Below are 56233 nucleotides of genomic sequence, written 5' to 3'. Positions count from 1 at the left end.
GCGCCGAGCGACACGCGCTGCATGTCGATGTGCGCGATGTCCATCAGGGCGAAGACGATGGCCAGCGTCAGCGGGATGGCGAGCGCGACCACGAGACCCGCGCGCACGCCGAGCGCGATGAAGCTGACCACGAGAATGATGGCGACCGACTGCCACAGCGAGGTCATGAAGTCGGCGATGGCGTAGCGCACCGTCACGGCCTGGTCCGCGACGAGCACCGGCTCGATGCCGTGCGGCAGGTTGGCGGTGATCTTCGCCATGGCCTTCTTGACGTTCTCGCCGAGGGCGAGGATGTCGCCGCCGTCGCGCATGGCGATGCCGAGGCCGATGGCCTCGCGGCCGTTGACCCGGAACATCGGCTGCGGCGGGTCGGAATAGCCGCGCTTCACGGTGGCGATGTCGGCGAGCCGCACCATCCGGTCGCCGACCGCGATGTTGATGTTGCGGACGTCGTCCTCGGTGGAGAACGCACCGGAGACGCGCACCGTCAGCCGCTCGTCCCCGGTGAGGATCGATCCGGACGGCATCACGGCGTTCTGGCTCTGCAGGGCGGCGATGACGGCCTGCCGGTCGAGCCCGAGCCGCGCCAGTTCGCGCACCGAGAACTCGATGAAGATCCGCTCGTCCTGCGGGCCGATGATCTCGACCTTCGAGACGTCCGGCACCTGCAGCAGCCGCGAGCGGATGGACTCCACGGTGTCGCGCAGCTCGCGGCGACTGAAGCCGTCGGCGGTGAACCCGTAGATGATGCCGAAGGTGTCCCCGAACCGGTCGTTGTAGAACGGCCCGACGACCCCTTGCGGCAGCGTGTGGCGGATGTCGCCGACGAGGTTGCGCGCCTGCTGCCAGATGCCCTGCACGTCGCGGCCGGGCACGGACTGCTTGAGATTGACGAAGATCGTCGTCACGCCGCGGGTCGTGTAACTGCGGATGAAGTCGACCTCGGGCGTCTCCTCCAGCGTCCGCTCGAGCCGCTCCGTCACCTGCTTGAGCATCTCCTCCATGGTCGCGCCGGGCCACGCGGCCGAGACGACCATCGTCTTGATCACGAAGGAGGGATCCTCGCTGCGCCCCAGGCGCCAGTAGGCGAGCAGGCCGGCGGCGACGCTGACCAGCATCAGGTAGACGACGAAGGACCGCTGCCGCAGCGCCCACTCGGACAGATTGAACCGCGTCACGGCTCCACTCCCGCCAACCGGACCTTCTGCCCGGCCTTCAGGCCGGACGCCCCGGCCGTGACGACGACGTCACCTGCCGCGAGCCCCTTCGTGATCACCACGGTCCCCGGATCCTCCGTCGCGACCTCGACCAAGCGGCGCGCAAGGGCGCCGGAGACCGGATCCACCACCCACACGGCCGCTTCCGGGCCCTGCCGCACGACGGCGCTTGCCGGAAGCGCAAGCCCGCCGGTCTCGGCAGGCAGCAGGGACACCTGGACCGACTGCCCGAGCCGCATGCCGGGGGCCGCGCCAAGGCCGATGCGCACGCGGAAGAGCCGCGTGGTCGGGTCGGCTTCGGGTGAGACCTCGCGCACGCGGCCCGTCGCCGACACGCCGACGTCGCCCGGAATCGTCACGGAGACGCGGCTGTCGGCTGCGAGCAGGTCGAGCGCCCCGGCCGGCACGTCGAGCACGGCGTCCCGGCCGTCCTTGCGGGCGACGCTGACGACAGGCCGCCCGGGCGCCACGACCTCGCCGGGCTCGGCGCCGACGGTTGTCACGACGCCGGCCGCATCGGCCCGCAGCACGGTGAACCCCACCACCTCCTCGGCGATGCGCACCTGCGCCGCAGCGGCCTCCATCTGGGAGCGCGCCGACTTGGCGGCCTGCTCGGCGGCCTCGAATTCTGCCCGCGACGTCACGCCCCGCGCATACAACTGGGCCTGCCTGTCGAGGCGCCCCTGCGCCTGCCGGTTGGCGCTCTCCGCCGCGATGAAGGTGGCGCGCGCCGAGCGCAGGTCGTTGAGCTCCACCTCGGGGTCGAGCCGCGCCAGCACCTGGCCGTCCTTCACCTGCGCCCCGACGCCGACGAGGCGCTCGGTCACGCGTCCGCCGACCCGGAAGCCGAGGTGCGCGGTCTCCATCGCCTCGATGCGGCCTGGGAACACCACGGGCGCCTGCTGCACGGGCGCCCCGATCGTCATCGTGCGGACGGGCCGCGGCGGTGTCGGCGCGGCGGCCTCCTCCGCAGGCCGGCAGGCCGCGGTGGCAAGGAGCGCCGCGGCTCCGGCAAGGACGATGGCGACCCTCACGACGCAGCCTCCGCGTGCAACCGCAGCCAACCGGCACCGATGAGAAGGAAGGCCGTTCCGGCGAAGACCATGGCGATCCCCGCCATCTCCCCGGGCGAGTCGACGAGGTCGTAGGGAAACCGAAGGAGCAGGCCGAGCGCGATGAGGACCGTCACGGCACTCGCCACCAGCAGCCACCACCAGCCGCGCGCCGGCCGGATCTTCAGGGCCAGCCCGACCTGCGTCACGGCCTGCGCGACCATCACGATCACGACCAGCAGCGCGATGGCTGCAGCGCCCTTCAACGGGTTCAGCACGATGAGGATTCCCCCGACGACTTCGGCCGAGCCGAACAGCAATTGCCACGTGAAGCCACGCCAATGGGTGTCGCGCAGCGCCTGCACGACCACCACGACCCCGCCGATGGTGACCACAGTCCCCAGGATGGTGCCCGTCGCCGTCGTCGACGCGTCGGGCAGCGCAATGGCGATGCCGCCCAGCAGCAGCAGGGCGAGGCCTATCACGAGGAAGCGCAGGCCACGGCTCCGACTCGCCGTCGGCGGGTCGGTCTCGATCAGGGCGCCGGTCTTGGCCGCTTCTGCCAACGTGTACTCCGTCAACGGGACAGGGCGTCGAGGATGCGCACCCAGGAGCGGATACCCTTGTGGAAGCACTTCAGGTCGTACTTCTCGTTCGGGCTGTGAATGCGGTCGTCCTCCAGCGCGAAGCCGGCAAGGATCACGTCCATCCCGAGCGCCGACTTCAGCTGGTGGTTGACGGGGATCGAGCCGCCGCCGCCGACATAGGCGGCCGGCACGCCCCACTCCTGCGTCAGCGCCTCGCGCGTCTTTTCGAACGCCGGTGCGCTGATGTCGAAGCGGATGGCCTTGCCCGATCCGTGATCCTTGAACTCGACCTTGCAGTCGGCGGGGACGCGGGCCTTGACGAACTCGCGGAAGGCCTTGCGCACGGCGTGCGGGTCCTGGTCGAAGACGAGGCGGAAGGACACCTTCGCCGACGCCTTGGACGGGATCACCGTCTTGAAGCCCTCGCCCTGGTAGCCGCCGCCCATGCCGTTGATCTCGCAGGTCGGCCGCGACCAGATCATCTCCAGCGCGCTGCGCCCCTTCTCGCCGGCCGGGATCGACAGGCCGACGGCCCCGAGGAACTTGGACGGGTCGAAGTTCAGTGCATCCCACTGCTTGCGCAACACCTCGGGCAGCTCGGGCACCCCGTCGTAGAAGCCGGGGATCGCGATGCGGCCGTCGGCGTCGCGAAGGTCCGCCAGGATGCGCGCGAGGACGTGGTTCGGGTTGGCCGCCGCCGACCCGTAGAAGCCCGAGTGCAGGTCCCGGTCCGCGGCGGTGATAAACACCTCCTCGCCGCACAGGCCGCGCAGCATGGTGGTGATCGCGGGGGTGCGCGGATCCCACATGCTGGTGTCGCAGATCAGGCCGACGTCGGCCTTCAGTTCCTGCGCGTTCGTCTCGAGGAAGCCGGGCAGGCTCGCGCCACCGGACTCCTCCTCGCCCTCGAGCAGGACCGAGACGGGGATGGGCAGGTGGCCGCGCACCGCCTTGAACGCCCGGCACGCCTCGATGAAGGTCATCACCTGCCCCTTGTCGTCGGACGAGCCGCGGCCGCGGATGGCTTTGGTCCCGTCCGGGCGGGTCTCGATGAAGGGCTCGAAGGGGTCGTGCGACCACAACTCTAGCGGGTCTACCGGCTGCACGTCGTAGTGGCCGTAGAACAGGACCGAGAAGCCCTTCGACGCGCGGTCGTGCCCGACCACGATCGGGTGACCCGGGGTCTTCCGGGCGGAGGCGTCGAAGCCGATGCTGCGGAGATCCTCGGCGTGCCACTCGGCGCATGCCGCGCAGTCCTTGGCGTAGGCCGGATCCGTCGAGATCGACTTGATCCGGAGAACCTCGAGGAGCCGCTTCAGGGCGTCGTCGATGTGATCGTCGACATAGGCGAGGACCGCGTTGAGGTCGGACATCGTTTCCTCCGGACGTTGGGGCGAAGCGCTCTTCGCCCGTGGACGCAGGTGCCGGTGTCGAAGCCCGTTCTGGCTTCTCAGACGCCAGCGGGGCCGGGCAGCGGGGCCACCCGGCAACTGGTTTCGGCACCAGAACAGCTAGCAGCGCCCGAAATCCGCGTGATTAGCTCAGAGTCCCACCGCTGGGCGCCGAATCCCAAACTTCGATACTGGCAGGCGGGGCCGGGAAACGAGAACGGCCCACCAGCGCGTCGGACCGCTCGCCGCGCGTCACCTCCCCCCATGAGGGTGCACGCTCCGGGCCGGCGCGACGACGCCACGGATGTCCCGGGGACTGACGCCGAACGCGCGGCGGAAGGCACGGCTGAACGTGGAGTGGTCGGCAAACCCGACATCGGCGGCCACCGTGCCGATCGAGCCGCCGGAAGAGCTGGTGAGCCGCTCGAAGGCGACCTGCAGGCGCTCGCGCTGGATGAAGGCCGCGACCCCGCCCGTCCGCTCGAAGACCCGGTAGAGCTTAGACCGCGACATCGCGAGTTCGCGGCACAACTGCACGGGACCGAAGTCCGGCGCCGCGATGTGGTCACGGACGATGCGGCGCGCCCGCTCTATCGTGCTCCCGGCTCCCGAGGCATCGGCGGACCCGGGCACGTCCTGCGTGGCCGCGCAGGCGACCAGAAGCAGCCGCGTGGGTTCGGCGAGGGCCTGCATGTGGGCGGGGCTGAGCGTCGGAAGGTGGCGGGCGAGCGTACTGAGGTAGGCGTCGAGGATCGCGGCCAGCGGCGCCGGGCTGGGCACCTCGCCTGCCGGAAGGAGTCCGGACGGCCTCTCCCGGTCGCGCGCGGCCTCGTCAGGAAGCGACGCCGGGCGATGCGGCGCGATGCTTCGCGCGTCGTGGACGGGCATCCTGCCATGAAGCATCGGCCGCGGGCGCGCGCGCAGGATAACGTTGCCAGCCGTGCCGTCCGGAAACCGCGAAGCCACCCGCACCCCACACAAAAAGCTTCAGCATGAGGAATGTCCCACCAGGGCGAAACAAAATCAATGAATGGGTTACTTTTCTCCGCCTGGACCTGTCGCAGGAGCCGTGGCTCAGTCCTGTGCCGCAGCCCGGACGACGAGGAGAGGCGCGGCAACCACCATGCCGGTGGCCGATCCCAGAGCTTCGACCGCCCAGGATGCATCGAGATCCTCGTCGGTGACGACCTGCCCGCGGATGAGGCGGTCGCCCACGAGGCGGACGACCGCCGGGCTCTGCGCGAAGAGGTCGTGGTTGAGGCGGTCGTTGGAGCGCAGCGCCGTCAGGTCGAGGACGGTGACCCCGCCAAGGCCCGCAAGCTGCTGCCGGTACTCCTCCTGCGTGGGATCGATCGCCCCGAGGCGTGTCAGCCCTCCGGAGAGAAGGCCCGAGAAGCGCAGGGCCCTGTCGTTCTGGGCCACGAAGAGCGTGATGTGCGGGCGCCGCGGTCCCATGTCCTCGACCTGTCGGCGGAAGACGCCGACGTCGAGGTCGGGCGACGCGAGGATGAGGTTGTTGATCTTGCCGAGCCCCTTGCCGCGGCTGAGGGCCACCTGGCGGACGGCCTCCACCGCGACCCACGTGCCAAGCGAATGGGCGAGGATGGTGATCTCGCCCACGTGCGGCGATGCGGCGGCCGTCTCCAGCAGCTTCGCGAGGTCCGAGCGCGAATAGGACGCATTGTCCGTGTCCCGCCGGTAGTCCAGCAGCCGCCCTCGCGACGGCCATGAGAACAGCACCGGCGCCGCGGCTGCGTCGGCATCGTGCACGAGCTGCGCGAACCGGAAGACGGCCCGGTCGAACCTCGTATTGTAACCGTGGACGAAGACGAACACTCGCCGCGGGCGCCCCTGCCGGTTGTCGAACCAAGCCCTCACGCCCTTGGCGTCGAGCCGCTCGACCTCCGTCACCGCGAAGGATCGGGTCGGGTCGGCCGCCCCCGCGCGGGGCAGGGTGAGGGTCCCAGGCGCATGGTTGGGAGGCACGCTGACCACGATGTTGGCGTAGGAGACGCCATCGCCGCGGTCGCCCGAGAAGAGGACGGCCGGATCCGCCACGGGCGCCCGCGTCGTCGCCGCCAGCATGTCGACGCGGGGCGCATCGGGCGGCGGAGCCACCGGGACGAGCAGGCCTTCGGGCGCGCCGGCACAGCCCGCGAGCGCCACCAGCGCCGCGGCCGCGAGCGCCGCGCGCAGGCAGGCCGAAGCTGTGCGACAGGGTGCGGCCGGCACCGCGCGTGTCACGTGACCTCCGTCGGTCGGGTCTGCCGTGCCGACGGCCCGGCGTCAGAAACGCCAGATCAGAGGGACGAGGAACACGGACACCACGAAGAACCAGATGAGAAGCGGCAGGCCGAGCTTCCAGTAGTCGCTGAAGACGTACCCGCCGGGTCCCATCACCATCAGGTTGGTCGGCGTCGCGATGGGCGTCAAGAAGGCACCGGCTGCCGCCACGGCGATGCTCATCAGAACGGGGCGCGGCGAAATGCCCAGGCTCTCCGCGGCGGCGACGCCGATGGGGATGACGATGAGCGCCGTGGCGGTGTTGCTGATCAGCTGCCCCATGATCGCGGTGAGCAGGAACAGCCCGGCCAGCAGCGCCAGCGGCCCGGCGTCGCCGACGAGCGCGACGAGGGCTTCCGCCATCATCTTGGCGGCGCCGGTCTGCTCCATGGCGGTCGACAGCGGCATCATCGCGCCGACGAGGATCACGGTCGTCCAGTCGATGGCCCGGTAGGACTGCTCGACGTTCATCACGCCCGTCAGGATCAGCGCGGCGCCGGCCAGGAGACCGGCGATCGCCGGCGGCACGAGCCCCGTCGCGAGCAGGAACACCATGCCGAGCAGGATGGCGATGGTCTGCTTGGCGCCGGCCCCGAGCGGCACCGCCTGGCGGCGGACCACGTCCGGCGAGTTCACGACGAGCACGTCGGGATCGCTGAGGTGGACGTCGAGGGCCTTCCAGGTGCCCTGCAGGAGCAGCGTGTCGCCGGCCTCGAGAACGGTGGATTCCCGCTGGACCTGGCCCTGCCGCTGGACGGCGACGATCATCAGGTCGCCGCTCTCCGTGACCATGCCCTCGAACACCGACTGCCCGATTAGCGCCGAGCGTGGCGGTATCATCACCTCGGCGAGGCCCGAACTCCGGTTGAAGAGGATGTCGGCGGGGTCGCCCTTGTCCTCCTCGCGGAAGGCGAGGTGCATGGCCGCGGCGAAGGCCGCCGCGCTCTCCGCATCGCCGCGCAGCAGCAGCACGTCGCCGTCCTGCAAGCGGTCGCGCTGCAGGGGCGAGGACCGGACGTCCTGGGCGCCGATGAGCTGCAGCCCGGCGTGACCCGAGAGGTCGACGGAGGCCGGATTGGTGCCGACGAGCGGGGAGGAGGCCCTCACCCGCAGCTGGAACAGGCCTGAGGTGAGCCCGTACTGCTCCACCAGCGTGCGCGCGTGGCGGCTGAAGTCGGCCGGCATGGAAGGACCGCTGCGCTTGGGCAGCAGCCGCTCTCCGAAGAGCACGATGATCGCCAGCGTCCCCGCGAGGAGGGGGATGCCGACGATGGTGAACTCGAAGAACCCGAAGCGCGCGAGGCCGGCATCGACGGAGGCGTTGCTGACGAGCACGTTCACCGGCGTTCCCGTCAGCGCCAGCAGGGATCCTGCGTGGGCGGAGAAGACGAGCGGCATCAGCAGCTGGGATGTCGGCCGCTTCAGCCGCACGGCCATGACGACGACGACGGGCAGGAGCGCCGCGACCGCCCCGTTCACGCTGATGAGCGCGGTGAGGAGCGCCACCAGCATCCCTGTGAGCACGAGGAGGCGGGTGCGGCTGTCCTCACCGGCGCGCGCGATCAGCTGCTGGCCGGCCCACGTCGTCACGCCCGTCCGCTCGAGGCCTGCGCTGACGATGAAGAGCGACGCGATGAAGACCACGGCGGGGTCGCCGAGGCCCGCCATCGCGTCGGAGAGGGAGAGCACGCCGGTCGCCCACAGGGCCACGGCGACGCCCATGGCGACGATGACGACCGGGATCCTGTTCCACACGAACAGGACCACGGCGGCGGCGACGATCAGTCCGGTCAGGGCAACAGGGCTCACGCAGCAGCATCCATCGCGTCGGCGAACGAGCCACGGTGACCGCAAGTCCGGGGGCTATCCGGGCAGGGGTCCGCGCGCTCGGACAGTTTCTCAGGCTCAGGGATAGTTCGACCCGTGCCGAGCCGAAAGTGCGCTGCGTCTCGGGTCTGTGCACATCGTCCCAAACTCGCGTGCCCGCGAAAGCCCTGCGCGCCCGGAGCGCTGGAGGGCGCCAGGGGCCCGCGAGGACCACGGACTTTGCCGGAAAGCGGAACTCTGTCACCATGGAAGTCAGGAAAATCAGGGAAGAGCCCTTCACATGCGTGCCCCTCCGGCGTCCTCGGGACTGAAGACAGGATCCTCGGTCCTGTTCACGACCGATGACATTCGTCCGCATGAGCGGCTCGACGCATGGAACGCGGCTTTCGGGTCGCTCAACGCCATCGCTCTCCCGGATCGGGACAAGGCCGACGCGCGTGTGCGGACCGAGAACTGGATTTTCGACGGCGGCCTGGTGCTCAGCCAGACGAGCGTGGCGGGAGCGCATTTCGTCCGCGATGCGACCCGGGTCCGCCGCGATCAGTTCGATCACTGGGTGATCCGCGTCCAGACGAAGGGCCGCGGCGAGCTGCGCCACGCGGGCTTCGACGCCGTGACCGGACCCGGGGACGTCGTCCTGTTTTCGGTGAACGACACGTGGAGCATCAACTGGGACGACGTCGAGTGGGTGTCGCTCTGCTTCCCCCGGGACTTCGACCTGCGCCTGTCCCAGGCCCTCGCGACCATGCCGAGCGGTCCCTTGCGCGGGGCCGCGGCGGGCCTTTTTGCCGATGTGCTGCGGGCCCTGCCGGCTCGCGTCTCGGCGGCACGCGAAGATGAAATCGCGGGTCTCCTCGGTGTCGTGCATGCCGCGTTGGTGGGTTGTCTCTCCTCCGCGGCCGCGTCGGCGGGTTCATCGCCCGACGCCGTGGCGTCTCTCGGCAAGGAACGCGTGCGCCGCGCCGTCCTGCGCAACCTTGGGTCGGCGCGCCTGACCCCCGCCCACCTCGCCGCCGCGGCGGGGATGTCCCGGTCGGCGCTCTACAGGCTCTTCGAAGCCGAGGGTGGGGTCGCGCGATACATCCGCACGATGCGCCTGACGCTCGCACACGCGGCGCTGCGCGATCCGACCCTCGCCCACAAATCGATCGCGGCCATCGCCGAGGAGCATGGCTTCCCGGATCCGCCCGAGTTCTCCCGCGCTTTCCGGAGCGCATTTGGTGTGACGCCCCGCGACGTCAGGGCGACTGCAGGTGGCACGGGCCTCATCCTGCCTCCGCCGCGCAGGACGATCCGTCCGTCGGCGGCTCCCGACGTCGCGACTCGCATCTACGCTGGTCTCCGCTAGCCGCAGGGACTCGGTCGCCTCCCGCATGATCGCCATTTCTCGCCGGGCCGGCTGCGAGCCTGACGTCGTCGCGGCGTAGGCACTGCCACGCCCTTGATCTGGGTGACCATTGATGTTAGTGAACGTTCACTCACATGATGGTCCTCCCTCGACGGAGCGACGGAGGGAGAGACGACGATGTCGGACGGCCTGATGCGTTCGCGGCGGTTTGCGCCGCTGTTCTGGTGCCAGTTCTTCTCCGCCTTCAACGACAACCTGCTCAAGAACGCCCTCGTCACGCTCATCGTGTACGTGCTGGCGCTGCAGGGCGGCGGGACACTGGTGCAACTGGCCGGCGCGATCTTCATCGCCCCCTACTTCTTTCTCTCCGGCATCGGCGGCGAGATGGCCGATCGATACGACAAGGCCCTCATCGTGCGCCGGCTGAAATTCGCGGAGATCTTCGCCTCGGGCGTCGGAGCCGTCGGCTTCGTGCTGCACTCCGTGCCGATCCTGATGGTCGCGCTCGGCCTGTTCGGCGTCATCGCCGCCCTCTTCGGCCCCATCAAGTACGGCATCCTGCCGGATCACCTGAAGACCGAGGAATTGCCCGCGGGCAACGCGCTCATCGAAGGCGCCACCTTCATCGCGATCCTGCTCGGCACCGTGGCGGGCACCAAGGCCGCGGCCGGCACCGAGAATCCACTGTGGGTCGCCGGGTCTCTCATGGTCTTCGCCGTCCTGTGCTGGCTCTCCGCGCGGATGATCCCCTCCACGGGGGAGAAGGCGCCGGACCTCAAGGTCAACCCGAACATCCTCGCCTCGACCGTCGGGCTCATCCGCGACCTGTGGCAGGTTCCGCGCCTGTGGCGGGGCACGCTGGTCGTCAGCTGGTTCTGGCTGGTCGGCGCGGTCATGCTGGCCCTCCTCGCCACGCTGGTCCGCGACCGGCTGGGCGGCAACGAGAACCTCTACATCGCCTGCATGACCCTGTTCTCCGTGTCGATCGGCGCGGGCTCCGCGTTGGCGGCCTGGATGTCGCACGGCCGAATCATCCTGCTCCCGACGGTCATCGGCGCCGTGCTGATGGGCATCTTCGCCATCGACCTCGGCCTCGCCACGTGGTCCGCCGTGCCCGGGCCCGAGCCAATCGGCCCGCTGGCCTTCTTCACGACCGGACAGGGGGTACGGGTCGCGATCGACCTCATGGGACTCGCCATGGCCGGCGGCCTCTTCATCGTGCCCGTGTTCGCGGCCGTGCAGTCGTGGGCCGGCGAGGACCGGCGCGCCCGCGTCATCGCCGCCGGCAACGTGCTGCAGGCGCTCTTCATCGTCGGCGGTGCTCTGGGGGCGGGGGTCCTGCAGGGCATGGGGCTCGGCGAGGCGCAGATCATCGCCGGCCTGGGTGTTCTGAACCTCGCCGCGGCGGTCGCCGCCCTGAAGCTCCTGCCGGTACGCCCGTTCCGCGACCTCCTGTCGATCGTCTTCCGCGCGGTCTACCGGATGGAGGTCACCGGCCTCGACAATCTGGCCAGGGCCGGCGCCAATCCCATCATCGCGCTGAACCACGTCAGCTTCCTCGACGGCGCGCTGGCGCTCTCGCTGATGGATCGGGACCCGGTCTTCGCCATCGACCACGGCATCGCGCAGCGCTGGTGGGTGAAGCCCTTCGTCCGCATCACCCGCGCCATGCCGCTGGACCCGACGAAGCCGATGGCGACGCGCACGCTGATCCACGCCGTCCAGCAGGGCGACCCGCTGGTGATCTTCCCCGAGGGCCGCATCACGGTCACGGGCAGCCTGATGAAGGTCTATGACGGTGCCGGCCTCATCGCCGACAAGTCGGGCGCGATGGTCGTGCCCGTGCGCATCGACGGGCTGGAGGCGACGCCCTTCTCGCGGCTGTCTGCGCAGCAGGTCCGGCGCCGGTGGTTCCCGAAGGTGAAGGTCACCATCCTGGAGCCGGTGCGCCTCGAGGTCGACCCCGAGTTGAAGGGGCGCGCCCGGCGCCAGGCGGCGGGTGCCGGCCTCTACGGGATCATGTCCGACCTCGTCTTCCGCACCACCTCGACCGACCGCACCATCATCGACGCGGTGATCGAGGCGGCGACGGTCCACGGTGCGGGCCGGGTCGCAGTGGACGATCCCGTCGCGGGGCCGCTCACCTATCGCCGGATGCTGGCGGGCGCGCGCGTGCTGGGCCGGCGCCTTGCCGACCTCGCCCCCGAGGGCGCCGCCGTGGGCGTGCTGCTGCCGACCTCCGGCGGCGCCGCCGTCACGATCCTCGGCCTGCTGAGCGCGGGCCGGGTGCCGGCGATGCTCAACTTCACCGCCGGCGCCACGAACGTGCTCGCCGCCTGCCGCGCGGCCGAGGTGAAGACCATCGTCACCTCCCGTGCCTTCGTCGAGAAGGGGCACCTCGAGCCGCTGATCGGGGCGCTCTCCGAGCACGTTTCGGTGGTCTGGCTGGACGACCTGCGCCTCAAGATCGGCTTTGCCGAGCGGATGGCCGGGCTCCTGAACTGGAAGCGGCCGCTGTCCCGCCGCAAGGCGGACGATCGCGCCGTCATCCTCTTCACCTCCGGCTCCGAGGGGGCACCGAAGGGTGTGGTGCTGTCTAACCGCAACCTTCTGGCGAATGCGGCGCAGGCCGCAGCGCGCATCGATTTCGGCCGCACCGACACGGTCTTCAACGTCCTGCCTGTGTTCCACTCCTTCGGCCTGACGATCGGCCTCGTGCTGCCGCTCGTCTCCGGCGTGCGCGTCTACCTCTACCCCTCGCCGTTGCACTACCGGATCGTGCCCGAACTCGTGTACGGCACGAACGCCACCATCCTGTTCGGCACGGACACCTTCCTCACTGGTTACGCGCGGTCAGCGCATCCCTACGACTTCCGGTCGCTGCGCTACGTGCTCGCCGGCGCCGAGCCCGTGAAGGAGGCGACCCGCCGGACGTGGATGGAGAAGTTCGGCCTGCGCATCCTGGAGGGCTACGGCATCACCGAGACGGCGCCGGCCCTGGCGCTCAACACGCCGATGTTCAACCGCTTCGGCACGGTCGGCCGCATCCTGCCGGGCATGGAGGTGAAGCTCGAGGCGGTGCCCGGGGTCGAGGGCGCCGGCCGGCTGTACGTGAAGGGGCCGAACGTCATGCTCGGCTATCTGAGAGCCGAGAATCCCGGCGTCCTGGAGCCGCCGGAGGAGGGCTGGCACGACACCGGCGACATCGTCTCCATCGACGCCGAGGGCTTCGTCGCCATCAAGGGCCGCGCCAAGCGCTTCGCCAAGATCGGCGGCGAGATGGTGTCGCTCGCTGCGGTGGAAAGCCTCGCGGCCGAGCTGTGGCCCGGCGTCCTTTCGGCCGTTGCGAGCGTCCCGGATCCGCGCAAGGGCGAGCGCCTCATCCTGATCACGGAGAAGGTCGCGGCGACCCGCGCGGACTTCATGCAGTTCGCCAAGTCGCGCGGCGCTGCGGACCTGATGGTCCCGGCCGAGGTGGTCGTGGTCGACCGCGTCCCGCTGCTGGGCTCCGGCAAGGTCGACTACGGCGGCGTCGGCCGCCTGGTGCGCGAACGCGTGGCGGCGGGGTGAGGCCATGCGCGACGGCAGCCGCACCCGCGCCCGAATCCTCGACGAGGCGCTGCTCCTCTTCGCCGACAAGGGCGTGGAGGCGACCTCGGTCCGCGACATCGCCCGCGCGGTGGGCGTGGCGGAGAGTGCGCTCTACCGGCACTTCGCCGCCAAGGAGGACATCGCCCGCGAAGCCTTCCTCGTCCATTTCGCGGCGCTCGCGCGCGATGTCGTCGCGATCGGCGCCGAACCGGCGCCGCTGGCGGCCAGGGTGCGCAGGCTGGTCGACCACTTCACCACGCTCTTCGACGAGCGCGTCGCGCTGTTCACCTTCGTGCTGATCAACCAGCATCGGCACCTCGGCGCCCTTCCGGTCGATGCGGACAGCAACCCCGTCTCGGCGCTCTCGGCCCTGCTCGGCGTGGCCATGGAGAAGGGCGAGCTCCCTCGCGGAAACCCCGACCTCGCAGCGGCCGTGGCGCTCGGGATCGTCATCCAGCCGGCGGTGTTTCGGCTCTACGGACGTCTCGAACCGCCCTTGTCCCGCCATGCTCCCGCCCTTGCCGCCGCGGTGCTCTCGGCTCTGGGGGTACACGACGAGGGCGTCGCGACGGCACCCGGTTCCCTATAACCGAAAAGAATATGTAGAATATAAAGAATAACGAGCCGCAGCGTGAAATGATTTGCCTCGCGTCCCGGTTTCCCGCAAAGCTCGTGGCAGGAGCCAGGAAACACGATGGACGCCATAGACCGGAAGATCCTGTCCGCGCTGCAGGAGAGCGCCGACATCTCCATCGCGGAGCTCGCGAACCGTGTCGGACTTTCGCAGACGCCGTGCTGGAAGCGAATCCAGAAGCTCGAGGCCGCCGGCGTGATCCTGCGAAAGGTCGCGCTCGTCTCGCCGGAGAAGGTGGGCCTGGGCCTCACGGTCTTCGTGCAGATCGAGACCGCGGAGCACTCGGCGTCCTGGTTGCAGGACTTCAGCGCCCATGTGTCCGGCCTGCCGGAGGTGATGGAGTTCTACCGGATGGCCGGCGACGTCGACTACATGCTGCGTGTCGCCGTGGCCGACATGGCGGCCTACGACGCTTTCTACAAGCGTCTCGTCGCCGCATTTCCGCTGAAGAACGTGACGTCCCGCTTCGCCATGGAGCGGATCAAGTCGACCACCGCCTACGCCCTGCCGGCCGTCCTCCCTGCGACGGCTTGAACGGCCGGCGCGACTGAATTCGAAACGCGGACGCCACGGAGCGTCCGGTTCACGTTCCCGCCGCAACAAGAACCCCGGCGCGCCTCGCGGCGGCCGGGGGTGTCTTGCGTCAGACTGTCGGGCGGGCGGCCGTCACGGGTTCTTGGCGGCCTTCACCGGGTCCTTCATGTTCGGCGCGGTCGCGAACTCGACGTTGTAGAGCTCGCCGTTCACCTTCTCGACCTTGCGGATGTAGATGTTCTGGATGATGTCGCGGGTCTGCGGGTCGATGGTGACCGGGCCGCGCGGGCTCGTCCAGCTCATGCCCTTCATGGCGTTGACCAGCGCCTCGCCGCCCTGGCCGTTGGTCTTCTTCAGGCCCTCGTAGATGAGGTGCATGCCGTCATAGCCGCCCATGGCCATGAAGTTCGGGCGCATGCCGTTGTTCGCCTTGCGGAAGGCCTCGACGAAGGCCTTGTTCTCCGGCGACGGATGCGCCGCCGAGTAGTGGTGCGAGGTGATGGCGCCCAGCGCCACGTCGCCGATCGTGTTGAGGATGTCGTCGTCCGTGACGCTGCCCTCGCCGAGGAACTTGATGCCGCTCTTGTCGAGACCGCGCTCCACGTACTGCTTCATGAACTGCGCACCGACGCCCGACGGCACGAAGACCAGCAGGGCGTCCGGCTTGGCGTCCGCCACCTTCTGGAGGAACGGCGCGAAGTCCGGGTTGGCGAGCGGCACGCGCAGGTTCTCCACCGTGCCGCCGGCCTTGGTGAAGGTCTCCGTGAAGGCCTTCTCCACGTCGATGCCGGGGCCGTAGTCGGAGACGACCGTCGTCACCTTCTTGATGCCGTTCTTGGCGGCCCACTCGGCGAGCGGCTGCGTCGTCTGCGCCGACGTCATGCTGGTGCGCACGATGAAGGGCGACTGCTCGGTGATGATCGACGTCGCCGCCGCCATGACCACCTGCGGGGTCTTGGACTGCGTGGCGAGCGGCGCGGTGGCGAGCGCGAGCGGCGTCAGGCCGAAGCCGGCGAGCACGGTCACCTTGTCGTTGACGATCAGCTCCTGCGCGATGCGCTTGGTCGTGTCGGCGGTGCCGGAGTCGTCCTTGACGATGAGCTGAACCTTGCGGCCGGCCACCGTGTCTCCGTTCTGCTGCATGTAGAGCCGCGCCGCGGCCTCGATCTGCTTGCCGGTCGAGGCGAAGGGGCCCGTCAGCGGCAGCACGAGGCCGATCTTGATGGCGTCCTGCGCCAGCGCCGGGCCGCCGAGGCCGAGCGCCACGGCGGTCGCCGCGGCGGCGCCGATGAATGTCCTGCGAAGCATGGTCTTCCTCCCTCCGGGTTTGGACGTTCAGGTCCTGAAGCGTCTCGTGATCAGGGCCGAGCCCGGGACGAGGTCCAGCATGCGCTGGTTCGTCAGGGCCCGCTCCAGGTTGCGGTGCGCGATGCGGGCGTGCTCGCGCATGATGGCCTCGGCCCGCGCGCCCTCCCGCCGCTCGATGGCGGAGAGCACGCAGCGGTGCTGGTCCTGCGCCACCAGCAGCGTCGCCACGCCGGTCGGCGAGCCGGACTGCACCGGCACGAGCGCGCTCGGCGAGGCGAAGGGCAGGGCGCTCGCGCGCTGGATCTGCCGTGCCAGCGCATCGCTGCCCGCGAGAGCCACCAGCATGTCGTGGAAGGCCGCGTTGAGCTCGACGTAGCGGGCAAGGTCGACGGCGGGGTCCGCCAGCACGGCGTCGATCAGGTCGAGGAGGCGGGCCGCCGCCTCTGCGTCGGCCCGGCCCACGCCGCGCTCTGCGGCGAGGCGCGCCGCGAGCCCTTCCAGCGTACCCCTGATCTCGATGGCCTCGAACGCCTCGCGCTCGCTGAACGCCTTCACCGCGAAGCCGCCGGACGGGATGGCTTCCAGCAGGCCCTCCTCCTCCAGCCGCACCAGCGCCATCCGCACCGGCGTGCGCGACACGCCGAGCCGCTCCACCATCTGCAGTTCCGAAACGCGCTCGCCGGGGGCGAGCTGGCCGTCGAGGACGAGCTTGCGCAGCTCCAGCTGTGCCTTCACCGTCTGCGACAGCGCCCGGTCGTCCTGCTGCGGGAGGAGCGCGCGCTCGTTCATGCCGGCCGGTCCGCGGTGTCCACGGTGATCACGCCGCCCGCCGCCATCCGCGACACGCAGGTGCACAGCTTCTCGTTGGCGGCCTTCTCCTCGTCGCTGAAGAAGACGTCGCGGTGGTCGATCAGGCCGTCGGTGCCCAGGATGCGCAGGGCGCACAGCCCGCATTCGCCGCGCCGGCAGTCGTGGATCATCGCGACGCCCGCCTCCTCCAGCGCGTCCAGCATGGTCCGGTTCTCGGGGACGGGAATCTCGAGCCCGAGCCGCGGGATGCGCACGGTGAACGGCGCGGTGGCGTGGCGGCCGCTGTTGCCGAAGGTCTCGAAGCGCAGGTGGTCGAGGGGCCGCCTGCTGTCCTGCCAGGCCCGCTTCACCGCCTCCATCAGGCCGATGGGCCCGCACATGTACATCTCGCCCTCCGGATGGAGGGACGCGATCGCGGCGGCGACGTCGAGCCGGTCGCCCTCCGCGTCGATCACGGTCGCGAGCCGGTCCCCGAGCAGGTCCGTGAGGTCGTCGCCGAAGGCGAGGTCCTGCCGCGTCCGGGCGGCGTAGATCATCCGCACGTTCTCGCCGCGGCGCACGAGGGCGTGGGCCATCGAAACGATGGGCGTGACGCCGATTCCGCCGGCGAGCAGCAGGTACTCAGGCCGCCCGAGACGCAAGGCGAAATGGTTGCCCGGCCCCGCCACGCGCAGTCGCGCGCCGGGGGCGAGGTTCCACATGGAGCGCGAGCCCCCGCGCGAGGTGGGGAGCAGCTTGACGGCGATGCGCCAGGCACCATCGCCGGCGCCGACGACGGAATAGGATCGCGTGTCGGGCCGGCCGTCGATCTGCACGGCCACCGTGACGTGGCTTCCCGGGGCGGCATCGCCGAGCCCGCCCTCCGGCTCGATCTCGAAGAGCCGGATGTCGGGGGTCAGGTCCGTGATCGAGCGCAGCGTGGCGCCGCGCCACTGGGGCAGGGTGGCCATGGTCACTCCGCCGCCTCGGACTGCACCCACGAGCGGATCGGCCCGTACTCCTTCTCCAGCATCGTGTCGATCAGCCGCCGCGCCCACAGCGCGCCGGCGTCGATGTTGAGGTTGTAGAAGGGCATGCGCGGATTGCGGTCGATCGCCTTCTGCTGCGCCTCCAGCACCGCGTGGTCCTGGTCGTAGACGCCCTTGCCGTCGTTGACGTGCGCGCGCTGGATGTCGCGGGTCAGCTGCTCGTCGTCCTTGCCGAACGTCCGCACGAAGTTCCAGAAGTAGTGGCAGCTCGTCCCGGTCTCCGGCGTGATGGCCGCGAGGAACGCGCCGTTGACGCCCTGCGAGCGGTCGCCCTGCGGTGCGCCGGTGCCCGTCACGGCAACGCCGACGTCGCCGACGATCGTCGAGGGCGCCTGGAAGTAGATGATCTGCCAGCGGTCGGCGTGCGCGCCCGGCCGGTTCAGGTGCTTCTTCCAGAACGGCGGCGGGTCGATGTCGATCATCCAGCGGGTGACCGTGGCGGTGCGGTCCGTGTGCGTCACCTCGAAGGGCGCGCTGGTGATCGCCTCGTCGCCGATGCTGCCCGCATGCACGTAGGTCTCGTGCGTCAGGTCCATCAGGTTGTCGATGACGAGGCGGTAGTCGCACTTCAGCCCGTAGAACGTGCCGCCCTCGCCCACCCAGTCCGTACCGTCGTTCCAGTGGAAGTCGGGAATGAGCGCCGGGTCGGCGAGCGCCGGGTCGCCCGGCCACACCCACACCAGCCGGTGCTTCTCCGCGACCGGAAAGGCGCGAACGCAGGCGGAGGGATTGATAGTCTTCTGCGCCGGCATGTAGGTGCAGCGGCCCTCGGCGTTGAAGACGAGCCCGTGATAGCCGCAGACGACCTCGTCGCCCTGCAGCCGGCCGAGCGACAGCGGCAGCAGCCGGTGCCAGCAGGCATCCTCCAGCACGGCGACCTGCCCGTCCGATCGGCGGTAGAGCACCATGTCCTTGCCGCACACCGTGCGCGCGGCGAGCTCGCGCTTCACCTCGTGGCCCCACGCGGCGGCGTACCAGCTGTTCAGCGGAAACGGCGTCTTGTCGGTCATGGTCGTCCTCCTTGGCCGCAGCATGTATACAGACCAAGGATCATGGCAAGGTTGAACTCGCAGAAAAAGCTCAGAAACTGCGCTCCAGATGCCTCTCGTGTCTCGGATGGCGGGTTAGCTGTATCCAACATGGACTCAGGCCCGGGTCAGCGGGTCGATCCGCTGCGCCTGGAAGCGGGAGGCCAGCGCGATGATCTCGATGCTCTCGACGAGCCCGGCCCGGGCATAGGGGTCGCCCTCCGCGAAGGCGAGGGCGCTGGCCCGGTCGGGTGCCTCCAGCACGCCGAAATTGCCCAGCGCCGTCTCCGCGTCGTCCTGCGTCAGGGCGCTACCGGTGAGCACCTTCGCAATCCCGCCGCCGCCCGACGCCACATGAGCCCGGTGTGCCTCGCGGTGGGCGTCGCGCACCGCGTCCATGCCCGGCCGGTGCCGGCAGATCATCAGCCAGTAGGCCATCAGGCAGCCTTCGACACGGGGGTGGCGGTGTTCTCAAGCACGATCATGCCGGCGCCGGTCATGGAGGCGGGAACGAAGTAGTGGCTGTGCTTGACCGTCACGTCGCGGTCCATGGCGCCGCGCATCACGAGCCACATCATCAGCTCGGCACCCTCGCTGCCGAACATCTCGACGTACTGTTCGCGAGACATCGCGGCGAGACGGTCGGGATCCGTGGCGATGTCGCGCAGGAAGGCCTTGTCGGCGGCCGGGTTCACGAAGCCCGCCCGCGACCCCTGCAGCTGGTGCGACAGGCCGCCGGTGCCGACGACGACGAACCGCTCGTCGCTATCGTAGCTCTCGATGGCGCGGCGCAGGATCCGGCCGAGCTCGTAGCAGCGGCTCGGCAGCGGGATCGGGTACTGGATGACGTTGACGAAGATCGGCACGACCTTCACCGGCCACTCCGCCGGCCGGCCCCAGAACAGCTCCATCGGCACCTGGATGCCGTGGTCGACGTCGATCTCCTGGCAGATCATCGGGTCGAAGCGGTTCTCGACGAGGGTGTCGACGAGGTGCCACGAGAAGTCGACCTCGCCGCGGAACGGCGGGATCGGGCGCGGGCCCCAGCCCTCGTCGACCGGCCGGTATTCCTCGGCGCAGCCGACCGCGAAGGTCGGCACCTTGTCGAGGAAGAACGAGTTGCCGTGGTCGTTGAAGATCACCACCGCCACGTCGGGCCGGTGCTCCTTCACCCAGTCCTGTCCGGGGATGTAGCCGTCGAAGAAGGGCTTCCAGTCTGGCGTGTCGCGCAGACCCTTGTCGATCGCGGCCGCGATCGAGGGGACGTGCGAGGTGCCGAGGCCTCCGATGAGCTTCGCCATGATTACTTCTTCCCCAGTCGCTCGCGCAGGAACGCGTCGTGGTCCATGCCCGCCTGGTGCGCGCCGATCTCGGTGATCCGGACCGGGTCGACGGCGGAAATCTTGAGAATGAAGAAGAGGTTGCCGCCGAGCCGAACCATCTCGCGCCAGTTGCGCGTCCTGACGGCCTCCTTCTCCTCGGGCGTCAGCCCGAAACGGTCCAGATAGGCGCCCTCGTCCTGCCGAAAAGCCTCCCGGTTCTCAGGCTTCGCGAGGCCCATGGCCATCTTGTTGATGCGGTAGCCGCGCAGCGACCGCTTGCGGTCGAAGAGCGGGATGTCCGGGATGACGTCCTGTTCCTTCTCGCCCATGCCTGCCCCTCCGGAGGTGGTGGCGTCCTGGCCCGGGAAGCCGAGCCAGCGCAGCAGCGCCGCCGTTGTGGCCTCGGGCTGCTCCACGGTGACCATATGGCCGCTGTCCTCGATGACGACCAGTTCGGCGCCTGGGATCGCCGCGGCGATCTCCTCGTGCTGCGCAAGCGGGCTCCAGCGGTCCTGGCGGCCCACCAGAACAAGTGTCGGGCAGGTGATCGTCGGCAGAAGCGGCCCGGCATCGGGCCGGTCGAGCAGTGCCCGGATCTGGCGGTGGTGCTGCTCGGGCGTGGCGCGAAGGACCATTGCTTCAAGCGGCTGCATCAGCGCGCGGTCCGTCGTCCGCGCCTCGTGCACCATGGGCGGCAGCCAGCGCGCGGCCAGCGCCGCCATGCCCTCCCGGTCGGCGAGGTCGAGGAGCTCCCGCCGCTTCTCCGGCTCGTCCGGCCGGCAGGGGTGCGCGCCGGTGTCCATCAGGACGAGCTTCGTGATCCTCCCCGGAGCCTGCCGCCACATCTCGAAGGCGACGCGCGCGCCCATGGAGTGGCCGATGACGGTCAGGGGCCCCTCCCGCAGCGCCAGCGCGTCGCGCGCCATGGCGGACAAGGAGTCCTGGGTCGAGAAGTCGGCGATGGCGACGTCGTCGTGCCGCGACAGGGCGGCGGCCTGCGCCGTCCAGACGCTCGCGTCGCAGAGGAGGCCGGGCAGCAGGATGATCGGCACGTGTGCTCCTTGGTTTCCCCGGCGCGCTAGATGGGGCCACTTGGAATCGTGAAGCAAATGGTTTCTTTCATGGGTTCCATGAACCTCTTTCATCGGAAGGCCGTCAGGAGGCCGCCATGCGCATCGACTTTCTCGGCCTCCACGCCTTCGTCGCCATCGCCGAGCGCGGCAGCTTCCAGCAGGCGGCTGCCCACCTGAACCTCTCCCAGACGGCGCTGAGCCACCGCATGCGCAAGCTCGAGGAGGACCTCGGCGTCCGCCTCCTGTCGCGGACGACGCGCGAGGTGTCGCTGACACCGGCGGGGCTCGACCTCCTGCCGAAGGTGAAGGCGATGATCGAGGATCTCACCGTTTCGCTGCAGGAGCTGCGCCAGCAGGGACGCGTCCGGCAGGAACGCCTCGCCATCGGCTGCCTGCCCACGATTGCCGCCGGCCGGCTGCCGGCGGCGCTGGTGCGCCTCCGCGCCGCGCACCCCACGGTGGAGATCAGGGTCTTCGACAACTCGGCCACCGAGATCGCCGAGGCGGTTGCCAGCGGCACGGCGGAGTTCGGCATCACGCTGGTCGCCTCGCTGCGCTGGGACTTCGAGACGGAGCTGCTCGCCCGCGAGCCCTTCGTCCTCGTCTGCCAGTCGAGCCACCCTCTCGCCGGGGCCTCCGGCGCGAGCTGGTCGGACCTCGAGGACATCCCGCTCATCCGCATCAGCCCCCACACCGGGAACCGCATGTTGATCGACGACGCGCTCGGCCGGCGGCGGGAGTCCGTCAGCTGGCGCTACGAGGTCCAGCACGTCGCCACCGCCGTGGCGATGGTGCGGGCCGGGCTCGGCATGACCGTCGTGCCCCGGCTCGCGCTGGAGACGAACACCATGGAGGGGCTCGCCGTGCTGCCCCTGCGCAATCCGTCGATCACGCGGCAGATCGGCATCGTCTCGCGCCGCAGCGCGCCGCTCTCGCCGCTTGGCGAAGAACTGCGCCGCTACGTGATCGAGGAGTTCTCGCGCCAGGAGGCCCGCGGCTGAGCCTCAGGGCGCCGTGGGCGCGGGGCGGCGCAGGACGAACCGGATCGCGAGCGCGCCGAGCCCGAGGCCGATGAGCGTCGGCGCCCATGCGGCGATGATCGCGGCGCCGAGATTGTCGTAGGCATAGGGGCCGGCCATCCAGCCGACGAAGCTGCCGAGCCAGTAGCCGAACAGGAATGCACCGACGCCGGCCGCCGCCGCTCCCAGCCCGCGGCTCGTCCGGGCGCGCCCCTCGGCGGGCGCGCCCCGCGACAGGCGGACGAACGCGAAGACGGCCGCTGCCACACCCCCGATGAGGCCGAAGAAAGGACCGATGATGAAGGCGAGGCCCATGGAGCCACCGCCGTCCCGGTCGTGGATGCCGAGGAACTCCCACGCCACGAGCGTTCCCGCCACCACAGCGACGTAGGTGACGATGGTTCCCAGGATGAAGGCGAGCACGACGAGCAGGGCGGTGCGCATGGCGTGTCTCTTCCGGACAGGATCGACTGGCGTCACCATGGCCCCGCCGGACGGCGCGCCGTGTGCGCTGGCGCACACGGGATTAACCATGAACGTCGCATGGTCCGGCGTCGTCGCAGTCCTCCTTCCGGAGCCCGGTCATGTCGCTGGCCGAAACCCTCGCCTCCACTGCCGTCACGACCTTCGCCCGGCTCGTCACGGGCGTGCGGCCCGACTGGCGCGGCGCGCCGCCCTCCGCCGCGCAGCGCATCTACTTCGCCAACCATGCGAGCCACGGCGACTTCGTGCTGATCTGGTCGGTCCTGCCGCCGGAGGCGCGCCGCCGCACCCGGCCTGTCGCGGGAGCGGACTACTGGAACGCCGGCGCGCTGCGCCGCTTCATCGGCCACGACGTCTTCCGCGCCGTGCTGATCGACCGTGACGCCTCCGCCCGCACCCGCGACCCCATCGAGGTCATGGCCGAGGCGCTCGACGCCGGCGACTCGCTGATCGTCTTCCCCGAAGGCACGCGCAACATGACGGACGCGCCCCTGCTGCCGTTCCGCTCCGGCCTCTACAACCTCGCCAGCCGCCGGCCGGACGTCGAGCTCGTCCCCGCCTGGATCGACAACCTATCCCGCGTGCTGCCCAAGGGCGAGGTTCTGCCCCTGCCGATCCTGTGCAGCGTCACCTTCGGCGAGGCGATCCAGCTTCAGGAGGGCGAGGAGCGCCGCGCCTTCCTCGACCGGGCGCGGAACGCCCTGCTGGCGCTCTCGGCGCCCGCCGTCGCGATGGCACCGGCCGTCGCGCCCGCGGAGGCCGGCCATGCCGCGTGAGACCGTCATCCTCTTCGGCGGCGTCCTCGCGGTCCTCGTCGTCGCCAGCGTGATCGGTGCCATCCTGAAGACCCGCGCCGGGGAGGCGGGATCGGCGACGGTCGACAACCTCAACCAGCGCGTGAAGGCCTGGTGGGTCATGGTCGCGCTGCTCGGCGTCGCCATGGCCTTCGGCAAGGCTGCCGTCATCGTGCTCTACGCCGTGACGTCGTTCTTCGCTCTGCGCGAGTTCGTCACCCTCACCGAGACGCGCCGCGGCGACCACTGGGCCCTCCTCGCGGCCTTCTTCGTCGCGCTGCCGATCCAGTACTACCTCGTCTGGATCGACTGGTACGGCCTCTTCTCCATCTTCATCCCGGTCTACGGGTTCCTGCTGCTGCCGGCCGTCGCCGCCCTGCGGCAGGACACCGAGCACTTCCTCACCCGCGTCGCCGCCCAGCAGTGGGCGCTGATGATCTGCGTCTACTGCGCCAGCCACGTGCCGGCGCTGCTGACGCTCCAGATCCCCGGCTTCGAGGGCAAGCAGATCCTGCTCGTCGCCTTCCTCATCATCGTCGTGCAGGGCTCGGACGTGCTGCAGTACGTCTTCGGCAAGCTGTTCGGCCGCCACAAGGTGGCGCCGCTGCTGTCGCCGTCGAAGACGTGGGAGGGCCTCGTCGGCGGCGTCGCCTCCGCGACGCTGCTCGGCACGGCGCTCTGGTGGATCACGCCCTTCGCGCCGTGGCAGGCGGGCCTCATGGCCTTCGCCATCTGCGTCATGGGTTTCCTCGGCGGGCTCGTCATGTCCGGCATCAAGCGCGACCGCGGCGTGAAGGACTGGGGCCGGATGATCGCCGGCCATGGTGGCGTGCTGGATCGCATCGACAGCATCGTCTTCTCCGCGCCGATCTTCTTCCACCTGACCCGCTACTGGTGGGCGCTGTGAGGACCGGGCCATGACCGCCGACGACACCGACAAGGCCGCCTCCCGCCGCCCCCTCGCGAGCCGCGGCAGCCCGCTCGCCCGCCGCGCGGTCGACGCGCTGCTGCGAACCAGCGTCACGCCCAACCAGATCTCGGTCATCAGCGTGCTCGTCGCCGCGGTCGGCGCGGCGGCGCTCGCGGCGGCGCCCCGGCACCCCTGGCTCTTCCTCGTGACGGCCGCCTGCGTCCAGCTGCGGCTCGTCTGCAACCTGCTCGACGGCATGGTGGCCGTGGAGGGGGGGCGCGGCACGCCCGTGGGCGCGCTCTACAACGAGATTCCCGACCGGGTCGCCGACACGCTCTTCCTCGTCGCCTGGGGGGTTGCCTGCGGCAGCCCGTCGCTCGGGTGGGCGGCGGCGCTGGCAGCGGCGGTCACCGCCTACATCCGCGTCCTCGGCGGGGCGCTCGGCCAGCCGCAGGACTTCCGCGGCCCGATGGCCAAGCAGCATCGCATGGCGCTGCTGACGGCCGCCTGCGTCGTTGTGTTCGTGGAGATGGTGGTCATGAAGGACACGCAACTGCTGGGTCCAGCCTTGTGGCTCGTCCTCGCCGGCAGCCTGTGGACGTGCGTGACCCGCACGCGCGCCATCGCGGCGCGCCTGCGCTGAGGCGTCACCCGGCGAGCAGGCGCTCGACGTCCCCGCGGCTCGCCAGCTGCGTCCCCTCTCGCAGACAGGCGGCCGACCCCGCCGCCACGGCGAGGCGCAGCGCCTCCTCGTCGGTAAAGCCGCAAGCGAAGCCGTGCAGCAGTCCGCCGAGGAAGCTGTCGCCCGCTCCCACGGTGCTCATCACGGCGATGCGCGGGGCTGTGGCCGTCACGATCTTCCGTGCGTCCGCCAGCACGGCGCCGTCCGGCCCGAGGCTCACCACGACCTGCCGGACGCGGCCCGTCCCGCAGAGCTCGCGCGCCGCAGCTGCCACCGTGTCCGGCGAGCCGAGAGGATGCCCCACGAGGTCCTCCAGCTCCGTCTGGCTGACCTTCAGCAGGGCGATGCCGCCCGCCGCCACCGTCGCCTCCAGCGTCCGGCCCGACACGTCGAGGGCGAAGGCCATGCCGCGTTGCGTCGCGAGGCGGGCGACGTCGACATAGTGCGTCACGGGCATGCCGCGGGGCAGGCTGCCGCTCGCCACCAGCCAGTCGCCGCGCGCCGCCTCGAGCGCCGCCAGAGCTGCGGCGCACTCGTCCGGCGTAACCTCCGGGCCCTCGGGGACGAACCGGTACTCGCGGCCCGTGCTGCGCTCGCGCACCACGCTCGATACGCGCGTGTCGCCGGCGATCGGCACGTCGTGGCCCGGCACGCCGGTGCGCTGCAGCAGCGTGTCGAACAGCGACCGCGTGGCGCCGCCGGCGCAGTAGACGGCGAAGACCTCGGTGCCGAGCGTGTGCAGAACGCGCGCGACGTTGATGCCGCCGCCGCCAGGGTCGTAGCGCGTCTCGCCGACGCGGATCTTCTCGGTCGGGCGGATCTCCTCGCACGCCGACCACAGGTCGACGGCCGGGTTCGGCGTGTAGGTGACGATCCGCATCGGTCCTCCGGCTCAGGCGAGGTGGGCCTCGATGTAGTCGAAGTCGATGTCCTGCCCGAGGCCCGGCGTGTCGCGCAGGTGCACGTAGCCGTCCCGGTCCATCTCGTCGTCGATGCGCTTCAGGTAGGCCGGCGGCCTGTCGTAGTCGATGAACGGGTGCAGCAGGCCGCGCTCGTAGTAGGTGGTGTTCTGGATCGCGGCGCACACGGCGAGGTTGCCGGCCCCCGTTCCGTGCACCTCGCAGCTCATGCCGAAGCTCTCGGCGAGCCGCGCCACCTTCATCGATGGGCCGATGCCGCCGACGTCCCACACGCCCGTCCGCACCATGTCGCAGGCGCCGCCGGCGATCCATTCGGCGCGGATCCAGTGCTTCCCGAGCAGGGTTTCGGGGCCGAGGATGTTGAGCTTCGTCAGGTTCTGGGCGAGCCACCGGTAGGACGAGATGGAGGCCTCCTCCATCGGCTCCTCCATCCACAGGAAGCCCAGTTCCTCCAGCTTCTGGCCGAGCCAGAGCGTGTCCGCACGGCTGTACCAGTGGTTCGGGTCGAGCATCAGCGGCACGTCGGGGCCCACCGCCTCGCGCACGGCGGCGCAGGCGAGGTAGTCGGAGCGCACGTTCGGCGCGCCGGGGATGGGCGGCATCCAGGTGTGCAGCTTCACCGCCTTGTAGCCGCGCTCCTTCACCAGCCACTCGGCGAACCGTCCGTAGTCCTCCGGCGTCGCCAGCCCGTTGGGCAGGTCGTCCCCGCACATGGTCGAGCCGTAGGCGAGGATCCTGTCGCGGTAGCCGCCGAGCAGCTTCCACACGGGTTGGCCCGTGATCCTTCCGACGAGGTCCCACAGCGCGAGGTCCACGGTGGTCAGCGTGCGGTCGTCGAGGCGGAAGCCGCTGCCGCGCTGCCACTTGTAGAGCGCGTACCAGATCTTCTCCGTCCGCATCGGGTCGGCGCCGATCAGCACGGGGCGCACATAGGCCTGCAGCAGCTCCTCGCGCGCATCCGCCGGCTGCACGATGGCGTGGCCCTGCTGCCCCTCGTCCGTCGTGATGGTGACGAGCGCCATCTTCGCCTGCCGCGGCGGGCCGGGGTGGGAATGTCCGTCCGAGTCCTTCACTTGGTTGGTCTCGTAGACGAACGTCTTCGCGCTGACGTCGATGATCTTCACGGGGGCGCTTCCTCTGCGGCCGGCGCCTTCGGGGCGCCTCGGGTCGGGTCGACGCGGCGGCCCTTGGTCCCCTTTCTAGCGGCAGCGGCGCCCCGGTGTCATCGGACCTGCGTGCGGAGCAGCCGCGCGGCACCAGCCATGCGGGAAACTTTCTCAACGCCGGCCGATTGTCTCCCGTCGAACCTGCCGGACGAGAAGACGGTGAAGACCATCGATCCCTACGCGTCGTCGCGTTCGCTCGCGGCCCGCGCCGCCCGCCTGATCCCCGGCGGGCACCATCTCTCGGGCCGCCCGCTGCTGCCCTCGACGCCGCCGCTGTACATCCGGGAAGCGTCCGGCGCACGGGTGACGGACGCCGACGGACGCCGCTACATCGACTTCCTCATGGCCTACGGGCCGTTCGTCCTCGGCTACGCGCATCCGGAGGTCGATGCTGCGGCGAGGGCGAGGCTGGCGACCGGCCATCTCGTCTCCCTCAACCACCCGCTGCACCTCGACTTCGTCGAACGGGTCGTCGGACTGGTGCCCGACGCGAAGATGGGGATGTTCTTCCGGACGGGGTCTGAGGCGACGACGGCGGCGCTGCGCATTGCACGCCGTGCCACGGGGCGCACGCTCGTCGCCCGCTGCGGCTACCATGGCTGGCATGACTGGTGCGTTCCCGACCTCGACGGCGTGCCGGAGGGTCTCGACCGGCAGGTCCTGCCCTACGACGCGCGGGACCCTTCGTCGCTGGCCGCCCTGCTCGACCATCACCCGGCCCGCTTTGCCGCCGTCATCCTCGCGCCTGAGATGATCCATCCGCCGGACGCGCGGGCCGTCGCGGTAATCCGCGACCTCTGCACCCGCCACGGCGCGCTCCTCGTCATGGACGAGGTCAAGACCGGTATCCGGGCGCCCGGCTGGACGATGCAGGCCGGCCTCGGCATTGCCGGTGACATGACGACCCTGAGCAAGGCGCTCGGCAACGGCTGGGCCATCGCCGCGGTGGTCGGCCGCGAGGAGGTGCTGCGTCATGCCGCCGGGCTGCACGTCTCCGCCACCTATCACGGCGACGTCGCTGCCATGGCGGCGGCGATGGCCACGCTCGACATCGTCGCGCGCGACGGGGTGCAGGATGACATTGCGCGTCTCGGACAACGCCTCATCGACGGGCTGAACGCCGCCGCCGCACGGCACGGCATCCCCGCCGCGGCCTACGGCGAACCGATCCCGGCGATGCCCTTCATGGCCTTCCGGCATCCCGATCCGGCCGTGAACGCGGCGCTCGCCGAGATCGTCTACGGCGAGGCGCTGGCGGAAGGTGTCCTCCTCCACCCGCGGCATCTCTGGTTCGTCAGCGCGGCCCACTCGGCCGCCGACATCGACCACGCCGTCGCGGTCGTCGACCATGCGATGGCGCAGGCCGGACGCCGCCTCGGGATGATGGGTCTCGCGCTGGCCTGACGCTCACTGCGTGAGGAACAGGGTCGCGGCGATCGCGACGGACGCCGCCACGGCGACGACGGCGCCGCTGGCCGGCAGCACGCCCATGCGCCGGAGCGCAATGGCGAAGCCGATGATGATCGGGGCGGTGACGACGAGCCCCCACTGGGCATCCGACATGGGCATCCTCCGGTCGCGGATCCGTTTGTCCGCCCGGAGGCGGCATGGCCAATCCCTAGCCCGGTCTGCCGACGGGGCGTTTGCCCCGGAACAAACTCGTGGCGGATGCCCGTCGACGGCGGGATCTCTCCGCTCCTTGCTCCGGCACAAAGACCGTCCGGCCGCGCCGGGTAGCGTCACCCGCGAGCCGGATCAGCGCCGATCCGCGCCTTCTCCCTCCCTGCCCACCATCGTCCGGCATTGCCTGGAAAGGATTCGTGATGGCCGAACGCCTCACCGTCTCGGCGGCCCGCAACGTGTTCTACGGCGGCTCCGCCTTCTTCTTCGCCATCTTCGTCGCCCTCACGGCGCACAGCCACTGGTACATGGCCAACACCTCGACCGACCGCGCGTCGCTCACCGACGGCGTCGCGCGCGGCAAGCACGTGTGGGAGAAGAACTCCTGCATCAACTGCCACACGCTGCTGGGCGAGGGCGCCTACTTCGCCCCCGAGGTCGGCAACGTGTGGGTCCGCTGGGGCGGCAAGGAGGATCCCGCGGCCGCCCGCGAGATGCTGAAGGCCTGGATGCAGTCCCAGCCCTCCGGCGCGCCAGGCCGCCGTCAGATGCCGCAGTTCAACCTGACGGACCAGGAACTCAACGACCTCGCGGACTTCCTCGAGTGGACGAGCCGCATCAACACCCAGAGCTGGCCGCCGAAGACGTCGGGCTGACCGCCAGCGCCGTCCCATTCCGATTCATCCGAAAGATCGACCCATGCGCTACGAGACCCAGAAGGTCGCGCTGCTCTACTTCTACGGAGCGCTCGCCCTGTTCCTCGCCCAGGTGACGTTCGGCCTGCTCGCCGGCCTCATCTACGTCCTTCCCAACACGCTCTCCGTCATCCTCCCGTTCAACATCGTGCGGATGATCCACACCAACGCGCTCATCGTCTGGCTGCTGATGGGCTTCATGGGCTGCACCTACTTCCTGGTGCCGGAAGAGGCCGAGACGGAGCTGTGGAGCCCGGGGCTGGCCAAGGTCCAGTTCTGGCTGTTCTTCGCCGCCGCCGGCATCGCCGTCGTCGGCTACCTCTTCCACATCCACGAGGGCCGCGAGTTCCTCGAGCAGCCCTTCGCCATCAAGGTCGGCATCGTCGTCGTGGCGCTGATGTTCCTGCTGAACATCACCATGACGGTGCTGAAGGGGCGCAAGACCGCCGTCACCAACATCCTCCTCTTCGGGCTGTGGGGCGTCGCGATCTTCTTCCTCTTCTCCTTCTACAACCCGGCCAACCTGGCGCTCGACAAGATGTACTGGTGGTACGTCGTCCACCTCTGGGTCGAGGGCGTCTGGGAGCTGATCATGGCCTCGGTCCTGGCCTTCCTGATGATCAAGCTCAATGGCGTCGACCGCGAGGTCGTCGAGAAGTGGCTCTACGTCATCATCGGGCTGGCGCTGTTCAGCGGCATCCTGGGCACCGGCCACCACTACTACTGGATCGGCGCGCCCGGCTACTGGCAGTGGATCGGCTCGCTGTTCTCCACGCTGGAGGTGGCGCCCTTCTTCACGATGATCCTGTTCACCGTCCAGATGACCTGGAAGGCTGGCCGCAATCATCCGAACCGCGCCGCGCTCCTGTGGTCCGTCGGCTGCTCGGTGATGGCGTTCCTCGGCGCCGGCGTGTGGGGCTTCCTGCACACGCTGTCCTCGGTGAACTACTACACCCACGGCACGCAGGTGACCGCGGCGCATGGGCATCTCGCCTTCTTCGGCGCCTACGTGATGCTGAACCTGGCGATGATGGCCTACGCCTTCCCGCTGCTGCTCGGCCGCCAGCCCTACAACCAGTGGCTCAGCATCGCGAGCTTCTGGATCATGTGCACTGCCATGCTGGTGATGACCTTCTCGCTCACCTTCGCCGGCATCGTGCAGGTGCACCTGCAGCGGGTGCTCGGGCAAGGCTACATGGACGTGCAGGACGGCCTGGCCCTGTTCTACTGGATCCGCCTCGCCTCCGGCGTCTTCGTCGTCGCCTCCGCGCTGATGTTCGCCTGGTCCGTGCTGGTGCCCGGCCGCGAGCGGCAGTCCGCCGCCGCCCTCCCGGCCCTGCAGCCGGCCGAGTGAGACCTTCCGCCCGGCCCCTCGCGGGCCGGGCGCCTTCCCACCCCCGGAGTGACCCCGATGACCATCGCCCTGCGCAGCGCGCCGCGTGCCATGCCCGCCGCTCCCTTCTACGCCCCCGCCGGCAACGAGGTGGCGCTCTTCGAACTCGCCTGGAGCCGGCGGCTGCCGCTGCTCCTCAAGGGCCCGACCGGCTGCGGCAAGACGCGCTTCGTCGCCCACATGGCGGCGCGCCTCGGCCTGCCGCTGCACACCGTGTCGTGCCATGACGACCTCACCGCCGCCGATCTGACCGGCCGCTACCTGCTGAAGGGCGGCGACACGGTGTGGACGGACGGGCCGCTGACCCGCGCCGTTCGCGAGGGCGGCGTCTGCTACCTCGACGAGGTGGTGGAGGCCCGCAAGGACGTCGCGGTGGTGCTCCATCCCCTCACCGACGACCGCCGCATCCTGCCGCTCGAGCGGACCGGCGAGGAGATCGCCGCGCCCGACGGCTTCATGCTCGTCGTCTCCTACAACCCGGGCTACCAGAGCCTGCTCAAGGCCCTGAAGCCCTCGACCCGCCAGCGCTTCGTGGCCATCGAGTTCGGCTTCCTGCCGCCCGCGCAGGAGACCGCCGTCGTGAGCGCCGAGAGCGGTCTCGCGGAGGGACGCGTCAGGCCCCTCGTCGACCTCGCCAACCGCCTGCGCGCGCTGAAGGGACAGGACCTCGAGGAGGGCGTTTCCACCCGGCTCCTCGTCTACTGCGCCAGCCTGATCGTGGCGGGACTGCCTCCGGCGGAGGCGATCCGGAGCGCCATGATCGAGCCGCTCACGGACGAGCCCGACGTGCGCGACGCGCTCGTCGAGGTCGCCCGCGCCGTCGTGCCCTGACGGAGGCGAACCCGTGCTGGATTTCCTCGAGCTCGAAGAGACGGTGGGCAAGGCGTGGCACCGCCTCGTCGGCGGCGCTGCGACCTACCCCCGCCACCCGGACCACGCGGTGACGCTGGAGAGCGTTCGCGGCTCCCTCGCCGTCATGTTCCGCGGGCTCGGAGGAGAGCCGGTCGTCCAGCTGGCGGCCGCCGGTGCGCGCACCTCCCGGCATCGGCTCGGCTGGCTGCAGCGCGTGGGGGTCGGCGCCGAGCGGCTGGAACATCCCGGCCGCGATGGCGGCACGCTCTACCTGCCGCCGTCCGTCGCCTTCTTCCCCGACGCCGCCCTGAACCGGATGCTCTACCGGTGGCTGGCGGCGTGGTTTGCCTGCGTCCCGCTCGACCCGGTCGTCGAGGTCGACGCCTACCGGCGCGATCTCCTCGTCTTGCGCCGGGCCCGCTCCACGACGGCGACGGTCCTCGCGCGCTTCCCCGGGCTGGCCGCTGACCACGCGGTCCTGGCCGCCGCCATGGCGGCGATCCGGCCCGCCCGGTCGATGTCGCGGACCGAGCGAGAGGTGGAGCAGATCGTGCTCGCCCTGCTCGGCGCCGTCGCGCCGCCGCAGGGCAAGGCGTGGGACGCCGTCTTGGGCGAGGGGCCGCTTCCCGCCGCCGTTCGCGGCTACCAGCCCGTGCTGCCGTGCCCCCTGTGGGGCGATGCGTGGCAGCGGGCCGAGGGTCCCGGCCACGGCGCAGAGGACGAGACGGCTCCGCAGGGCGCCATGGCGCCCCCGCAGACGCGCCGCCATGTCGCGGTACGCCAGGAGCAGGACCGGCGCGACCGCCGCGACCCGCTGATGCTGAACCGCTTCGAGAAGATCCTCGCCATGGCCGAGATGGTGAAGGTCGACCGCCCCGATGACGACGACGAGGACGAGGATGCCGAGAAGGCCGCCGAAGACATGGAGGAACTCACCGTCGGGCAGCGCAGCGGCAAGCCTGCGACGACCCTGAAGTTCGATCTCGACCTGCCGCCCGAGGCCGTCGACCGGAAGAGCCTCGAGGCGGAATGCTCGACGCCGGAGTGGGACTACACCCGCGGCGTGCTGATGCCGGACCACTGCCGCATCCTCGTCGGCACCGCCCCGGAGGAGGGCGAGACGTGGTCCCCGGACGACGAGGCGCGGCGGCGCATCCGCAAGGTGCGTCGCCAGTTCGAGGCGCTGCGCCCGCGCCACGAGGTGCTGAGGGCGCAGGCGGACGGTCCTGAGCTCGACCTCGACGCGCTCGTGCGGGCGCGCAGCGATCTCGCCGCCGGCGGCGCCGGGAGCGACCGCGTGCACCTCGCCACGCGGCCGCAGGGCCACGACCTCGCAGTGACGCTGCTCGTCGACGTGTCGCTGTCGACCGACGCGTGGATCGACGGCCGCCGCGTGCTCGACGTGGAGAAGGAGGCGCTTCTCGTCCTCGCGCACGGGCTTGCCGCCTGCGGCGATCACCACAGCATCCTCACTTTCACCTCGCGCCGCCGCTCGTGGGTCCGGGTCGAGACGGTGAAGGGGTTCGGCGAGACAATGGGCGCCGCCGTGGAGCGCCGAATCGCGGCGCTCAAGCCGGGCTTCTACACCCGCATGGGCGCGGGTCTGCGCCATGCCGCGCGCGAGCTCGCGGCGCAGCCGCAGCGCCGGCGCCTGCTGCTCGTGCTCACCGACGGGAAGCCGAACGACGTGGACCACTACGAGGGCCGCTTCGGCATCGAGGACACGCGCAAGGCGGTGCAGGAGGCCCGCCGCCTCGGCCTCGCCGTCTTCGCGGTGACCGTCGACGCGCAGGCGCGCGGCTACCTGCCGACGCTCTTCGGCCGCAACGGCTTTGCCATGGTCGACAAGGTCGCCCGGCTGCCGGTCGCCCTGCCGGCGATCTACCGCCACCTCGTGCGCTGACGCCCGTCAGCCCGCGAGCAGCGGGAAGGTCACCCCGAGCGCCCAGGCGAAGGCGACGGCATCCACCACTGCGGCCGCCGCGGGGTGGCCCGTGCGCCGGTACACCCACCCGCTCATCAGGCCGAAGACCAGCATGAACAGCAGGATCACCGGCACGATGATGATCAGGAAGAACAGCCGCTCGAAGTCGAGCGCCACGGCGATGCCGAGCGACACGAGGAAGGCGGCCTGAGACGCGGCATGCATGCCCCGGCCGGCGCCGGGCCCGCGCGTCAGCCACTCGTTGGCGAGGAAATAGGCGAGCGTTCCTGCCAGCATGGCCAGCATCAGCACGAGGCGTCCCGGCGTCGGCATGAAGGCCGTCACGTGGAGGTCGATCGGGATGAAGAGCGCGACCACGACGAAGGCCACGCCCGCGCCTGCCGCCAGCGCAAGAGCAACCGGCCTCAGCCTCCCACGGGGCGCCGCGGGCCGCCGCACGAGGACGAGACAGGCCGCCGTGAGCGCGCCGTAGGCCGCGAAGTGGAAGGCGAGGTAGTCGGCCACCAGCACCGGCAGGACGTGCGTCGGCACCACCCGCAGCACCAGCGGCGCCGCTACCGTGGGCACCAGCAGCAGCCAACCCTGCCGCCACGCGAGCCCAGCCCCCGTGGGCGGCGCGGCCACCACCGGCAGCAGCCGCGACGCCGGCCATGCCAGCAGCACGGCCGCCGCCATGAGCGCGAGGATCCATGGCCCTCGCGTGCGGGGCTGGCCCGGCGGCCGGTCGATCCCGAACGCCGTGTCGAACCATGCGCCTGCCTCGCGGACCGAGTGGGCGCTGAACAGCACGCCGACGTGCTCGACATGCGGGCTGAAGGTGACGCGGCGCGCGGTGCCGGCGGCGGCATCGCCGGTGGTCACGTCGGGGCGCGGCGGCTCAGGCGCGGAGGCGAGGCCCGCGACCCGCAGCGCCTCCGTCTTCAGCATGCCCTCCCAGTCGCCGACGATGACCAGGAGGTTGCGCGGGCTCGTCGTCGTGACGACGGGCGAGAACATCGAGACCGCCACCGTCGCAGCCACCTCCGGCCGGGCCTGCGCGGTGCGGATCACGATGTCGGATGCCATCGAGTGTCCGAGCAGTCCCACCCGCCCGTCGCCCAGCCGCTTCGCCGCCTCGACGATGCGCCCCGTTTCCGCGACGAGGACGGCCGTCGCTCCCGTCTCCTGCGTGATGCTGCCGCCGAGCGGCCGCGGGTTGCGGCCGTGGCCGGCGAAGTCGAACGTCACCGCGACGTAGCCCCGGCGCGCCAGGAACAGCGCGAAGGACTGCATCAGCTGCTGCGAGCCGGCGAAGCCATGTGCGATGACCACGGCCGGTCCGTCCGATCCCGACGCGGAGCGAAACACCGTGGCCGGTGTTCCCTCGACGACCAGGGTTTCGCGAGTGACGCCCTCCTCCGCGATGTCGAGGCGCCACAGCGCCACGGCCCCCAGCACGAGGGCGACGACCGCCGCCAGCCGGCTCAGGCGCGACACGCCCGCCGGCGTCATGGGTCAGCCTTGTCGGGACGGGCCAGCGTCACCCGAGCGACCGAAGCCTGGCCTCCTGCCGGGAGAGCAGGCGCTCCACGTCCGCGATGTCCGCGGCCGACAGGCTACCCGCCGGCTTGCGCAGCGTGGGGCTGGCGATGGCGCCGCGCTTGGCCAGGATGTACTTGCGCACCAGCAGGCCGAGGTTGGGCTGCTGCTCGTAGCGGGCGAGCGGCAGGTAGGCGTCGAAGATGTCGTGGGCCCGCTGCAGGTCGCCGGCATCGGAGGCCGCGCAGACATCGCGCATCATCTCGGGGAAGGCGAAGCCGGTCATCGCGCCGTCCGCGCCGCGGCCCATCTCCTCGGGCAGGAACAGCCCGCCATTGCCGCACAGGATCGAGATGCGCCGGATGTCCCCCGCCGCCTCGGCGGCGCGGATCGCCGTGATCTTGGCGAGGCCCGGCCAGTCCTCGTGCTTCAGCATCACGCAGGTGGGCAGCGACCGCACGATGCGCTGGATCACCGGTGTCGCGATCTGCACGCCGCTCGCCAGCGGGTAGTCCTGCAGCACGAACGGGATCGGCCCCAGCATCGCGGCGGCCGTCTCGAAGTAGGTGAAGATCTGGTCGTCCGTCCGCAGCGTGCCCGGCGGCGCGATCATCACGCCCGCCGCGCCGAGGTCCATCACCGCGCTGGCGAGTTCCTTCATCGGCGCGAAGCCCGGGGCCGAGACGCCGACGACGACCGGCACCCGTCCGCCCGTGCGCGCGATCACCCGGCGCACAAGGGTCGCGGACTCCGCGGCCGTCAGCTTGGGCGCCTCGCCCATCATGCCGAGCAGGGTCAGCCCGGTCGCCCCGCGCTCCATGTAGAAGTCGACCATGCTGTCGACGCTGCCGAGGTCGAGGCCGCCATCGGCGGTGAAGGGCGTGACGGCGATGACGTAGACGCCGCGGGCGGTTTCGTCGAGCAGGGGCATGCGGTCCTCCGTTGTCGGTCAGCTGGCGGCGGCGAGGCGGACGCGGCCCAGTGCCATCGCCGCCGCCGCCTGGGTCGGTTCCACGACGGGTATGCCGACGGCGTCCTCGAGCGGCCTGCGGTAGCGGGCCATGCCGGCACAGCCCATGACGAGCACGTCCGCCCCGTGCGCGTCGCGCAGGCGATGGCCGACGTCGATCATGCGCGACAGCGTGCGCTCCCCGTCGGCCAGTTCCGCCACCCCGAGCCCGATGGCGAGGTCGCCGGCGAAGCGCTGCATGACGCCCATGGCGCCGAAGTAGCGCAGGTGCCGCGGGATGGACGTCGGCAGGATGGCGATGACGCCGAAGCGCTGGCCCAAGGTCAGCGCCTGCAGCACGCCGCATTCGGCGATGCCGAGCACCGGCCTGCGGCTCTGCTCGCGCAGCGCGTGCAGGCCCGGGTCGCTGAAGCAGGCGACCACGAAGGCCGCCGCCTCGTTCTCCAGCGCCGCCGCGCGGCGCAGCAGCGGCCCGATGACCCCGTCCACGTCGCGCTGCGACTGGATTCCGGGCGGTCCTTCTTCCAGCGTGACGCAGCGAATGGCGGGCCCTCCCGCCATCCGCAGCGGCTCCATCGCCGCATCGATCCCGGCCGTCACCGTCGTCGATGAGTTGGGGTTGATGACGACGATCGCCCCGTGATCCGCCATGGCGTCCTCCTGCCCTCCGGCCTAGTGGATGCCGATCTGGTCCGTCGCCCGCACGTGCCGCCAGAAGGTCGGCGGCGTGTCGAGCAGCGAAGCGAGACCGGCGCGGGCGATGAAGGCCTCCGCCTCCCGCTGCGCGTCGTCGAGCACCTCGTCCTCGTTCACGAACACCGCCTTGCGGTCCTTCAGCGCGATGCGGCCGTCGACGATCACGGTGTGAACGTCGTTGCCGTTGGCGAAGTAGACCAGCCGGAACACCGGCATGTTGAGCGGATAGATGTGCGGGCGCCGCATGTCGAGCAGCACGACGTCGGCCTTCTTGCCCACCTCGAGCGAGCCGATCTCCTTCTCCATTCCCAGCGCGCGGGCGCCGTCGATGGTGCACATCTCCAGCACGCGGCCCGGCGGCAGCCAGGAGGGGTCGTGGTGGAAGGTGCGGTGGTAGTGCATGCACTGCTGCATGTGGCGGAACATGTCGCCCGACCGGTCGGGCGCCGTGGCGTCGGAGCCGAGGCAGACGTTGGCGCCCGCCTCCAGCAGCTCCGTCACCGGGCAGCGCGCCAGGATCGACGCCACCGCGCTCGGGTTGTGCGCGATGTGCGTCCCCGTGTCGGCCACGATGCGGATCTCGTCATCCGTCAGCCCCGTCGAGTGCGAGAGGAGGGCGTTCGGTCCCAGCACGCCCATGCCGTGCGCATAGGCGACGCTGCCGCGCGTATGCCCGTCCTGCGTGAAGACCAGCCCCGCCTCCTTCGCGAAGGCCGCGAGTGCCTGCGTCTGCTGGCGCGCGAGCGCAAGGTCCGACGCGCCGAGGCTCTTCTCGTGTTCGTCGCGCAGGGTGGGCGTGATCATCGCCATCCGGATGCGGTCGCCATGCGAGCCATGCCAGCGGCTGACGAGGTCCTTGCAGGTCGCGAACTGCTCCTCGAACGTCACCGGGCGCTCCACCGCCTTGCCGTCGACGAACCGCGCATAGGTCCGCGGGAAGGGCGGGCGTGTGGTGCCGATGGCGACGACGGAGCGCGTGCCGACCTCGCGAACGCCTTCGGCGTGGGCGTCGCCGTACACCGGCTCGTCCGTGCGCAGGATCGTGTCGCCGCCACCCAGCAGCGAGACGCCGGTGGTCACGCCGAAGCGCAGCCGCTCCAGCGCCGCGAGCCGCGCTTCGGCCCGCCAGAACTCCGGCGGCGAGGCCACCGTGTAGGCGATGCCGCAGGCGTCGTACCACAGGTCGCTGCGCCCGCCGCCCATGGTCTTGATGAGGCCGTGCCCGGCATGGGCATGGCCGTCGACGAGGCCCGGCATCACCACCTTGTGCCGGGCGTCGAGCACGGTCGGAGCCGAATGGGCCGCCTGGATCTCGGCGGTCGGCCCCACGGCGACGATCCGGTCGCCGGTGATGGCGACCGCCCCGTCCTCGATGACCCGCCGTTCGCCGTCCATGGTCACCACGATGCCGTTGACGATGATGATGTCGGCCATGGGCGTCTCCTTGTCTGTCGTTCAGGCCTCGCCGCGGATGCGGTCGAGGGTGGGGACCAGCGAGAGCAGGTCCCTCGTGTAGCTGTGCCGCGGCGCGGTGAAGAGCGTCTCGGCCTCGGCCATCTCGACGAGCTGGCCGCTCTTCATCACAGCCACCCGGTCGCACATCTGCCGCACCACCGCGAGGTCGTGGCTGATCAGCAGCAGCGTCAGGCCGGTGGCGTCCCGCAGGTCCTTCAGCAGGTTCAGGATCTGTGCCTGCACCGAAACGTCGAGCGAGGAGGTCGGCTCGTCGCAGACGATCAGGCTCGGCCGCGCGCCGAGGGCCCGCGCGATGGAGAGGCGCTGGCGCTGCCCGCCGGAGAACGCATGCGGGAAGCGCTGCGCGGCGTCGGTGCCGAGGCCCACCGCCTCGATCAGTGTCTCGACGTCCCGCTTCGCCTCGTCCCGCGTGGCGGCGAGCCGGTAGAACAGGATCGGCTCCGCCAGGATCGCCCCGACCCTCATCCGCGCGTTGAGCGAGGAATAGGGGTCCTGGAAGATCATCTGGATCGCCCGGCGGGCGCGGCCGGGCCGCGGCCGCTCGTCGCCGCCCGCGACGCGACGCCCCTTGTAGAGCACCTCGCCCGCGGTCGGCTTCAGCAGCCCCGCGACGACGTTGGCGATGGTCGTCTTGCCGCAGCCCGATTCGCCGACCAGCCCGAAGACCTCGCCGGGACGAATGGTGAAGCTCACCGCGTCGACGGCGCGGAACGCCGGCTTGCGGCTGCCGGGGAGCCACGACGCGGCGCCGTAGTCGACGACGAGGTCGCGGACCTCCAGCAGCGGCGTCTCTTCGGCGGCCTCCGTGGCGGCGGCCTCGGCTGCCAGCGAGGCGCGGAACCGCTCGCGCGCCGCCTCGGCCGTGCGGTGGTTGGCGCCGTCGAGCATCGGGAACCGGTCGAGCCGCATGTCGACCCGCGGCACGGCGGCGATGAGCGCCCGCGCGTAATCGTCCTGCGGGTGCCGCAGCACCTGCGCCACCGGGCCCGTCTCCACGATTCGGCCGCGGTGCATGATCGTGACGCGGTCGGCGATCTGGGCCACGACACCCATGTTGTGGGTGACCAGCAGCACGCCGATGCCACGCTCGTCGGCGAGCCGCCGGAGCAGGTCGAGGATCTGCGCCTGCACCGACACGTCGAGCGCCGTCGTCGGCTCGTCCGCCACCACGAGCCGCGGCGAGCAGGCGAGTGCCGCGGCGATGACGACGCGCTGGCGCTGCCCGCCCGAGAGCTGGTGCGGATAGGCGCGCAGGCGCCGCCGCGGCTCGGGGATGCCGACGGCCTCGAGCAGCGCGAGCGCCCGCTCCCGCGCTTCCGTCCGGCTCACCGGCGCGTGCGCGAGGATCGTCTCGACGAGCTGGCTCTCCACCGTGAACAGCGGGTTCAGGCTCGTCATCGGGTCCTGGAACACGGCGCCGATGTCGCGCCCCAGCTTCACCGCGACGCCATCGACCGGCCGGCCGCCGACGAGGATCTCTCCGGCGGCGATGCGGCCGGGCTTCTCGATGAGCCCCAGCACGGCGTTGCCCACGGTCGTCTTGCCGGCGCCGGACTCGCCCACCAGCGCATGGATCTCGCCCGGTCCGATGGCCAGCGTCGCGTCTTCCACCGCCACGAAGACGCCGCCGTCCGCGAGCGGGTACTCCACCCGCAGGTTCCGGACGTCGAGGACGGGCGCAGCCGTGTCCATCATCGGCCCCGCAGCTTCGGGTTGAAGCGGTCGCGCAGCCAGTCGCCGACGACGTTCACCGCGAGCACCAGCATCACCAGCAGCAGCGCGGGGAACAGCGCGATCCACCAGATGCCCGAGAACACGAACTCGTTGCCGATGCGGATCAGCGTGCCGAGCGACGGGTAGGTCGGGGGCATCCCGACGCCGAGGAAGGACAGGGTTGCCTCGGTCAGGATTGCCGCGGCGAGGTTGATCGTCGCGATGACGAGCACCGGGCCCATGACGTTGGGCAGGATGTGCCGCAGCATGATGCGGTGCGACGGCAGCCCGATGACGCGCACGGCGCGCACATAGTCGCGCGCGCTCTCCACCATCGTCGCGGCCCGCACGGTTCGCGCGTACTGCACCCACTCGTGGATCGAGATGGCGCCGACGAGGATCACCGGTGCCCACTCCGCGCCCCCCGCCGCGGGGAACAGCGTGCGCGCGATGCCGGCGACGAGCAGCGCGAGCAGGATGGTGGGGAAGCTCAGGATCACGTCGCCGACGCGCATGATCACGGCGTCGACCCAGCCCCCGAGATAGCCGGCGAGGAGGCCGAGCAGCACCCCCACCGTCGCCGCGACGAGGACGGCGCCGCCGCCGATGGCGATCGAAACGCGCGCGCCGTAGAGCATCGTCGACAGCAGGTCGCGGCCCTGGTTGTCGGTGCCGAGCAGGAAGCGCGGGTCGCCGTCGGCCGTGAAGCGCGGCGGGATCTCGGCGTCGATCAGGTTGAAGCTCTTCAGGTTCGTCGGGTCGAAGGGCGACAGCACCGGCGCGAGGCTCGCCGCGCCGATGATGACGAGCGCGGCCAGCGCCGCCAGCAGCACGGAGAGGGGCACGTGGCGCAGCGCCTTCATCCCGCCCTCACGCGCAGCCGCGGGTCGACGACGGCGTAGAGCATGTCGACGACGCTGTTGATCGCCACGAACATCAGTCCGACGAACAGAAGGTACGCTGCCATCACCGGGATGTCGGAGAATGTCACGGCCTGGATGAAGAGCAGCCCCATCCCGGGCCACTGGAACACCGTCTCGGTGACGATGGCGAAGGCGATGAGTGAGCCGATCTGCAGGCCGGTGACGGTGATGACGGGCATCAGCGCGTTGCGCAGCGCCAGCCGGTAGTGGATGTGCCGCGCCGACAGCCCGCGCGCCTTGGCGAAGCGGATGTAGTCCGTCGACAGCACGTCGATGAGCTCGGAGCGCACCAGCCGCATGATCAGCGTCAGCTGGTAGAGCGCCAGCGTGATGCCCGGCAAGACGAGGGCCTTCAGCCCGCTTGCGGTGAGCAGCCCCGTCGTCCACCAGCCGAGGTCGACCGTCTTGCCGCGGCCGAAGGAGGGCAGCCAGCCGAGCGTCACCGCGAAGATGAGGATCAGCACGATCCCGGTGACGAAGGTCGGCGTCGAGATGCCGATGAGGGACACGGCCTGGATCAGCCGCGCCGCGATCCCGTCCGGCCGCAGCGCGCAGATCACCCCCAGCGGGATACCGACCGAGAGCGAAAGGAGGGTGGCGACGAACACCAGCTCCAGCGTCGCCGGCAGCCGCTCGGCGATCAGCGCCGTCACCGGCCGCTGGTTGCGGTAGCTGATGCCGAGGTCGCCGCTGAGCGTGCGCTGCAGGAACCGGCCGTACTGGACCAGGACCGGCTGGTCGAGGCCGAGCGCGGTGCGCAGTTCCGCCTTCTCCTGCACCGTGGCGTTCTCGCGCGACATGGCCGCCACGGGATCGCCGACGAAGCGGAACATGGCGAAGGAGACGGCCGAAACGGCGAGCATCACCAGCGCCGCCTGCGCGAGGCGTTCGAGCACCAGGCGGATCATGCGGCCCTCCCGCGGCGGCGGGGCGTGACGCGCGCCCCGCCCGAACCGCGCCGGCTCACTTGACCTGCGCGAACCAGAGGCGGACGTACTCGTCCGGGAACTGGGGCACGTCCACGCCGGCGCGCGCCGCCCAGGCGACGGGCTGCGTGTGCAGCGGGATGTAGGCCACCTGGTCCTTGGCGATCTTCATCGCGTCGGCCAGCATGGCGCGGCGCTTGGGCTCGTCGAGTTCCACCGCCGAGGCACGGGTCAGCTCCTCGATCTTCGGGTCGGTGTAGCCCGTCGGGTTCGAGCCGCCGAAGTTGTCCTTCTGGGCGGTGAGCAGCGACGACAGCACGCTGAAACCGTCCATCGGGGGCAGCGTCGCCCAGCCGATGATGAACGTGTCGAACTCGCCCTTGTCCATCCGCGGGAAGTAGGTGGCGCGGGATTCGGTCTTCAGGTCCGCCTGGATGCCGACGCGGCTCCACATGGCCGCGATGGCGACGCAGATCTGCTCGTCGTTGATGTAGCGGTCGTTGGAGCAGTTGAAGCCGGTCTTGAAGCCGTTCGGGTAGCCGGCCTCGGCGAGAAGCTTCTTGGCGAGCTCGGGATCGTACGAGACGAGCTTGTCGTTCTCGGCGGAGAAGCCGGGCACCGGCGGAGCCACCAGCGTTCCCGTGTTGCGCGACTTGCCGCGCATCACGCGCTTCTGGATCGTGTCGAGGTCGATGGCGTGCCACATCGCCTGCCGTACCTTGAGGTCGAGCATCGGGTTCTTCTGCCCGGGCGTCGCCTTCAGTTCGGGCCGGAAGTTGAGGCCGAGGAAGATGAGACGAAGCGACGGCTCCTCGATCACCTTGAAGCCGTTCGACTGGCCGATGCGGGCGAGATCCTGCAGAGGCGCCGGCGCGATCAGGTCGAGTTCGCCCGACAGCAGCGCCGCGACGCGCGTCGCGTCGGACTTCACCGGCTTGAACTCGATGCGCTTGAGGTTGTGCTCCGGCTTGTCCCACCAGTTCGGGTTGACGACGAGGTTCATGCCGACGTCGGGCTTGAAGGACTCGACGATGAACGGCCCGGTTCCGATGGCGGCCGTGGAGGCGGCGGTCGTGACGCCGGTGGCGATGTTGCCGGGCTTCGTCGCCCCGTTCGCCTCCATCCACTCCTTGTCCATGATGTAGATGCCGGCGAGGTCGTTGAGCAGGAGCGGGTAGGGCCCCTTCGTCTTGATGTCGACGGTGTAGTCGTCGACCTTGGTGACGCCGGTCACGGTCGAGAGGTTGCCGCGGGCGCGGGCGCCCGGGTCGAGCAGGCGGGTGATCGAGGCGACCACGTCGTCGGCGTTGAAGTCGTTGCCGTTGTGGAACTTGACGCCCTTGCGCAGCTCGAAGCGCCAGGTATCCGGCGCCACCGTCTTCCAGCTCGTCGCCAGCGCCGGCTCCAGCTCGAGCTTGCGGTTGCGCCGCACCAGCGGGTCGAACACGTGGTGCAGCATGCTCGTGGTGAAGCTCTCGGTGTGGGCGTACGGATCGAGCGTCGTCACGTCCGTGGGCGCCGACCAGCGCAGCGTCTGCGCCGAGGCGCCGGTCGCCAGCAGCGCCGCCAGGGCGGTCGTTGCGCCAAGCAGCGCGACCCGACCGGCTGCTGCGATGTTCCACGGGACTGACTTGCGCATGACGGACCCCCTTCCGAGTGCGTATTGACTGATTGTCTAACAATGGCACCCGGCTCTCCGGCCCGTCAACGTCCGAGCCCGCTGGCCGGGAGCGGGTCGCTGCACGGCTGCCCCGCACGCGGCCGCGTTGTGCTCGCCTCCGATGCCATGTTGGATGGGCAGAAGACCGGGAGGAGCTGATGACCTACGCACCCGCGCCCGCGCGCTACGACGCCATGACCTACCACCGCGTCGGGCGCAGCGGCCTGAAGCTCCCGGCGATCTCGCTCGGGCTCTGGCACAGCTTCGGCGAGGACCGCCCGCATGATGTGGCCCGTGCCATCTGCCGCCAGGCCTTCGACCTCGGCATCACCCATTTCGACCTCGCCAACAACTACGGCCCGCCTCCCGGCGCGGCCGAGGAGGCGTTCGGCGACATCCTGCGCGGCGACTTCCGCGGCCTGCGCGACGAACTCGTCATCTCCACGAAGGCCGGCTACCGCATGTGGGCCGGCCCCTACGGCGAGTGGGGCAGCCGCAAGTACCTGCTGTCGAGCCTCGACCAGAGCCTGCGGCGCATGGGGCTCGACTACGTCGACATCTTCTATTCCCACCGCTTCGATCCGGAGACGCCGCTCGAGGAGACGATGGGCGCGCTCGATGCCGCGGTGCGGCAGGGCAAGGCGCTCTACGCCGGCATCTCCTCCTACAATGCCCAGCGCACCCGCGAGGCGGCGGCGATCCTGCGCCGGCTCGGCACGCCGTGCCTCATTCACCAGCCGAGCTACTCGCTGATCAACCGCTGGATCGAGGACGACGGCCTGCTCGACGTGCTGGACGAGGAGGGCATCGGCTCGATCGTCTTCTCGCCGCTCGCGCAGGGACTGCTGACCGACAAGTACCTCGCCGGCGTGCCCGCCGACAGCCGCGCCGCGGCGGGCAAGTCGTTCCGCACGGCATTCCTAACCCCCGACAACATCGAGCGCGCCCGGGCGCTCGACGCCATCGCCCGGCGCCGCGGCCAGACCCTGGCGCAGATGGCGGTGGCTTGGGTGCTGCGCGGCGGCCGCGTCACCTCGGCGCTGATGGGGGCCAGCCGGCCCGACCAGATTGTCGAGTGCGTGGCGGGCCTCGCCAACCGCGACTTCTCGCCGGAGGAACTGGCGGAGATCGACACCCACGCCGTCGAGGGCAACATCAACCTCTGGGCTGCGTCGGCCGAGCGGCAGGGCCCGGCGCGCTGAGCGTCGCGGTCACCGCCCCTTCGCCCGCTCCTCGGGGCCGATGCTGACGACGGTGGCCCGGCGGCTCGGCGGGGCGGTGCTTTCGCGCTGCAGCACCTCGACGGGCAGGTGGATGACGCGGCGCGACGGGTCGAACGAGCCGTCGATCATGCCGAGCAGCACCTCGGCGCCGGTGCGCCCGAGGTCGTGCCGCGGCTGGCGGATGGTCGAGAGCACCGGCTCGGTGAAGTCGGAGAGGTCGTTGCCGTCGAAGCCGATGATCGAGACGTCCTGCGGCACCCGAAGCCCCGCCCGGCGGACGGACTTGAGGAAGCCGATGGCGATCTCGTCGCTGGCGCAGAACACGGCGGTGGGCCGGTCGGAGAGCGCCAGGAACGCCTCCGCCGCACCGAGGCCCGCGGCGAAGGTGTAGCGCCCTCCCGGCGGCCCCTCGAGCCGCAGGATGTCGGCGGCGTCGATCCCGCCCTCGACCGCCGCCTCGCGCATCCCGGTCCATCGCAAGGTGTCGACGCTGTGGCCCTTGGGTCCCGCCGCATAGGCGACGCGGCGGTGGCCGAGACGGGCGATGAGCCGGCCCGCCTCGCGCCCGGCCGCGCGGTCGTCGACCGAAATGTCCGGGATGGCACTGTCGCCGATCGGCGAGAGAAGCGACACCATCGGCAGGCCCGCGTCCGCCAGCGAGCGACCGCGTGCGCGCGGGACGTAGCCGCACAGCAGGATGATGCCGTCCACCTGCCGCGAGAAGGCAAGCTCGACGAAGCCCGCCTCCTTGTCCGGCGCGTTGTCGAGGTTGCCGATGATGACGCCGTAACCGGCCGGGGCGAGCCCGGTATCGATGCCGCGCAGCACGTGGGAGTACATCTGGTTGGCGATCGAGGGCACGACCACGAGCACCATGTTGGTGCGCTGGCGGCGCAGGTTGCGGGCGCTGCTGTTGGGCGTGTAGCCGCTGGCCTTAACGGCTTTCATCACGAGCGCCACGGTTTCGGGCCGCACGCTGTCCGGCTTCGCCAGCGCCCTGCTCACGGTGGCCGTCGAGACGCCGGCGAGCGCCGCGACGTCGGCGATGGTTGCCGGCACGGTCCTTGGCTTCCGGGTCACCGCGCGCCTCCCGCTGCAGCGTGCACGAGGAGATGGCGTCTTTTCTTGTTGCGTTGCAGCATCGTCTGCCTCTTGACAGCGGTTCTTGCCGACATCACTGTCCAAGCCAAGTTGTAATCGATTACAACGTTCGACCGCAAACAGGTCGGCAAGGGGAGAAACGCCATGAAGCACGCTGCCATCCAGCACACCGCATCCGCGCTCGCGCTCGTTGTCGGCCTCGGCTGGTCCGTCGCCGCCTCGGCGCAGGAGATGAAGGCCGAGGTGATCCACTGGTGGACTTCCGGCGGCGAGTCGGCTGCCGTGAAGGTGTTCGCCGACCAATTCAACAAGGCGGGGGGCACCTGGGTCGACACCGCCATCGCCGGGGGCGCGAATGCCCGCACCGCCGCCATCAACCGCACGGTGTCCGGCACGCCGCCGGTGATGATGCAGTTCAACACCGGCAAGCAGTTCGACGAGCTCGTCGAGAACAACCTGCTGACCGACGTCGACGCCATCGCCGCCGAGCAGAAGTGGAAAGACAAGATCCCGGCGGCCATCGTCGCGGCCACCACTCGCAACGGCAAGATGTTCGCCGTGCCGGTCAACATCCACGGCCAGAACTGGCTCTTCTACAACACCGACGTGCTGAAGAAGGTCGGAGCCGAGGAGCCCAAGACCTTCGACGACCTCATCGTCATCCTCGAGAAGCTGAAGGCCGCCGGCCTCGTTCCGCTCGCCTTCTCCGGCCAGAAGACCTGGGAGCGCGGCCTGTTCAACGCCGTGATGCTCGGCCAGGGCGGCCCGAAGCTGTGGATGTCGGTCTACGGCGACAAGGATCCCAAGGCGGTGAAGAGCCCCGAGTTCAAGAACGTCGCCGAGACCTACGCCAAGCTGCGCAACTTCGTCGACGCAGGCGCGCCGGGCCGCAACTGGAACGACGCGACCGCGCTCGTCATCCAGGGCAAGGCCGGCTTCCAGATCATGGGCGACTGGGCCAAGGGCGAGTTCATCGCCGCCGGACAGACGGCCGGCAAGGAGTATGGCTGCACCATCCTGTCGAAGGCGGGCGGCGGCTACGCCATGGGCGGCGACGTCTTCGCCTTCCCGAAGGTGAAGGACGCCAACGCGCAGAAGGCGCAGGTCGTGCTCGCCAAGATGCTGCTCGATCCGACCACCCAGATCGAATTCAACAAGAAGAAGGGCTCGATCCCCGTCCGAACGGACGTCGACACCTCGTCGATGGATGTCTGCGCGCAGAAGGGCGCCAAGATGGTTGCGGACAAGAGCCAGCAGGCGCCTGCCATGGAACTGCTGACGCCGCCGGCCGTCACCGGTGCCGTCGAGGACGTCATCTCGTCCTTCTGGAACAACCCGGGCCAGAGCATCGACACCTTCCAGGACAAGTTCGCCGCCGCGCTGAAGACGATCTGAGGACGTCACCCGCCGGCCCGCCTCCGGGCGGGCCGGCACTCCTGCCGCGACCGTCCCCATCCCCGTTGCGCCGCCACCCCCGGCGCTGGACGACCCGCCATGTCCGTGCTCAGGCCACGCCTCGCCTCGAGATTGTCCGCGTGGATTGCCCTCATCCCGGCGATCGCGGTCTTCCTCGTCGTCTATGTCGGATCCACCGCCTGGACGATCTGGATCTCGATGACGTCCTCGCGGATGCTGCCGAGCTCCAACTTCGTCGGGCTCCGGCAGTACGAGGCGCTGTTCGCCAACGAGCGCTGGCTCGTCTCCGTTTCCAACCTCGCCGTCTTCGGCGTGCTGTTCCTCGCCACGAGCCTCGTGCTCGGCTTCCTGCTGGCGGTCGCCATCGACCAGAAGGTCCGCGCCGAGAACATGCTGCGCTCGATCTTCCTCTACCCGTTCTCGATGTCGTTCATCGTCACCGGCCTCGTCTGGCAGTGGCTGCTGAACCCCACTTTCGGCGTGCAGGAAATCGGCCGACGCTTGGGCTTTTCCGACTTCACCTTCGACTGGATCGTGCGCCAGGACACGGTGATCTACTGCCTCGTCATCGCCGGCGTGTGGCACGCTGCCGGACTCGTCATGGCGATCATGCTCGCCGGCCTGCGCGGCATCGACGAGGACATCTGGAAGGCCACCCGCGTCGACGGCCTGCCGCCCTGGCGCGTCTACGTCTCCATCGTCATCCCCATGATGGGCGCGAGCTTCGCCACGGCGACCGTGCTGCTCGCCACCAGTGTCGTGCGCCTCTACGACCTCTCGGTCGCCATGACCAACGGCGGCCCGGGCATCGCCTCCGAGGTGCCCGCCAAGTTCGTCATGGACCACCTGTTCGAGCGCCAGAACATCGGGCTGGCGACCGCCGCCGCGACCTCGATGCTCATCACCGTCGCCGCCGTCGTCGCGCCATGGTTCTACTGGCGCAGCCGCCGGAGGGCCGCGTGATGGTCGCCGCCGCCGGGCCCACCGGTCCCCGCCCCCGCCCGGTCACGCCGGCGCGCGTCGGGCTCTACGCCTTCCTCGCCGTCACGGCGCTGTTCTTCCTCGTGCCGCTCTACGTGATGGTCGTCACCTCGCTGAAGACCATGCCCGAGATCCGGCAGGGCAACCTGCTCGGCCTGCCCTCGGCGCCGAGCTTCGCAGCCTGGGCGCATGCGTGGTCGTCGGCCTGCACCGGCCTGCAGTGCAACGGCATCAGCGTCGGCTTCTTCAACTCGGTGAAGATCCTCGTGCCGTCGGTCATCGTGTCGATCGCCGTCGGCTCGCTCACGGGCTACGCGCTGTCCTTCTGGCGGGTGCGGGGCGCTGGCGTACTCTTCGGCACGATGATGATCGTCGCCTTCGTGCCCTACCAGATCTTCATCTACCCGCTGGTGCGCGTGTTCGCGTGGGGCGGCATCAGCAACTCGCTGCCGGCCATCGTCATCATCCACACGGTGTTCGGCCTGCCGACGATGACGCTGCTCTTCCGCAACTACTTCGCCTCGCTGCCGATCGAGCTGTTCAAGGCGGCGCGTGTCGACGGGGCGGGGTTCTTCCGCATCTGGTGGTCGGTGATGATGCCCATGGCGACGCCCATGCTCATCGTCGCCGTCATCCTGCAGGTCACCGGCATCTGGAACGACTTCATCCTCGGCCTCGTCTTCGCCGGGCGCGAGAACCTGCCGATGACGGTGCAGCTCAACAACATCGTCAACTCCACCCAGGGCGAGCGCCTCTACAACGTCGACATGGCGGCGACGCTGCTCACCGCGCTCGTGCCCCTCGTCGTCTACTTCGCGTCCGGACGCTGGTTCGTGCGCGGCATCGCCGCAGGAGCTGTCAAGGGATGAGCCGTCAAGGGATGAACCAGGCAACCGCTCCCCGCCCGGCCACCGGCCGGTGCGACGTCTCCGTCCGGGGCGTCGAGATCAGCTTCGGCCAGGTCCGCGTCCTCGAGAAGCTGGACCTCGACATCCGGGAATCTGAGTTCGTCGTCCTGCTCGGCCCGTCGGGCTGCGGCAAGTCGACCCTGCTCAACGCCATCGCCGGCCTGCTCGACGTCAATGCGGGGCAGATCTGGATCGGCGGCCGCAACGTCACCTGGGAGGAGCCCAAGGACCGCGGCATCGCCATGGTGTTCCAGTCCTACGCGCTCTACCCGCGCATGAGCGTGCGCGGAAACATGTCCTTCGGGCTGCGCGTCGCGGGCCTGCCCGCCGCCGAGATCGAGAGACGGGTGGCGGAAGCCGCCGCCATGCTCAAGATCACGGAGCTGCTCGACCGCCGGCCCTCCGAGCTCTCCGGCGGCCAGCGCCAGCGCGTCGCCATCGGCCGCGCCCTCGTGCGCGACGCCGGCGTCTACCTGTTCGACGAGCCGCTCTCCAACCTCGACGCCCAGTTGCGCGCCGAGCTGCGGGTCGAGATCAAGCGCCTCCACCAGCGCCTGTCGGCGACGATGATCTACGTCACCCACGACCAGATCGAGGCCCTCACGCTCGCCGACCGCATCGCCGTGATGAAGGACCGCATCATCCAGCAGCTCGGCACGCCGCAGGAAATCTACCAGCGGCCCGCCAACCGCTTCGTCGCCTCCTTCGTCGGCTCGCCCGCCATGAGTTTCGTGCCCGGCGTCCTGCGCACGGGTCCCTCGGGCCCCGTCTTCGAATCGGGCACCTTCTCCTGCTCGCTCGCCGGCTACGGCTTTGCCGCCCCGCCGCAGGACGGCCACGAGGTCGAGCTCGGCATCCGGCCCGAGCACATCGAGCACGGCCCGGCCGGCACTCATCAGGCCACCGTCGAGATGGTCGAGCCCATGGGCAGCGACCAGCTCGCGTGGACCTCTCTGGGCGGCGCCCCCGTGTCGCTGCGCCTGCCGGCCGAGTCGGCCGTGGCCACGGGCCACTCGCTCGCCATCACCATCCCGGCCCACCGGGTCAGCCTCTTCGACCGCGCCGGTGGCCAGCGCCTCTGACACGACGCCTCCATTTCGACCACCTCGGGATACCGCCATGACACGTCCGATCGACGGCCTTTCGTTCCAGTTGTACTCCGCCCGCTCCCTCGAGGGGCTGGAGCGGCAGTTCGAGCTTCTCGCCGGGATCGGCTACCGCAAGGTGGAGCCCTTCGGCGGCCTCTTCGGCGACCCGGCGGCGCTGAAGGCCCTGATCGCCCGCCACGGCATGACGGCGCCCACGGCCCATGTCGGTCTCGACCGGATGCGAGCCGATGCCGCTGCCACCTTCCGCATGTGCCGCGACATCGGCATCGAGACCGTCTACGCCCCGGCCCCGCCGATGGGCGAGCGCGACGGCGGCGAGAAGGAGTGGCGCGCCATCGGCGCCGAGCTGGCAAAGTTCGGCAAGGTCGCGCGCGAGGAAGGGCTCGGCTTCGGCTGGCACAACCACCACTGGGAGTACGGCAAGGCCGCCGACGGGCGTCTGTTCCTCGACGTCATGTTCAACGAGGCCCCTGACATCCTGTGGGAGGCCGACCTCGCCTGGATCGTGCGCGGCGGGGCGGACCCCGTCAGCGAGGTGAAGCGCTACGCCGGCCGGGTGAAGGCCGTGCACATCAAGGACATCGCGCCCGCCGGCCAGTGCCTCGACGAGGACGGCTGGGCCGACGTCGGCCACGGCACGCTCGACTGGGGCACCATCGTCCCGGCGCTGAAGGCCGTGGGCGTCACCCTCTTCGTCGCCGAGCACGACAAGCCGAACGACGTCGCCCGCTTCGCCCGGCGCGCCTACGACGCCGTGGCGGCGTGGGCCTGACCGGGGCGAACACAGGAGGACCAGCCATGGACACGCTCGGCGTCGGCATCATCGGATGCGGCAACATCTCCACCATCTACATGCTCAACATGCCGAAGTTCGCCGGCTTGAAGCTCGTCGCCTGCGCCGACGTGCGGCCGGAGGCGGCGAAGGCACAGGCCGACAAGTTCGGAATCGCCGCGCTCGGCATCGACGAACTGCTGCGGCGCGACGACATCCACGTCGTTGTCAACCTCACCATCCCCAACGCCCACTTCGAGGTGAGCCACGCCGCGCTCACCGCCGGCAAGCACGTCTTCTCCGAGAAGCCGATGTGCGTGCGCGCGCAGGACGCCCGCCGCCTGCTGCAGGAGGCGGGCGCGCGCGGCCTGAAGATGGGCTGCGCCCCCGACACGTTCCTCGGCGCCGGCGGCCGCCTCGCCCGCGAGCTCGTCGATGCCGGCCGCGTCGGCAAGGTGCTCTCCGGTTCGTGCTTCCTGATGTCCCACGGGATGGAGCACTGGCACCCGGACCCCGAGTTCTTCTTCAAGCCCGGAGGCGGGCCGATCCTCGACATGGCGCCCTACTACCTCGGCGCGCTGGTCAACCTCATCGGCCCGGTCGCCTCGGTCCAGGCGCGCGCCTCCGCCGGCTTCGCCGAGCGGATCGTGACGGCGGAGGGCCCGCGCAAGGGCCACGCCATCAAGGTGGAGACGCCGACGACCGTCATGGCGTTGCTCCACTTCGCGGGCGGGGCGGACATCATGTTCACGATGAGCTGGGACGTGTGGAAGCACGGCCACCCGCCGATCGAGCTCTACGGCGCGGATGGCTCGCTGCGCGTGCCCGACCCCAACTTCTTCGGCGGCACCGTCGAGGTGACCGACAAGGGCGGCGACTGGCAGGTGCTGGACAGCGCGGACAAGCCCTTCGGCAAGCCCAACTGGCGCTCGCCCAACTGGGCGCCCTCGATGCCCGACCGTGCCAACTACCGCTGCCTCGGCATCGCCGACCTCGCCAGCGCCGTGACGAAGGGAACGCCGCACCGCTCGTCCGGCGCGCTCGCCTCGCACGTACTCGACGTGATGGAGGCGATCCTCGAGGCGGGTTCCAACGGCCGCACCGTCGAGGTGGCGTCACGGGTCGACCGTCCCGTTGCCCTCGGGGATACGGAAGCCGCCGCCCTCTGGCACGGCTGAACGCTCGCCGCCCCTCAAGGGGGCGGCGGCGGCTCCCTTCTCCCCGCGAGCGGGGAGAAGGTGCCCCGAAGGAGCGGATGAGGGGCGGCGCCGAAGGAGCCTCCCGACAGCCGCCCCCTCATCCGTCTGCGCTATCGCGCAGCCACCTTCTCCCCCGGAGGGGGCGAAGGTCATCGGCACCGTCGCGGCGGTGCCTGCAGCATCGTGTAATCAAGCCAACGCAGCGGCGGCCGCTCCCTTCTCCCCGCTGGCGGGGAGAAGGTGGCGCGAAGCGCCGGTTGAGGGGCGGCGGTAACCGGCCTCAGCCCCCCAGCGGATAGCGCGCCAGCCGTTCGCACAGCAGGTCGAAGAAGCCGTCGCCGTCGGCGTCCTTCAGGAACAGGCAGTTGGGCTTGCGCCCCGTCACGCGCCACCAGTCGGCCACCGTCATGCCGCGCGTCAGCGGGCTCTGCGTCTCGATCTCGACGTTGATGTCACGGCCCTGGAACAGATCCGGCTTCAGCAGGGAGGCGATGACGCAGGGGTCGTGCAGAGGCGCGCCGTCCCAGCCGTACTTCTCGCGGTCGAAGCGCTCCGAGAACGACACCATCTCCGCCACCGCCCGCGCGGCCGGGTTGTCGAGCGCGCGGATGCGCTTCAGGCGCTCCGGGGTCACCAGCACCTTGTGCGTCAGGTCGAGCGGCGCCAGCACGATGGGCACGCCGCACGCCATCACCGTCGCCGCGGCCTCGGGGTCGACGTAGACGTTGAACTCCGCCGTCGGCGTGATGTTGCCCACCTCGAAATAGGCGCCCGCCATCGCCACGATCCGGTCGATGCCGCGCACGATGCCGGGCTCCTTCACCAGCGCCATGGCGAGGTTCGTCAGCGGGCCGAGCGTGCACACCGTCACCGACGACGGCTCGGCCTTCATCAGCGTCTCGACGAGGAAGTCGACCCCGTGCTGCGGCTGCACCGGCAGCGTCGCCTCCGGCAGATGCGGGCCGTCGAGCCCCGTCGGCCCGTGCACGTGCTCCGCCGTCACCAGCGGCCGCATCATCGGCCGCGGGCAGCCGGAAAAGACCGGCACATCCCTGCGCCCGGCGAGTTCCACGATCCGCCTTGCGTTGAGGAGCGTGCGCGGCAGCGGCACGTTGCCGGCGACGGCGACGATGCCCAGCACGTCGAGATCCTCGGGCGAGGCGAGCGCGAGGAGGATCGCCACGGCATCGTCCTGGCCGGGGTCGGTGTCGATGATGATCTTGCGGGGCACGGCGGACCTGCGGGAATCCGGGAGGGAAGGGGCTCCAGTTCAGGGACCCGGCGGCGCGCCGTCAAGCCTCAGTGGATCGCCCACCGGATGACGAACGCGACGACGCCGAGGCTGGCCACGCCGCCCGCCCACAGCAGCACGAACCAGCCGAGCTGCCGCGCCCAGGGTGCCAGCGTCAATGGTAGCCCCCGCCGTGGGCGTTCACCTTGCCGCGGAACACCCAGTAGGAATAGGCGGTGTAGGCGAGGATGAGCGGCACCAGCACGCTCGCGCCGGCGAGCAGGAAGGCGAGGCTGTTCTCGGGCGCCGCCGCCTCCCGGATCGTGACCGACGTCGGCACGATGTAGGGATAGAAGCTGATGCCGAGCCCGACATAGCTCAGCACGAACAGCGCCAGCGCCGCGAGGAAGGGCGTCAGCTCGCGCCGCGCCGCGATCCCGCGGAACAACAGCAGCGCCGCCAGCCCCACCAGCAGCGGCACCGGCGCCGTGTAGAGCAGCTGCGGCATGGCGAACCAGCGCCCCATGAACACCGGGTTGAGGAACGGCGTCCACAGGCTCACCGCGCCGATGGCGCCGAGCGTGGCGACCGCGGTGATGCCGGCGAAGCGGTAGGCGTCGTCCTGCAGGCGGCCTTCGGTCTTGTAGATCAGCCACGTCGCACCGAGCAGCGCGTAGCCGGCGACGAGCGCCACGCCGGTGAGCAGGCTGAAGGGCGTCAGCCAGTCCCACCAGCCGCCCGCATAGGCGCGGCCCTCCACCGGGATGCCCTGCACCAGGGCCCCCAGCGCGATGCCCTGCGCCAGCGCCGCCGCGAGCGAGCCGCCGAAGAAGGCCCAGTCCCAGAAGCGCTTCGCCCGCCGCGTCCGCCAGCGGAACTCGAACGCGACGCCGCGGAAGATGAGGCCGAGCAGCATGGCGATGATCGGCGCGTAGAGCGCCGTCATCACGATGGAGTAGGCGAGGGGGAACACCGCCAGCAGCCCGCCGCCGCCGAGCACGAGCCACGTCTCGTTGCCGTCCCACACGGGGGCGACGGCGTTCATCATCTCGTCGCGCTCGGCCTCGTCGCGGCCGAAGGGGAACAGCAGCCCGACGCCGAGGTCGAAGCCGTCCAGCACCACGTAGGCGAGCACCGCGAAGGCGATGATGCCGGCCCAGACGAAGGCGAGGTCGATGGCCATGCTCCCCTCCTCAGCGCGCCGGCAGCGCGTCGTGCGCGTCCATGGCCGGGCCGGGCGTGATGCCGCTCGCGCGCAGCGGCTTGTCCGGCTCGAGCTCGGGCTCGCCCCGCTCCACGCCCTTGTTCATGAGCCGCAGGATGTAGAAGGTGCCGGCGCCGAACACGGCGAAGTAGACGACGATGAAGGCGACGAGTGACGCTGCGACCGCCTGCGCCGCGATGGGCGACGCCGCGTCGGCCGTGCGCAAGTGGCCGTAGACCGTCCACGGCTGCCGCCCCACCTCCGTCGTGATCCAGCCCGCCAGCACGGCGACGATGCCCGACGGCCCCATGGCGAGGGCCGAGCGGTGCAGCCAGGGCGCCTCGTAGAGGCGGCCGCGCCAGCGCAGCCACAGGCTCCACAGGCCCAGCGCCGCCATCAGCATCCCGATCCCCACCATGATCCGGAAGCTCCAGAACACGACGGGCGCCGGTGGCCGGTCCTGCGGCGGCCATTCCTTGAGGCCCTTCACCACGCCGTCGAGCGAATGGGTGAGGATCAGGCTGCCGAGCTTCGGCACCTCGATGGCGTAACGGGTGGTCTCGGCCGTCATGTCGGGCCAGCCGAACAGGATCAGCGGCGCGCCGGCGCGGGTCTCGAAGTGGCCTTCCATCGCGGCGATCTTGGCCGGCTGGTGTTCAAGCGTGTTCAGCCCGTGCATGTCGCCGGCGAGGATCTGCACCGGCGCGACGAGCGCCGCCATCCACATCGCCATCGAGAACATGGTCCGCGCCGCCTCGTCCCGCCGGTCGCGCAGCAGGTGGAGCGCGCCCGTCGCACCGACGATGAAGGCCGTCGTCAGGTAGGCCGCCAGCACCATGTGCACGAGGCGGTAGGGGAAGGACGGGTTGAAGATGACCTGCCACCAGTCGACGACGACGAACTGGCCGGCATCGTTCATGGCGTGGCCCTGCGGCGTCTGCATCCAGCTGTTGACGGACAGGATCCAGAAGGCCGACAGCGCCGTGCCGGCCGCCACCATGGCGGTGGCGAACATGTGCAGCCCCCGGCCCACGCGGCGCATGCCGAACAGCATGACACCGAGGAACCCGGCCTCGAGGAAGAAGGCCGAGAGCACCTCGTAGCCCATCAGCGGGCCGATGACGGGGCCAGCCTTGTCCGAGAACACGCTCCAGTTCGTGCCGAACTGGTAGCTCATCACGATCCCCGACACGACGCCCATGCCGAAGCCGACGGCGAAGATCTTCTTCCAGTAGGTGAAGAGATCGAGGAAGACCTGCCGGCCCGTCCACAGCCACAGCGCCTCGAGCACCGCGAGATAGCTCGCAAGGCCGATCGAGATCGCCGGGAAGATGATGTGGAAGCTCAGCGTGAAGGCGAACTGCACGCGGGCGAGCATCAGGGCGTCGAGGTCAGGCATGGCGATCCTCGTCGGGGGCTCGGATCCGGACTCCTGCATGCAACGCGCGAGGAGTCCGCTCAGTCTCGACCACGGCCCAGCGGGAGGCAAGGATGGGTTTCGCGCCCCCGCCCCGCGCCGGACGGGGGCGCCAGCCCTGTCGCATCGATGATTCGTCGCCGCTTCGTTCCCGTGCCGGTCCCTCGGGTGCCGGCGCGGGACGGTGCCGGCGCCCGGGTTTTCATGTCTCGTTGACCATGATCCGCGGCCGAAGGCGACACGACGGCGCCCGAACCCGCGAAGCGATTCGTCGACGC

Annotated in this window: 51 protein-coding genes (1 of these 51 cut by a window edge); 20 read left to right on the top strand and 31 right to left on the bottom strand. The window is 70.3% G+C overall.

Features of this window, described 5'->3' with window-relative positions; genetic code table 11:
- The 7 genes from ACX9GQ_RS23000 to ACX9GQ_RS22970 form a co-directional block, all read right to left on the bottom strand.
- A protein-coding gene (locus ACX9GQ_RS23000; protein ID WP_459631947.1) for an efflux RND transporter permease subunit crosses the window boundary here: on the bottom strand, nt 1–1178 show its 5' end (the start). It extends 1888 nt beyond the left edge of the window; 1178 of the gene's 3066 nt are visible here — the first part of the coding sequence; its start codon is at nt 1176–1178; its stop codon lies off the left edge, out of view.
- Complete coding sequence (locus tag ACX9GQ_RS22995; RefSeq protein WP_459631946.1) at nt 1175–2251, bottom strand: efflux RND transporter periplasmic adaptor subunit; 1077 nt, start codon at nt 2249–2251, stop codon at nt 1175–1177. Before ACX9GQ_RS22995 ends, ACX9GQ_RS23000 begins: the two co-directional genes overlap by 4 nt.
- Nucleotides 2248–2835 (bottom strand): HdeD family acid-resistance protein, encoded by a 588-nt coding sequence (locus ACX9GQ_RS22990; RefSeq protein ID WP_459631945.1) that lies wholly within the window; start codon nt 2833–2835, stop codon nt 2248–2250. The genes ACX9GQ_RS22995 and ACX9GQ_RS22990 overlap by 4 nt, the downstream gene beginning before the upstream one ends.
- 11 nt (nt 2836–2846) lie before the next feature.
- Nucleotides 2847–4229, bottom strand: coding sequence for a M20/M25/M40 family metallo-hydrolase (locus tag ACX9GQ_RS22985; protein WP_459631944.1), 1383 nt, complete (start codon nt 4227–4229; stop codon nt 2847–2849).
- Between the two features lie 270 nt (nt 4230–4499).
- Nucleotides 4500–5027, bottom strand: a complete 528-nt coding sequence (locus ACX9GQ_RS22980) for a helix-turn-helix domain-containing protein (protein ID WP_459631943.1) — start codon at nt 5025–5027, stop codon at nt 4500–4502.
- Nucleotides 5028–5321: 294 nt separating this feature from the next.
- Nucleotides 5322–6491, bottom strand: a complete 1170-nt coding sequence (locus tag ACX9GQ_RS22975; RefSeq protein WP_459631942.1) for an alpha/beta hydrolase — start codon at nt 6489–6491, stop codon at nt 5322–5324.
- A 42-nt stretch (nt 6492–6533) separates the two neighbouring features.
- Nucleotides 6534–8339 carry an SLC13 family permease gene (locus ACX9GQ_RS22970; RefSeq protein ID WP_459631941.1) on the bottom strand — a complete coding sequence of 602 codons (1806 nt, stop codon included), beginning with the start codon at nt 8337–8339 and terminating at the stop codon, nt 6534–6536.
- Between the two features lie 298 nt (nt 8340–8637).
- Here ACX9GQ_RS22970 and ACX9GQ_RS22965 point away from each other — a divergent pair, with 298 nt between their 5' ends.
- The 4 genes from ACX9GQ_RS22965 (at nt 8638) to ACX9GQ_RS22950 (ending at nt 14464) form a co-directional block, all read left to right on the top strand.
- Nucleotides 8638–9705, top strand: coding sequence for a helix-turn-helix domain-containing protein (locus tag ACX9GQ_RS22965; RefSeq protein WP_459631940.1), 1068 nt, complete (start codon nt 8638–8640; stop codon nt 9703–9705).
- A gap of 177 nt (nt 9706–9882) precedes the next feature.
- Complete coding sequence (locus ACX9GQ_RS22960; protein ID WP_459631939.1) at nt 9883–13275, top strand: acyl-[ACP]--phospholipid O-acyltransferase; 3393 nt, start codon at nt 9883–9885, stop codon at nt 13273–13275.
- A 4-nt stretch (nt 13276–13279) separates the two neighbouring features.
- Entirely contained in the window at nt 13280–13885 is a 606-nt protein-coding gene (locus tag ACX9GQ_RS22955) for a TetR/AcrR family transcriptional regulator (protein ID WP_459631938.1), read from the top strand.
- 105 nt (nt 13886–13990) lie between these two features.
- Nucleotides 13991–14464, top strand: a complete 474-nt coding sequence (locus tag ACX9GQ_RS22950) for an Lrp/AsnC family transcriptional regulator (RefSeq protein ID WP_459631937.1) — start codon at nt 13991–13993, stop codon at nt 14462–14464.
- Nucleotides 14465–14596: 132 nt separating this feature from the next.
- Here the strand turns inward: ACX9GQ_RS22950 and ACX9GQ_RS22945 are convergent, their stop codons facing one another.
- From ACX9GQ_RS22945 to ACX9GQ_RS22915, 7 genes are all read right to left on the bottom strand, one after another.
- A complete protein-coding gene (locus ACX9GQ_RS22945) occupies nt 14597–15772 on the bottom strand; it encodes an ABC transporter substrate-binding protein (RefSeq protein WP_459631936.1) in 1176 nt (391 codons plus the stop codon).
- Between the two features lie 27 nt (nt 15773–15799).
- Nucleotides 15800–16561, bottom strand: a complete 762-nt coding sequence (locus ACX9GQ_RS22940) for a GntR family transcriptional regulator (RefSeq protein ID WP_459631935.1) — start codon at nt 16559–16561, stop codon at nt 15800–15802.
- Complete coding sequence (locus ACX9GQ_RS22935) at nt 16558–17532, bottom strand: PDR/VanB family oxidoreductase (protein WP_459631934.1); 975 nt, start codon at nt 17530–17532, stop codon at nt 16558–16560. The genes ACX9GQ_RS22940 and ACX9GQ_RS22935 overlap by 4 nt, the downstream gene beginning before the upstream one ends.
- A 2-nt stretch (nt 17533–17534) precedes the next feature.
- Nucleotides 17535–18620, bottom strand: a complete 1086-nt coding sequence (locus tag ACX9GQ_RS22930; RefSeq protein ID WP_459631933.1) for an aromatic ring-hydroxylating dioxygenase subunit alpha — start codon at nt 18618–18620, stop codon at nt 17535–17537.
- Between the two features lie 135 nt (nt 18621–18755).
- The gene (locus tag ACX9GQ_RS22925) at nt 18756–19076 is read right to left on the bottom strand and encodes a YciI family protein (RefSeq protein WP_459631932.1); all 321 of its coding nucleotides are present in this window, start codon (nt 19074–19076) and stop codon (nt 18756–18758) included.
- Complete coding sequence (locus tag ACX9GQ_RS22920; RefSeq protein WP_459631931.1) at nt 19076–19939, bottom strand: class III extradiol dioxygenase family protein; 864 nt, start codon at nt 19937–19939, stop codon at nt 19076–19078. Before ACX9GQ_RS22920 ends, ACX9GQ_RS22925 begins: the two co-directional genes overlap by 1 nt.
- 2 nt (nt 19940–19941) lie before the next feature.
- The gene (locus tag ACX9GQ_RS22915) at nt 19942–21012 is read right to left on the bottom strand and encodes an alpha/beta fold hydrolase (protein ID WP_459631930.1); all 1071 of its coding nucleotides are present in this window, start codon (nt 21010–21012) and stop codon (nt 19942–19944) included.
- Nucleotides 21013–21128: 116 nt separating this feature from the next.
- Between ACX9GQ_RS22915 and ACX9GQ_RS22910 the strand changes: the two genes are divergently transcribed.
- Nucleotides 21129–22034 carry a LysR family transcriptional regulator gene (locus ACX9GQ_RS22910; protein ID WP_459631929.1) on the top strand — a complete coding sequence of 302 codons (906 nt, stop codon included), beginning with the start codon at nt 21129–21131 and terminating at the stop codon, nt 22032–22034.
- A gap of 3 nt (nt 22035–22037) precedes the next feature.
- Here ACX9GQ_RS22910 and ACX9GQ_RS22905 read toward each other — a convergent pair whose 3' ends face one another.
- Nucleotides 22038–22496 carry a hypothetical protein gene (locus ACX9GQ_RS22905; RefSeq protein ID WP_459631928.1) on the bottom strand — a complete coding sequence of 153 codons (459 nt, stop codon included), beginning with the start codon at nt 22494–22496 and terminating at the stop codon, nt 22038–22040.
- 140 nt (nt 22497–22636) lie between these two features.
- Between ACX9GQ_RS22905 and ACX9GQ_RS22900 the strand changes: the two genes are divergently transcribed.
- From ACX9GQ_RS22900 to ACX9GQ_RS22890, 3 genes are read left to right on the top strand one after another with little or no spacing between them, the layout of a single operon-like run.
- Complete coding sequence (locus ACX9GQ_RS22900) at nt 22637–23311, top strand: lysophospholipid acyltransferase family protein (RefSeq protein WP_459631927.1); 675 nt, start codon at nt 22637–22639, stop codon at nt 23309–23311.
- Nucleotides 23301–24236: a phosphatidate cytidylyltransferase gene (locus ACX9GQ_RS22895; protein WP_459631926.1), complete on the top strand. Its 936-nt coding sequence runs from the start codon at nt 23301–23303 to the stop codon at nt 24234–24236. The genes ACX9GQ_RS22900 and ACX9GQ_RS22895 overlap by 11 nt, the downstream gene beginning before the upstream one ends.
- A 10-nt stretch (nt 24237–24246) precedes the next feature.
- Nucleotides 24247–24882: a CDP-alcohol phosphatidyltransferase family protein gene (locus tag ACX9GQ_RS22890; RefSeq protein WP_459631925.1), complete on the top strand. Its 636-nt coding sequence runs from the start codon at nt 24247–24249 to the stop codon at nt 24880–24882.
- 4 nt (nt 24883–24886) lie between these two features.
- Here the strand turns inward: ACX9GQ_RS22890 and ACX9GQ_RS22885 are convergent, their stop codons facing one another.
- Together ACX9GQ_RS22885 and ACX9GQ_RS22880 are read right to left on the bottom strand one after the other, a co-directional pair.
- Nucleotides 24887–25801: a 1-phosphofructokinase family hexose kinase gene (locus ACX9GQ_RS22885; RefSeq protein WP_459631924.1), complete on the bottom strand. Its 915-nt coding sequence runs from the start codon at nt 25799–25801 to the stop codon at nt 24887–24889.
- Nucleotides 25802–25813: 12 nt separating this feature from the next.
- The gene (locus tag ACX9GQ_RS22880; protein ID WP_459631923.1) at nt 25814–26965 is read right to left on the bottom strand and encodes an enolase C-terminal domain-like protein; all 1152 of its coding nucleotides are present in this window, start codon (nt 26963–26965) and stop codon (nt 25814–25816) included.
- Nucleotides 26966–27166: 201 nt separating this feature from the next.
- Here ACX9GQ_RS22880 and ACX9GQ_RS22875 point away from each other — a divergent pair, with 201 nt between their 5' ends.
- Nucleotides 27167–28411 (top strand): aminotransferase class III-fold pyridoxal phosphate-dependent enzyme, encoded by a 1245-nt coding sequence (locus ACX9GQ_RS22875; protein WP_459631922.1) that lies wholly within the window; start codon nt 27167–27169, stop codon nt 28409–28411.
- Between the two features lie 3 nt (nt 28412–28414).
- Here ACX9GQ_RS22875 and ACX9GQ_RS22870 read toward each other — a convergent pair whose 3' ends face one another.
- Entirely contained in the window at nt 28415–28570 is a 156-nt protein-coding gene (locus ACX9GQ_RS22870) for a hypothetical protein (protein ID WP_459631921.1), read from the bottom strand.
- Nucleotides 28571–28830: 260 nt separating this feature from the next.
- Between ACX9GQ_RS22870 and ACX9GQ_RS22865 the strand changes: the two genes are divergently transcribed.
- Genes ACX9GQ_RS22865 through ACX9GQ_RS22850 form a run of 4 tightly spaced genes read left to right on the top strand, consistent with a single transcriptional unit; the run spans nt 28831 to nt 33470 of the window.
- A complete protein-coding gene (locus ACX9GQ_RS22865; RefSeq protein WP_459631920.1) occupies nt 28831–29283 on the top strand; it encodes a c-type cytochrome in 453 nt (150 codons plus the stop codon).
- 43 nt (nt 29284–29326) lie between these two features.
- On the top strand, nt 29327–30676 hold the full coding sequence (locus ACX9GQ_RS22860; protein ID WP_459631919.1) for a cbb3-type cytochrome c oxidase subunit I: 1350 nt from the start codon (nt 29327–29329) through the stop codon (nt 30674–30676).
- A 57-nt stretch (nt 30677–30733) separates the two neighbouring features.
- Nucleotides 30734–31546, top strand: a complete 813-nt coding sequence (locus ACX9GQ_RS22855) for an AAA family ATPase (protein ID WP_459631918.1) — start codon at nt 30734–30736, stop codon at nt 31544–31546.
- A gap of 13 nt (nt 31547–31559) precedes the next feature.
- Complete coding sequence (locus ACX9GQ_RS22850; RefSeq protein WP_459631917.1) at nt 31560–33470, top strand: VWA domain-containing protein; 1911 nt, start codon at nt 31560–31562, stop codon at nt 33468–33470.
- 6 nt (nt 33471–33476) lie between these two features.
- Here the strand turns inward: ACX9GQ_RS22850 and ACX9GQ_RS22845 are convergent, their stop codons facing one another.
- From ACX9GQ_RS22845 to ACX9GQ_RS22810, 8 genes are read right to left on the bottom strand one after another with little or no spacing between them, the layout of a single operon-like run.
- On the bottom strand, nt 33477–35003 hold the full coding sequence (locus tag ACX9GQ_RS22845; RefSeq protein ID WP_459631916.1) for an alpha/beta hydrolase: 1527 nt from the start codon (nt 35001–35003) through the stop codon (nt 33477–33479).
- 28 nt (nt 35004–35031) lie between these two features.
- Nucleotides 35032–35961 (bottom strand): dihydrodipicolinate synthase family protein, encoded by a 930-nt coding sequence (locus tag ACX9GQ_RS22840; RefSeq protein WP_459631915.1) that lies wholly within the window; start codon nt 35959–35961, stop codon nt 35032–35034.
- 18 nt (nt 35962–35979) lie between these two features.
- Complete coding sequence (locus tag ACX9GQ_RS22835; RefSeq protein ID WP_459631914.1) at nt 35980–36651, bottom strand: aspartate/glutamate racemase family protein; 672 nt, start codon at nt 36649–36651, stop codon at nt 35980–35982.
- A gap of 21 nt (nt 36652–36672) precedes the next feature.
- On the bottom strand, nt 36673–38130 hold the full coding sequence (locus ACX9GQ_RS22830) for an amidohydrolase family protein (RefSeq protein WP_459631913.1): 1458 nt from the start codon (nt 38128–38130) through the stop codon (nt 36673–36675).
- A 21-nt stretch (nt 38131–38151) separates the two neighbouring features.
- Nucleotides 38152–39867 carry a dipeptide ABC transporter ATP-binding protein gene (locus ACX9GQ_RS22825; RefSeq protein ID WP_459631912.1) on the bottom strand — a complete coding sequence of 572 codons (1716 nt, stop codon included), beginning with the start codon at nt 39865–39867 and terminating at the stop codon, nt 38152–38154.
- Nucleotides 39864–40748, bottom strand: a complete 885-nt coding sequence (locus tag ACX9GQ_RS22820; protein ID WP_459631911.1) for an ABC transporter permease — start codon at nt 40746–40748, stop codon at nt 39864–39866. Before ACX9GQ_RS22820 ends, ACX9GQ_RS22825 begins: the two co-directional genes overlap by 4 nt.
- Nucleotides 40745–41716: an ABC transporter permease gene (locus tag ACX9GQ_RS22815; protein WP_459631910.1), complete on the bottom strand. Its 972-nt coding sequence runs from the start codon at nt 41714–41716 to the stop codon at nt 40745–40747. Before ACX9GQ_RS22815 ends, ACX9GQ_RS22820 begins: the two co-directional genes overlap by 4 nt.
- 55 nt (nt 41717–41771) lie before the next feature.
- A complete protein-coding gene (locus tag ACX9GQ_RS22810) occupies nt 41772–43373 on the bottom strand; it encodes an ABC transporter substrate-binding protein (RefSeq protein ID WP_459631909.1) in 1602 nt (533 codons plus the stop codon).
- 179 nt (nt 43374–43552) lie between these two features.
- Here ACX9GQ_RS22810 and mgrA point away from each other — a divergent pair, with 179 nt between their 5' ends.
- Entirely contained in the window at nt 43553–44596 is a 1044-nt protein-coding gene (gene mgrA / locus ACX9GQ_RS22805) for an L-glyceraldehyde 3-phosphate reductase (RefSeq protein WP_459631908.1), read from the top strand.
- A 9-nt stretch (nt 44597–44605) separates the two neighbouring features.
- On the opposite strand, the gene ACX9GQ_RS22800 is transcribed toward mgrA, so the two are convergent.
- The gene (locus ACX9GQ_RS22800) at nt 44606–45697 is read right to left on the bottom strand and encodes a LacI family DNA-binding transcriptional regulator (protein ID WP_459631907.1); all 1092 of its coding nucleotides are present in this window, start codon (nt 45695–45697) and stop codon (nt 44606–44608) included.
- 165 nt (nt 45698–45862) lie between these two features.
- Between ACX9GQ_RS22800 and ACX9GQ_RS22795 the strand changes: the two genes are divergently transcribed.
- From ACX9GQ_RS22795 to ACX9GQ_RS22770, 6 genes are all read left to right on the top strand, one after another.
- A complete protein-coding gene (locus ACX9GQ_RS22795; RefSeq protein WP_459631906.1) occupies nt 45863–47113 on the top strand; it encodes an ABC transporter substrate-binding protein in 1251 nt (416 codons plus the stop codon).
- 99 nt (nt 47114–47212) lie between these two features.
- Entirely contained in the window at nt 47213–48097 is an 885-nt protein-coding gene (locus ACX9GQ_RS22790) for a carbohydrate ABC transporter permease (RefSeq protein WP_459631905.1), read from the top strand.
- The gene (locus ACX9GQ_RS22785; protein ID WP_459631963.1) at nt 48097–48984 is read left to right on the top strand and encodes a carbohydrate ABC transporter permease; all 888 of its coding nucleotides are present in this window, start codon (nt 48097–48099) and stop codon (nt 48982–48984) included. The genes ACX9GQ_RS22790 and ACX9GQ_RS22785 overlap by 1 nt, the downstream gene beginning before the upstream one ends.
- A gap of 11 nt (nt 48985–48995) precedes the next feature.
- Nucleotides 48996–50105, top strand: coding sequence for an ABC transporter ATP-binding protein (locus tag ACX9GQ_RS22780; protein WP_459631904.1), 1110 nt, complete (start codon nt 48996–48998; stop codon nt 50103–50105).
- 37 nt (nt 50106–50142) lie between these two features.
- On the top strand, nt 50143–50904 hold the full coding sequence (locus ACX9GQ_RS22775; protein ID WP_459631903.1) for a sugar phosphate isomerase/epimerase family protein: 762 nt from the start codon (nt 50143–50145) through the stop codon (nt 50902–50904).
- 26 nt (nt 50905–50930) lie between these two features.
- The gene (locus ACX9GQ_RS22770; protein ID WP_459631902.1) at nt 50931–52082 is read left to right on the top strand and encodes a Gfo/Idh/MocA family protein; all 1152 of its coding nucleotides are present in this window, start codon (nt 50931–50933) and stop codon (nt 52080–52082) included.
- A gap of 301 nt (nt 52083–52383) precedes the next feature.
- Here ACX9GQ_RS22770 and ACX9GQ_RS22765 read toward each other — a convergent pair whose 3' ends face one another.
- From ACX9GQ_RS22765 to ACX9GQ_RS22750, 4 genes are all read right to left on the bottom strand, one after another.
- The gene (locus ACX9GQ_RS22765) at nt 52384–53334 is read right to left on the bottom strand and encodes a nucleoside hydrolase (protein ID WP_459631901.1); all 951 of its coding nucleotides are present in this window, start codon (nt 53332–53334) and stop codon (nt 52384–52386) included.
- A gap of 68 nt (nt 53335–53402) precedes the next feature.
- Entirely contained in the window at nt 53403–53513 is a 111-nt protein-coding gene (locus ACX9GQ_RS22760; protein WP_459631900.1) for a DUF2474 family protein, read from the bottom strand.
- Nucleotides 53510–54517 (bottom strand): cytochrome d ubiquinol oxidase subunit II, encoded by a 1008-nt coding sequence (cydB, locus tag ACX9GQ_RS22755; RefSeq protein ID WP_459631899.1) that lies wholly within the window; start codon nt 54515–54517, stop codon nt 53510–53512. Before cydB ends, ACX9GQ_RS22760 begins: the two co-directional genes overlap by 4 nt.
- Nucleotides 54518–54527: 10 nt before the next feature.
- The gene (locus ACX9GQ_RS22750; RefSeq protein WP_459631898.1) at nt 54528–55937 is read right to left on the bottom strand and encodes a cytochrome ubiquinol oxidase subunit I; all 1410 of its coding nucleotides are present in this window, start codon (nt 55935–55937) and stop codon (nt 54528–54530) included.
- Nucleotides 55938–56233 lie beyond the last annotated feature (296 nt).

It is taken from the genome of Alsobacter sp. R-9, from assembly GCF_054612375.1.
The sequence above is the reverse complement of the archived record's forward strand: the minus strand, read 5'-3'. Positions and strand labels throughout refer to the sequence as shown.

Coding starts and splice junctions, on each gene's coding strand:
- ACX9GQ_RS22985 (WP_459631944.1), bottom strand. CDS start 4,229: ATGTCCGACCTCAACGCGGTCCTCGCCTATGTCGACGATCACATCGAC.
- ACX9GQ_RS22965 (WP_459631940.1), top strand. CDS start 8,638: ATGCGTGCCCCTCCGGCGTCCTCGGGACTGAAGACAGGATCCTCGGTC.
- ACX9GQ_RS22960 (WP_459631939.1), top strand. CDS start 9,883: ATGTCGGACGGCCTGATGCGTTCGCGGCGGTTTGCGCCGCTGTTCTGG.
- ACX9GQ_RS22955 (WP_459631938.1), top strand. CDS start 13,280: ATGCGCGACGGCAGCCGCACCCGCGCCCGAATCCTCGACGAGGCGCTG.
- ACX9GQ_RS22950 (WP_459631937.1), top strand. CDS start 13,991: ATGGACGCCATAGACCGGAAGATCCTGTCCGCGCTGCAGGAGAGCGCC.
- ACX9GQ_RS22945 (WP_459631936.1), bottom strand. CDS start 15,772: ATGCTTCGCAGGACATTCATCGGCGCCGCCGCGGCGACCGCCGTGGCG.
- ACX9GQ_RS22940 (WP_459631935.1), bottom strand. CDS start 16,561: ATGAACGAGCGCGCGCTCCTCCCGCAGCAGGACGACCGGGCGCTGTCG.
- ACX9GQ_RS22935 (WP_459631934.1), bottom strand. CDS start 17,532: ATGGCCACCCTGCCCCAGTGGCGCGGCGCCACGCTGCGCTCGATCACG.
- ACX9GQ_RS22930 (WP_459631933.1), bottom strand. CDS start 18,620: ATGACCGACAAGACGCCGTTTCCGCTGAACAGCTGGTACGCCGCCGCG.
- ACX9GQ_RS22925 (WP_459631932.1), bottom strand. CDS start 19,076: ATGGCCTACTGGCTGATGATCTGCCGGCACCGGCCGGGCATGGACGCG.
- ACX9GQ_RS22920 (WP_459631931.1), bottom strand. CDS start 19,939: ATGGCGAAGCTCATCGGAGGCCTCGGCACCTCGCACGTCCCCTCGATC.
- ACX9GQ_RS22910 (WP_459631929.1), top strand. CDS start 21,129: ATGCGCATCGACTTTCTCGGCCTCCACGCCTTCGTCGCCATCGCCGAG.
- ACX9GQ_RS22905 (WP_459631928.1), bottom strand. CDS start 22,496: ATGCGCACCGCCCTGCTCGTCGTGCTCGCCTTCATCCTGGGAACCATC.
- ACX9GQ_RS22900 (WP_459631927.1), top strand. CDS start 22,637: ATGTCGCTGGCCGAAACCCTCGCCTCCACTGCCGTCACGACCTTCGCC.
- ACX9GQ_RS22895 (WP_459631926.1), top strand. CDS start 23,301: ATGCCGCGTGAGACCGTCATCCTCTTCGGCGGCGTCCTCGCGGTCCTC.
- ACX9GQ_RS22890 (WP_459631925.1), top strand. CDS start 24,247: ATGACCGCCGACGACACCGACAAGGCCGCCTCCCGCCGCCCCCTCGCG.
- ACX9GQ_RS22885 (WP_459631924.1), bottom strand. CDS start 25,801: ATGCGGATCGTCACCTACACGCCGAACCCGGCCGTCGACCTGTGGTCG.
- ACX9GQ_RS22870 (WP_459631921.1), bottom strand. CDS start 28,570: ATGTCGGATGCCCAGTGGGGGCTCGTCGTCACCGCCCCGATCATCATC.
- ACX9GQ_RS22865 (WP_459631920.1), top strand. CDS start 28,831: ATGGCCGAACGCCTCACCGTCTCGGCGGCCCGCAACGTGTTCTACGGC.
- ACX9GQ_RS22860 (WP_459631919.1), top strand. CDS start 29,327: ATGCGCTACGAGACCCAGAAGGTCGCGCTGCTCTACTTCTACGGAGCG.
- ACX9GQ_RS22855 (WP_459631918.1), top strand. CDS start 30,734: ATGACCATCGCCCTGCGCAGCGCGCCGCGTGCCATGCCCGCCGCTCCC.
- ACX9GQ_RS22845 (WP_459631916.1), bottom strand. CDS start 35,003: ATGACGCCGGCGGGCGTGTCGCGCCTGAGCCGGCTGGCGGCGGTCGTC.
- ACX9GQ_RS22840 (WP_459631915.1), bottom strand. CDS start 35,961: ATGCCCCTGCTCGACGAAACCGCCCGCGGCGTCTACGTCATCGCCGTC.
- ACX9GQ_RS22835 (WP_459631914.1), bottom strand. CDS start 36,651: ATGGCGGATCACGGGGCGATCGTCGTCATCAACCCCAACTCATCGACG.
- ACX9GQ_RS22830 (WP_459631913.1), bottom strand. CDS start 38,130: ATGGCCGACATCATCATCGTCAACGGCATCGTGGTGACCATGGACGGC.
- ACX9GQ_RS22825 (WP_459631912.1), bottom strand. CDS start 39,867: ATGATGGACACGGCTGCGCCCGTCCTCGACGTCCGGAACCTGCGGGTG.
- ACX9GQ_RS22820 (WP_459631911.1), bottom strand. CDS start 40,748: ATGAAGGCGCTGCGCCACGTGCCCCTCTCCGTGCTGCTGGCGGCGCTG.
- ACX9GQ_RS22815 (WP_459631910.1), bottom strand. CDS start 41,716: ATGATCCGCCTGGTGCTCGAACGCCTCGCGCAGGCGGCGCTGGTGATG.
- ACX9GQ_RS22810 (WP_459631909.1), bottom strand. CDS start 43,373: ATGCGCAAGTCAGTCCCGTGGAACATCGCAGCAGCCGGTCGGGTCGCG.
- mgrA (WP_459631908.1), top strand. CDS start 43,553: ATGACCTACGCACCCGCGCCCGCGCGCTACGACGCCATGACCTACCAC.
- ACX9GQ_RS22795 (WP_459631906.1), top strand. CDS start 45,863: ATGAAGCACGCTGCCATCCAGCACACCGCATCCGCGCTCGCGCTCGTT.
- ACX9GQ_RS22790 (WP_459631905.1), top strand. CDS start 47,213: ATGTCCGTGCTCAGGCCACGCCTCGCCTCGAGATTGTCCGCGTGGATT.
- ACX9GQ_RS22785 (WP_459631963.1), top strand. CDS start 48,097: ATGGTCGCCGCCGCCGGGCCCACCGGTCCCCGCCCCCGCCCGGTCACG.
- ACX9GQ_RS22780 (WP_459631904.1), top strand. CDS start 48,996: ATGAACCAGGCAACCGCTCCCCGCCCGGCCACCGGCCGGTGCGACGTC.
- ACX9GQ_RS22775 (WP_459631903.1), top strand. CDS start 50,143: ATGACACGTCCGATCGACGGCCTTTCGTTCCAGTTGTACTCCGCCCGC.
- ACX9GQ_RS22770 (WP_459631902.1), top strand. CDS start 50,931: ATGGACACGCTCGGCGTCGGCATCATCGGATGCGGCAACATCTCCACC.
- cydB (WP_459631899.1), bottom strand. CDS start 54,517: ATGGCCATCGACCTCGCCTTCGTCTGGGCCGGCATCATCGCCTTCGCG.
- ACX9GQ_RS22750 (WP_459631898.1), bottom strand. CDS start 55,937: ATGCCTGACCTCGACGCCCTGATGCTCGCCCGCGTGCAGTTCGCCTTC.